The sequence below is a fragment of the Rossellomorea sp. QJM3NY_18 genome (genome assembly GCF_056173145.1).
The window spans coordinates 4,266,029-4,306,969 of sequence record NZ_CM149659.1 but is presented as its reverse complement, the minus strand read 5'-3'; the positions used below and the strand labels follow the sequence as shown (position 1 = coordinate 4,306,969).

Below are 40,941 nucleotides of genomic sequence, written 5' to 3'. Positions count from 1 at the left end.
TCCTGATCCCTCCTTTTCTTAGTTTGTATAACTTCTGTACAATCATTACGCGCTATACAGTCCCTAAAATCACGCTATTTTATAAAAATACAATTCACTGAATGTGGAAAATATATATAATAAGGAAGGAAAATGGTTTTTCGACATTATCCACCACTTGTGGACAACGTTTTACAAACCCTCTGTATAAGTTACCCACATGATATCCACACTTTGTGGATAAGTTATTTCCTTAAACACAGTTATCAAGAGTGAAAACACAATAATCATATCAAAATATCCTTAGAGGTGCAATGCTTTTTAAATTTTATCCACAACCCCCAACACCTTGTGGAATGAAATTGTCCACAACCCAAGAACTTGTGAAAAAGTTGTCAGTATGTGTTGTGGATAATTTAAAACCATGTCGAATCCTATCCACAGGCACGTTTAATAGAAAAATGGGATAGGGTTTGTAGAAGGGAAATTATGATGAATAATTTGAGTGTTCTTGGAGATACCTGACGATCAGAGGAAATCTTTTAAAAAAGATTATGTGGTTAAAAGTATAGCTGGCATCTTAAAAAGATCTGAAATGATTTTTTGTCTGATTATTAAAGAGTTTATTCTTATCAGACAAGATGTCCAAAAAACTCAAATAGTTGATTGAAGCGGAAGGTGCTCGACTCCTGCGGGAAACGCTGGACAGGTGAGACCCCGCAAGGAGAAGCCTGAGGAGGCTCACCGCCAGCCCCGCGGAAAGCGAGCACCTGCAGCGGAAATCAACCACCACTGGCTCCTAGCAAATGAGAAAAGACGGATTAAGTAGCACTTAAAAAGAAAAATAATCTGAGTGTTGACTTTTTATGGGTACCGTCTTTATAATAGTGAGGAATGTCTTTAACTTTTTTAAAGATATCCTTCAGGGAGGTGTCATAGATGAAAAGAACGTTTCAACCAAATAACCGCAAAAGAAAAAAGAATCACGGTTTCCGTGCACGTATGAGCTCTAAAAACGGACGCAATGTTTTAGCTCGCCGTCGCAGCAAAGGAAGAAAAGTATTATCTGCCTAGACCACTGAACTGACTCAGTGGTCTTTTTTTTCCTTTCTATTATGAGAAAAGACGATTTGGCTCGTTCGTATTTTGTTTTGCGAGAAAAAGTACTTATAATTTCATATGAATGAGCCAATAATGTCGAGGGTAGATCAAGACAAAAAGAAAATTAGGTGTGGTCCATGCGGAAAGAGCAAAGAGTCAAGAAAAATAAAGAGTTCCAGGAAATATTTAAAAAAGGAACATCTTTCGCGAATCGTCAATTCGTCTTGTATCTATTAAAGAAAGAAGAGCCTCAGCCATTTCGGATCGGAATTTCCGTCAGTAAGAAAATCGGAAATGCTGTTTGCCGAAATCAAATTAAGCGATATGTCCGGCAGGCCTTTTTAGAATTACAAGAAGAGGTACACGACCAGTACGATTATCTTATCATCGCCAGAAAACCGGCGGCCGAAATGAATTTCCATGAGGTGAAGGGGAGTCTCACCCATGTATTAAAAAGAGGAAAAGTATTGAAAAGGTCTTCTTATGGCAAATATGATAGGAAGAAGTCATAACATTTTGAGAGAATGACAGGTTTCGTCATCACAAGCCAATGAAAAGATGTTACAATACGAGGGATTGTACTTTTTTGGTGCGGGTTGATGGTACTTGTTTACATTTAATTTGAAAGATATTAGTTGGGAGGAAAATAAGGGTGAAAAAGAGAATGATAGCCCTGGTGGGAATCATTGGGCTAATGGCTATTCTATCAGGTTGTACAGATTACAATAAGCCGATTACATCTGATAGTAGCGGAATATGGAATGAATATATTGTCTATCCTTTATCGCAATTGATTACAATGGTTGCAGAGTTCATGGGCGGATCTTATGGATTAGCGATTGTCATCGTTACATTGCTCATTCGTTTAGCGATTCTGCCATTGATGATCAAACAAACGAGAAATTCAAAAGCCATGCAGGCATTACAACCTGAAATGAAAAAACTGCGTGAAAAATATAGCTCTAAAGATGCACAAACTCAGCAAAAGCTTCAACAAGAAACGATGGCTTTATTCCAAAGTCATGGGGTGAATCCGTTAGCGGGTTGTTTCCCATTGATCGTTCAAATGCCGATCTTGATCGGTTTCTACCATGCGATCGTTAGAACACAGGAAATTAAAGCGCATAACTTCTTATGGTTCGATCTTGGTAATCCGGATCCATACTATATTTTACCTTTAGTAGCAGGTTTAACAACGTTCATCCAACAAAAATTAATGATGGCGGGTACAGCGAATCAAAATCCGCAAATGGCCATGATGCTTTATATTATGCCGGTCATGATCATCATTTTTGCGATTAACTTCCCTGCAGCTCTATCCCTTTACTGGGTAGTCGGAAATCTATTCATGATTGCTCAAACTTACTTCATCAAGGGACCTGAGATTAAAGAAGCGCAAGCCGTCAAAGCTGGTGGGAATTCGGGAGGAAAGAAAAAGTGAGAGAAGTAGAAGCGACTGGTCAAACGGTGGAAGAAGCCATTGAATCAGCCTTGTCTCAACTGAATATCACCAAAGAAGAAGCAGAGATCGACGTCATTGATCAAGGTAAAAAAGGTTTATTCGGATTGTTCGGCGGAAGGCCGGCAGTCGTCAAACTGAAGAAAGCGGTTGATCCGGTAGAGGAAGCGAAGGATTTTCTTATATCCGTTGCACGTGAAATGGGCGTGGAAGCGACCATAGAAGTGAAAAGGGATGGAAGAGATGTGGAATTCAACATTTCCGGTGAAAAAATGGCTCTATTGATTGGAAAAAGAGGGCAAACGTTGAATGCTCTTCAACATTTGTCGCAATTGGTAGCCAATCGGGTATCCGGTCAGTTCATCACGATCCTGTTGGATGCCGAAAACTATCGGGAAAGACGGAAGCAGACGCTGACAACACTGGCGGAACGTTTAGCAGAAAAGGCACTGCGCACCAATCGCTCTGTTTCATTGGAACCGATGCCCTCTTATGAACGAAAAGTGATCCACACCGCTTTAGTGGATTCCAAAAGGGTCGATACCCATTCAGAGGGAAGAGAACCCAATCGATACATTGTCATTGCACCAAAATAATGAAAGACGATTCCTTTCGGGGGATCGTTTTTTTTATTGCTTCGGCCTGTAGAATCTTATTTTCACCCCGGTTTATTGTTATTCACATGTGGATAAGTTAAAATAATAGAGATGAGATGTTATCTGTGTGGATAACATTATTTGGTGACGAACAACGGGTTTCCTTTCTTTAGTATTAAAACGGATTGTGATATTCTAATAATTTGGGGAAACATTACTTTCTACTATACATTTCATATAAATAGATCAGCTATAAGAGAGGTGAACATAATGGAATTAGATACAATTGCAGCCATATCCACGCCGATGGGAGAGGGAGCGATCGCCATCGTCCGTTTGAGCGGTGACCAGGCATTTGAGATCGGTGATAAAGTCTTTAAGGGAATGAAAGGGAGTTCTATGAAGGAATTTGCATCCCATACCATTCATTATGGACATATCGTTGATCAGGGCACCGGCCAGGTGGTGGAAGAGGTCATGGTTTCCGTGATGAGAGGTCCGAAGACATTCACCCGGGAGGACATTATCGAGATCAACTGCCACGGAGGACTTGTGTCGGTGAATAAAGTTCTGCAGCTGGTGTTGAAAAATGGGTCGAGACTCGCAGAACCCGGTGAATTCACGAAGCGGGCTTTCCTGAATGGGCGAATCGATCTTTCTCAGGCAGAAGCCGTGATGGATCTCATTCGGGCGAAAACCGACCGGGCCATGAATGTAGCGCTGAATCAAATGGAAGGCCGCCTATCCAATTTGATCAGGAAGCTCCGTCAGGAAATTCTTGAAACACTTGCCCATGTCGAAGTGAATATCGATTATCCGGAGTATGATGATGTAGAAGAGATGACGCATAACGTCCTTCTGGAAAAATCCAAACACGTCCGGGATGAAATCGACCGGCTGGTCCGCACATCTGAACAAGGGAAGATTTTAAGGGAAGGTCTCTCTACGGTGATTATCGGACGGCCCAATGTAGGGAAGTCCTCCCTCTTAAACAGCCTTGTTCACGAAAATAAAGCCATTGTGACGGATATCCCCGGGACGACACGTGATGTGATCGAGGAGTATGTCAACGTAAGGGGGGTACCGCTCCGTCTTGTTGATACGGCGGGGATTCGTGAGACCGAAGATATCGTTGAACGGATTGGCGTTGAACGCTCGAGACAGGTGTTAAAGGAAGCCGATTTAATTTTACTCGTGCTCAATTATGCAGATGAATTAACCTTTGAGGATGAACAGTTATTTGAAGCGGTGAGGGGAATGGATGTCATTGTCATCGTGAACAAAACGGATCTGCCTCAGAAGATTGATATAGATAAGGTAAGGGAACTGGCTGTCAATCATCAGTTGGTAACGACGGCTTTACTGGAAGAACAGGGAATCGATGAACTGGAAGAAGCCATTTCATCTTTATTCTTTGCGGGATCCATCGAAGCGGGGGATATGACATACGTATCCAACAGTCGTCATATCGCCTTACTCAACCAGGCATCCCTTGCGATCAATGAAGCGATCGACAGCGTGGAAATGGGGACACCGATTGATATTGCGCAGATCGATCTGACGAGAACGTGGGAACTATTAGGTGAAATCATCGGGGACAGTGTTCATGAAAGCCTGATTGATCAGCTGTTTTCTCAGTTCTGCTTAGGAAAATAAACACTATTATAAATGTGGACGGGACTTATCCGTCCTACAAGGAGGAAATAATAAACCATGCAATATGACGCAGGGCAATATGATGTCATTGTCATTGGTGCTGGCCATGCCGGGGGAGAAGCGGGACTTGCTTCTGCACGTATGGGAGCGAAAACGTTAATGGTAACCATCAACCTTGATATGGTCGCCTTTATGCCGTGTAATCCATCGGTTGGTGGACCGGCCAAAGGAATCGTTGTAAGGGAAATCGACGCTCTCGGTGGAGAGATGGGTCGTAATATAGATAAAACGCATATACAAATGAGGATGTTGAATACAGGAAAAGGTCCTGCTGTACGTGCGTTACGGGCACAGGCAGATAAATTCCTCTACCAGCATGAAATGAAACGGACAATCGAAAACGAACCGAACATGACCTTGATGCAGGGAATGGTCGAGGAACTGATCGTGGAGGATGACGAATGTAAAGGTGTCGTCACGATGACAGGTGCTGCCTACCGTGCCAAAACGGTCGTCATCACCACAGGTACCTTCCTTCGTGGTGAAATCATATTGGGAGACCTGAAATATTCAAGCGGTCCCAATAACCAGCAGCCTTCCATCAGACTTTCTGATCATTTGCATGAGCTTGGCTTCGATACGGTCCGGTTTAAAACCGGGACACCGCCGCGGGTCAATAGCTCGACCATCGATTATTCGAAAACAGAAATTCAGCCTGGTGATGACGTTCCACGGGCATTCAGCTATGAGACGACGAAATACATCACGGATCAACTTCCATGCTGGCTGACGTATACGAATGAACTGACTCATCAATTAATCGACGACAATCTTCATCGTTCGCCAATGTATTCAGGGATGATCAAAGGAACCGGACCTCGTTACTGTCCTTCTATTGAAGATAAAGTCGTGCGTTTCCACGACAAGCCGCGTCATCAGATCTTCCTTGAGCCGGAAGGAAGAAATACTCAGGAAGTGTACGTTCAAGGTTTATCAACAAGCCTGCCTGAAGATGTGCAGCAAAAAATCCTGCAGACCATTCCGGGTCTTGAGAAGGTCCAAATGATGCGCGCCGGTTATGCAATCGAGTATGATTCCATCGTACCGACGCAATTATGGCCGACCCTTGAAACGAAAAAAATTAAAAACCTGTATACCGCGGGACAAATCAATGGAACATCCGGCTATGAAGAAGCGGCTGGTCAAGGATTGATGGCCGGAATCAACGCTGCGTGCCGTGCTCTTGATAAAGACGAGGTGATCTTAAGCCGGTCCGACGCTTATATCGGGGTACTGATCGATGACCTTGTGACGAAAGGGACGAACGAACCGTATCGTCTCCTGACTTCCCGCGCGGAATACCGCTTGTTGCTCCGCCATGACAATGCTGATCTTCGTTTAACGGATATCGGTCATAAGATCGGATTGATCTCCGATGATCGTTTTGAACGATTCACGGCGAAGAAAGAAACGATATCAGCCGAGAAGAAGCGACTTGAAACCGTCCGCATCAAGCCGACTGACGATACTCAAAGGGTTATCCGTGAAGCAGGCGGAAGCGAGCTGAAAGACGGGATATTGGCAGCTGATCTCCTGAAGCGTCCTGAAATGAATTACAGTCATATCAAGACACTCGTCCCAAACGACATCGAGCTTGATCCCGACGTAGAGGAGCAAGTTGAAATCCAGGTGAAATATGAAGGTTATATTGAAAAATCTCTTCAACAGGTCGATAAAATGAAGAAGATGGAAAATAAACGAATTCCTGAAAACATTGATTACAGTGCGATCAGCGGGTTAGCTTCTGAAGCAAGACAGAAATTAATCGAGGTCCAGCCTCTTTCCCTTGCCCAGGCATCCCGCATTTCAGGCGTGAATCCCGCAGATATCTCTATTTTAATGGTCTATATCGAGCAAGGGAAAATCGCCAAAGTATCCGGTGGTCAATAGAGGTAAAGGAAGGATAATTTCATGAACGTAAATGAATTTCAATCAATGCTTGAGGACAAAGGGATCTCCCTTTCTTCCAGGCAATTAGATCAGTTTGAACGCTACTATGAATTGCTTGTTGAATGGAATGAAAAAATGAATTTGACGGCAATCACTGACAAAGAAGACGTGTATTTAAAGCATTTTTACGATTCGATCAGTGCAGCATTTTATGTAGACTTCACGGAAGTTCAATCTCTTTGTGATGTTGGGGCAGGTGCCGGTTTTCCAAGTATCCCGCTTAAAATATGCTTCCCGCATCTACATATTTCGATTGTTGATTCCTTGAACAAGCGCATCACATTCTTAAATCATTTGTCCGATGAGCTGGGACTTGCAAATACCCATTTTTATCATGATCGTGCAGAGACATTTGGAAAAAACAAGGCTCATCGCGAAAAATATGATATGGTTACAGCAAGAGCCGTAGCCAGAATGTCCATATTAAGTGAATTATGCCTGCCGCTTGTAAAAAAAGGTGGCGCATTTGTCGCCATGAAGGCTTCTAATGTCAATGAAGAGCTGTCTAACGCAAAGAAAGCCATCGGGACACTTGGTGGACAAACGGATAAAATGTATTCCTTCCTTCTTCCTGAAGAGGAAAGTGAACGGAATATCGTGAAAATCAACAAAGTGAAAGAAACGCCTAACAAATATCCCAGAAAACCCGGGACACCGAATAAATTACCGTTAGAATAGTATGGTCACTCTCCTGCCTTAATTGGTCATGGTATAATTGACATATAGTGAGAAGGCAGGAAATTGACATATTTTAGAGAATATTAATAAAGGGAGTTTCTTAAAGGTGGTGTAGGAAGATGAAGCATCCTTTCTCTCGTTTTTTTGGCCTAGGTGAAAAGGAGCAAGATGTTGAATCTGAAGAGTCGAATGTAGTGGAAGAAGATCGTGATGAAGTGAGAAAGATACAGGTCTCGCAAATCATCCCGAATCGATTTCAACCAAGGACTGTGTTTAATGATGAAAAGATAGAAGAGTTATCCAGAACGATTCACACTCATGGCATCATCCAGCCGATCGTGGTGAGACAATACGATGATGACCAGTTTGAAATCATTGCGGGTGAACGGAGATACAGAGCCGTTCAAAAGCTTGGCTGGGAAACCGTACCTGCGATTGTGAAAAATCTTAACGATACCGAAACAGCCTCTGTCGCATTAATTGAGAACTTACAAAGAGAAGAGCTCTCTCCTATAGAGGAAGCAATCGCATATGGAAAACTGTTGGAATTACATGATCTAACCCAAGAAGCCCTTGCTCAACGCTTAGGAAAAGGACAATCAACCGTGGCGAACAAGCTTCGTCTCCTAAAGCTTCCAGAAGAAATTCAATCAGCTTTATTAGATAAACAAATCACAGAACGTCATGCCAGGGCTTTGATTCCTCTGAAGAATTCTGAAAAGCAGATCCAGCTTCTTCAAGAAATCATTGAAAAGAGCTTGAATGTCAAACAGACCGAAGACCGGGTTGTAAAAATGCAAGAAGGAACGACCCAAAAGCCGAAGCCTAAACGGAAGGCTTTCAGCAAAGACATGAGAATTGCCGTGAATACGATTCGACAATCGCTGTCCATGGTATCCGATAGCGGAATCAATCTCGACTCAGAAGAAGAAGAGCACGAGGAATTCTATCAATTCACCATTCGTATTCCGAAAAAAAAATAGATTCGTAGTCTAAAAGTGAGAAACATATCCGATCCGTTTCTCACTTTTTCTATTGCGAGCCATGGGATGTAAACCGAACAATAACTATATCCTGTTTATGGTATCGTGTTCCTTTTGAAAAATTGACAGACAATTATCCGGGAATTTTGATAGAATAAAAGAATACTGTGTAAAAATGAAATCAATTTTAGGAAGTCAAAAGGTAGGTGACAACCTTGGGCAGAATCGTAGCCGTTACAAACCAAAAAGGCGGGGTGGGAAAGACCACGACATCCGTCAATTTGGGGGCTTGTTTAGCTTATATAGGGGAAAAGGTTTTACTTGTAGATATCGATCCTCAGGGAAACGCCACTAGTGGTGTCGGCGTGGAAAAAGGGGATGTACAGCAGTGTATCTATGATGTGTTAGTGGATGATGTAGATGTTAAAGACACGATTAAACAATCAAAAGTAGAGAACTTATCGATTGTCCCTGCAACGATCTCACTTGCCGGTGCAGAAATTGAATTGGTTCCGACCATCTCCCGTGAAGTCCGTTTAAAGAAAGCATTGGAGAAGGTAAAGGACGAATTCGATTATATTATTATCGATTGTCCCCCTTCATTGGGACTTCTGACGATCAATGCGTTAACCGCTTCGGATGCTGTCGTCATACCGGTCCAGTGTGAATATTATGCCCTCGAGGGATTAAGTCAGCTGTTAAGTACGGTCCGTTTAGTGCAGAAGCATCTGAATCATGACCTTATGATTGATGGTGTATTGTTAACGATGCTTGATGCCAGGACCAATCTGGGGATCCAGGTCATCGAAGAAGTGAAAAAATACTTTCAAGACAAAGTGTATCGCACAATTATCCCACGTAATGTTCGTTTAAGTGAAGCACCCAGTCATGGTGAACCGATTATCATCTATGATGCGAAATCCAGGGGAGCAGAAGTTTATTTAGAACTGGCAAAGGAAGTGGTGGCGAATGGCTAAAGGTTTAGGAAAGGGCATCAATGCTCTCTTTACCAATATACAAACAACTCAAAATGAAGAGGCCGTCCAGGAAGTGAGCCTGAAAGAAATAAGGCCGAACCCTTATCAGCCACGAAAGATCTTTGAGCCCCAGGCAATCGAAGAATTGAAAGAATCGATCCTGGAACATGGGATCCTCCAACCGATCATTGTCCGTAAGTCCATTAAAGGATATGAGATTGTGGTCGGTGAACGCCGCTATCGTGCAGCCATAGCGGCTAAGTTAGAGACAGTTCCCGTTGTCGTGCGTGAATTGAATGATCAACAAATGATGGAACTCGCGGTTTTGGAAAACCTTCAACGTGAGGACCTGACGCCGATCGAGGAAGGTGCAGCCTATCAAATGCTAATGGATAAGTTGAATCTTACACAGGAAGAACTGGCGAAACGATTAGGGAAGAGCAGACCTCATGTCGCGAACCATATTCGCTTACTCTCCCTCCCTTCACCCGTTCAGGAATTTATTTCTGAAGGGAAGCTGTCAATGGGACATGGCCGTGCCCTTCTTGGATTAAAAGATAAAAAGAAGCTGTCCATGATCGTCAATCGGATTCTTAAAGAATCATTAAACGTCCGTCAATTAGAAAAAATCATTCAAGAAGCCAATGACAATGTTCCACGTGAAACAAAAAAGACCGAGAAAAAAGATGTTTTCATCCAGGAACAGGAATCGCTCTTGCGTGAACGCTTCGGTACAACCGTAACGATTAAACATTCGAAGAAAAAAGGGAAAATCGAACTGGAATTCTTTTCGAAGGAAGACCTGGATCGGATTTTGGAGTTATTACAGTAACATCATTGTAAAAAGGGACTGACTAAAGTGGTAGATCTCATGCCATTTAAGCCAGTCCTCTTCCATATAATACATACACTATTCTTTGGGAAATAATTATAAGGAGAAACGTCATGGTACTTTTAGGAACGCTAGTAAATGGAGTATGTATTATCATCGGGACGCTTCTCGGGAAGATTCTGCACCGCATACCTGAAGATATGAAGGGTACGGTCATGAAAGCGATCGGACTTGCCGTTATCGTTCTTGGTTTACAGATGGGGTTGAAAAGCGAGAACTTTCTTATCGTGATCATCAGCCTTGCCCTTGGTGCTGCCTGGGGAGAGTGGATGAATCTAGAGGACAGGCTCAATGCCCTGGGAAACTGGTTGGAAACAAAGATAGGCAGCAAGAATGAAACGTCCATATCTCAAGGCTTTGTCACCGCCACCCTGATTTTTGTCATCGGGGCCATGGCTGTTATTGGTGCGCTGGATAGCGGGATCAGGGGAGATCATGATGTTCTTTTGACCAAGTCAATCATTGATGGATTTACGTCGTTAATTCTAACGACCACCCTCGGGATCGGTGTTATGTTTTCAGCCATTCCAGTCGTCCTTTATCAGGGAATCATTGCCCTGTTCGCGACTCATATCCATCAATGGGTGCCTCAGGAGCTCATGGATGCTTATATTGTCGAAATGACGTCAACAGGAGGCATCATGATTTTTGCGATTGGACTCAACCTCCTTGGTGTAACGAAAATAAGAGTCGCCAATTTACTTCCAGGCATCATCGTGGTAGGCATGGTGGTTGGAATCATCCACGCCTATCAAATGTATATGTAATCAAAAAGGGAGATGGCGGAACGCGCCATCTCCCTTCTTTATTGTTGCAGTTCTTCCCGCCATTTTTCAATACTGACGGCATTTCTCCGTTCTACAGAATGACCCGCCAGCACAATTGCTTCAGCAATCGTCCTCGCCATTTTCATGACAAGATTCAAACGTGTATTCTGCAGTACAAAAAACTCCATGAACCCACTGACATTTACTATACCGGTCAAATGAATCTCCCCGACCTCAGGTAACTCTTTATTTACGCCGGCTCCTGGTCGTAAGGGACCTTCATTTAATTGAATGGCTCCAACACTCTTTAATCGCCCGAGACAGGCATCCACACCTATGATAAAGGGATTGATATGTTTCGACGCGATTTCCTTTAGCTTCTCTTCCAGATTGACAGCGTGGATCGGGTCATCCAATGTTCCATAGACATGGAATGGTTTGATATCCTGTTCCTCTATTAATGTACCGACCAAGGGTCCAAGTGAATCCCCTGTAGAGCGGTCGGTGCCGATACAGACAAACACAATGGGTCTTGTACGATAATAAGTGGGAAGCATCGAAGACAATTGAACTGAAAGCTCCTGTGCTGCACCCTCTTCCTGATGAAGGACTCTAAAAGGTTCAGGTCTTCGTTCAAATAATCCTTTTTTTAGATTCATCGCTTCCACTCCTTTGGATGAGTTTAAGAGGTGACCTTGCGCCCGCCGTCCCCTTAAATCACAGTCAGAATTTTAAGTACTATCAGTATACGGACGAATTCTTTTTTTCATACATAAGTTGGCCCGATTTTTCATAAAATAAAAATTTTCTAGAATCTATTCTTTATGAGTTATATCTACACAAGGAGAGGGAAAGTTGATAAAATAAGGAATACTTCTTATTGAATGATAAGTGGAGGTTCGATATATGAGTGCGAATGATACCAAAATTAAGGTAGATGACACTATTGAAAAAGCTACTGAGAAACTGATAGATAATGAAATGTGGTTGTCCTTTGGAACAGGTGCCTTGAAGATTATTGCCATTATGGTGATTACCTATCTTGCTCTAAGAGTGGGGAGGTCGGCTATCCGAAACGTATTCAAAGTACGTTCTCGTTCCCCTCTTAAGTTTACTGAACGAAGGGAAGCCACATTATCCAAACTGTTGGAGAACGTATTGACCTATGTGATCTATTTCATCAGTCTGATGACAATATTGTCGACGCTTGACATCGATGTAAAAGGACTCATCGCCGGTGCCGGTATCGTCGGCCTTGCCGTCGGTTTCGGAGCGCAGAATCTGGTGCGTGATATCATCACCGGTTTTTTCATTATCTTCGAGGATCAATTTTCAGTAGGCGATTATGTTCGCATCGGTTCTGCAGAGGGAACTGTCGAAGAAATAGGCCTGCGAACGACAAAGATCAAAAGCTGGACCGGAGAATTACATATCTTTCCCAATGGGAATGTTACGGAAGTAACGAACTACTCCATTCATAACAGTATCGCTGTCGTGGATGTCAGCATTGCCCATGAGGAGAATATTGAAGAAGCAGAGAAAGTGATGCAGAAACTTCTTCTCGCTTTGCCACAAAAGTATGAGGAACTTGTGAATCCGCCAGAGCTGTTGGGGATTCAAACCCTGGGTGCATCTGACATTGTAATCCGGATTGTGGCTGAAACCGTGCCGATGAGTCATTGGTATATGGCCAGGATGATCCGAAAAGAAGTGAAACTATGTCTGGATGAGCATGGTATCGAGATTCCGTACCCTCGAATGGTGATGTATTCCCGTAAAGATGAAGAAGAGCTTCACCCCCGTGAAGAGAAACAAAGAAGACTTGAAAGCGAATGAGGAGGAGTAACCAGTGGAACCAAAGACATTCACATTAAATGATATTGTAGAAATGAAGAAGCCTCATCCATGTGGGACGAACCGCTGGAAAGTGATCCGTATGGGGATGGATATTCGCATCAAGTGTGTCGGGTGCGGTCACAGTGTCATGATCCCCAGAAAAGACTTTGCGAAAAAAATGAAAAAGGTCATTTCAAGCGATGAAGAAGAATAAGTATTCTTTTTTTACCCATAATTCTTTTGACCTAATCCACCTTATGGTCACTTGAATGCAATCAAGGGCATCCACTCGTTTTCTCAAGAGCGGATGCTTTTTTCTGCAGGAATGTTTTCCTATGGAACACCGGAAGCTTCACTTGTCTTTTCCCACTATTATCTCTATAATTGTGAAAGGTTCGACCGTTTACTTATTTTTAGATCTTACAGGATTTTTAATAGATAAGAATATGGATGAGGAGTGACTGAAATGGCATTAACAGCTGGTATTGTTGGACTACCTAACGTAGGTAAATCCACTCTATTCAACGCAATTACAAAAGCAGGTGCAGAATCTGCGAACTACCCGTTCTGTACCATTGATCCAAACGTAGGAATCGTAGAGGTTCCGGATCACCGTCTGGATAAATTAACAGAACTCGTGGACCCGAAGAAGACGGTCCCTACTGCCTTCGAATTCACTGATATTGCCGGAATTGTAAAAGGGGCAAGTAAAGGGGAAGGGTTGGGAAACAAATTCCTATCCCATATCCGTCAAGTGGACGCGATCTGTCAGGTGGTCCGTTGTTTCGCAGATGATAATATCACACACGTATCCGGTAAAGTAGATCCGATTGCGGATATCGAAGTCATCAACCTGGAGTTGATCCTGGCTGACCTTGAAACGGTCGATAAGCGTCTTGCAAGAGTTCAGAAGATGGCGAAGCAAAAAGACAAAGAAGCAGTATTTGAGCATGATATCCTTGTGAAAATCAAAGAAGCTTTGGAAGCTGAACAGCCTGCCCGTACAGTTGAGTTCTCTGATGAGCAAATGAAACTTGTGAAACAGCTTCACCTCCTTACTTCCAAGCCTGTATTATATGTGGCGAACGTAAGCGAAGATGAAATTGCGGATCCTTCTGACAACGAGTATGTCCAGAAAGTACGTGGATTTGCCAAGGATGACAATGCAGAAGTAATCGTTGTCTGTGCAAAAATTGAATCTGAAATCGCAGAGCTTGATGATGAAGAAAAGACGATGTTCCTGCAGGAATTAGGCATTGAAGAATCTGGTCTTGATCAGTTGATCCGTGCTACCTATTCCCTATTGGGACTGGCAACTTACTTCACAGCAGGTGTGCAAGAAGTCCGTGCCTGGACGTTCCGTGAAGGAATGAAAGCCCCTCAATGTGCAGGAGTCATCCACACCGACTTCGAAAGAGGATTCATCCGTGCCGAAACGGTATCTTACGAAGACTTAGTGGCAGCAGGAACAATGGGTGCAGCACGCGAAGCAGGAAAAGTCCGCCTCGAAGGGAAAGAATACCTCGTAAAAGACGGAGACATCATCCACTTCCGCTTTAACGTGTAAGTTTTTATTTAAAAGACTAGAGTTTCGATTCTAGTCTTTTTTTTACGCCTTATTGCAATAATAGACATCCTATGCTATAATTTTATTTCGTGAGTAATGAACGCATTGCTCCTTGTTCTTTCGTAAAGAAAGGACCGCATAGACCACGAGGAGGTGACATTCAGATGAGAAAGTACGAAGTTATGTACATTGTCCGCCCAAACATTGACGACGAGTCAAAGAAAGCAGTAGTTGAGCGTTTCGATAACGTTTTAACAACTAACGGCGCGGAAATCATCGAGTCAAAAGATTGGGGTAAACGTCGTTTAGCGTATGAAATCAACGATTTTCGTGATGGTTTCTATCAACTAGTTAAGATGAGCGCTACTTCTGATGCAGTTAACGAATTCGATCGTTTAGCTAAAATCAGCGATGATATTATCCGTCATATCGTTATTAAAGAAGAAGAATAATCCGTACGTTTTTTAAGATATACACTTCTATCATCTGTTCCACGTGAAACAGGAAACTAGAAGGAAGGGGTTGATTCTGATGATGAACCGAGTTGTATTAGTAGGGCGTTTAACCAAAGACCCTGAATTAAAATATACTCCAAGTGGAGTGGCTGTTGCTTCGTTTACACTGGCTGTGAATCGTAGTTTTACGAACCAATCAGGAGAACGGGAAGCAGATTTTATTAACTGTGTTGTATGGCGTCGCCCTGCAGAGAATGTGGCAAACTTTCTTAAAAAAGGCAGCTTAGCTGGCGTTGACGGTCGTATTCAAACACGTAATTTCGAAGGACAGGATGGACGCCGTGTGTTTATGACGGAAGTTGTAGCAGAAAGCGTTCAGTTCTTAGAACCGCGTAGTGCGAACCAAGGCGATCGTGGAGGAAGTCCGGGCTATTCGGGTGGAGGTCAGCGTGACCAAGGAAATTCGTATAGTCAGAATCAGAATCAACAACGCAACAACAATAATAATAACAACTATACTCGTGTAGATGAGGATCCATTTGCAAATGACGGTCAGCCGATCGACATTTCCGATGATGATCTGCCATTCTAAACGAACGATAACGAATCCAAACAAGATAGGAGGCGAAACAAATGGCAGGAGGACGTAGAGGTGGACGTAGACGTCGTAAGGTGTGCTACTTCACAGCAAACGGAATTACACATATCGATTTCAAAGATGTTGATCTTCTTAAGAAATTCGTATCTGAACGTGGAAAGATTCTTCCACGTCGTGTAACTGGAACTAACGCTAAGTACCAACGTAAGTTGACTCGTGCGATCAAACGCGCTCGTACAATGGCATTACTTCCATACGTTACTGGTGAATAATATCATCGATCTAAAAGCAGCAGAGACTTGTCTCTGCTGCTTTTTTCTTTGGCTGTTTTCGTAAATATTGTTGCTTATAGATGAGTGAGTGCTGGTTGATTTCCGCTGCAGGTGCTCGCTCGCCATGTAAAAGCATAGAGTGGATTGTAGCGGAAGGCACTTGACTCCTTCGGGAAATAGAGGAAAGGTCGAGACCCCGCAAGGTAAAGCCTGAGGAGGCTCGACTTCCTCCCCGAGGAAAGCAAGTGCCTGCAGCGAAAAGGAACGGTCCTATTTCCACACCTGGATTTATCCCAAAAAAATAACTTTTGAATTCCCCCCAAACTATAAATAATCACGGGAAAATGTCGATGAATAAGTGTGTACATTGATGTTTTTTGAAGTGAAAGGGGGAATTTTGGTGAAAAAAATCAGAAAGAAAAACAAAAAAGACCATAAAAAGAGATTTATTTTATCATCCATCAGAATGAAGCTTATTGTCATCATTTCTATTTTATTTATGGTTTCTTTGGCTGTCATCATATCCATTACCAGTTGGCAGACAAGAATGAAAACAGAGGATGAAGTCATCAGTCAAACCCAAGGGATCGTCGGGGAGCTCAATAATTCCGTACAGCTATTCCTGGGACAATATGAAAAGAGTATTGATCAATACTCTGTGTCCAATTCATTGAAAAACTATGCAAAGGCACAAATGCAATCAGAAACAGAAGTAGATAATACGGAGCTATATGCGAATATCCAGTCGGATTTTGATAATTATCTCGGTTTGTACGAGGAAGCTACTTCGATCTACTTCGCATCACCGAATAAGAAACTGAAAATCGTCCCTTCCGTCTCCCTGCCGAGTGATTTTGATCCGACGAGCAGAGATTGGTATAAAACCGCTGCAGAAGCAAGGGCAGGAGTCGTATGGAGCGAACCTTATGTCGATACGGCAACGGAGGAATACATCATAACGGCTTCAAGGGCGATTGTCTCTGAAAACAAAGTGGTGGGTGTCCTCGGTGTCGATGTTAACCTGTCGAAACTGACCGACCGTGTTTCCAAGATGGAAATCGGATATAATGGTTATCCGTTTCTCATCGGTCTTGATGGAACAGCCATCGTTCATCCGACCAAACGCGGTGAAAATTTGTCTAAGTTACCGTTTATCAGCAAGATGTTAAAATCTGAAAAAGAGTCAGATACCATCCGCTATGACTTAGATGGCGATAAAAAATTATTGGTATATAGTACGGTACCGAAGACGAATTGGAAAGTGGGATCCGCTTATAACATGGAGGATCTCATTCAATCTTCGAAAGACATTGAACGTTTACTCCTGGTTACGGCCCTGATTACACTGGTCATCATGCTGGTACTGGTTGTCATTGTAGCTAATATGATGACAAAACCGATTAAAGAACTGCAAAAAACGGTAACCGACGTGTCGTCCGGTGATTTATCCATTCAATCTACGATTAACAGAAAAGATGAAACGGGACTACTGGCTACAGATTTAAATAAAATGATCGTGAATATGAAAGATACGATAAAAGTCGTTCAGGAATCGATTTATAATGTACGGGAATCCGCCGAAGGGCTAAGTGCGGTTTCTGAGGAAACAAATGCGTCAAGTGAGGAAATGGCAAGGGCCGTAACTGAAATTGCCAGCGGAGCTTCACAGTCAGCAGCTGACTCTGATCGGGCTCATCTTCAAACAGAGCAATTGGGGACGAGAATTGATGGGGTTTATGAAAAATCCAAAGCCATGTCTGAACTTGCAGGGAAAGCGGATACCATGAACCAGTCTGGATTGGATCAGGTGAAAGAATTGGAGAACGCTTACCACTCTTCCAGTGAATACATCACTTCCATGGAAAAAGTCATCCTTAGCCTGGAAGCGAAAGTGAAGACGATTGAATCCGTCATGGGAACGATCACGGAAATTTCGTCTCAAACGAATCTGCTTGCCCTCAATGCGAGCATTGAAGCGGCAAGAGCCGGAGAGCATGGCAAAGGCTTCGCAGTGGTAGCCGAAGAGGTCCGCAAGCTTGCAGATCAATCCGTTAAAGCAACGGAAGAGGTAAAACGCACGATCGTTGAGATCCAAAAGGGCTCTCATCAGGCGGTGGACGAAATGGTCAAGACAAAAGAAACATTCGAGGTGCAGAATGATGTGATTCAAAAAACGAATCATGTATTCGACGAAACCTCACAATTAATGAAATCCATGCAACGTGAAATCGAGAATATGTATAACGAAGTGGGTCAAATCAATCTCGAAAAGGATGAAGTGGTCAATGTGATCCAAATGATGGCTGCGACAGCCGAAGAGACAGCCGCTTCCTGCGAGGAAATGAGTGCTTCGACAGAGGAGCAGGTAAGGGCCGTACAATCCGTTACAGAAGCAGCGGAGCGTCTGACGGACCTAAGCCAGGAGCTTCAGTCATCCATTGAACGATTCAAAATTTCATAATCTAGGGTGGTCCTGACACATTGCCATTCTTTATCTACTACGTATACTCCTTTTTAGAGTGAGTGCATACTAGTGTAGATGAAGAGAGTTGCATGTTGAAGGACCGCCTTCTTTTTTTGTGTGAGTCATTAAGATGAAATCTATCTCTAAAATTGATATGATAGTGCTATTGCATGTTGTTGTTTATTTTATTGTAAGGAGCGTTTTGAGTGAGGAATCCCCGTGTTTTGACTGAAGGTGCGCTTATGCTCGCCATCTTTACTGTGTTAATGTTAGTGAGTTTATATGTTCCGCTTATTGGGACCCTGGCATTCTTTGTGTTGCCCCTCCCTCTTATTTTATTCAGTTCCAAGTATTCGTTATGGAATTCAATCTTAGTATTGATCGGATCACTGGGTCTGTCTTTCTTATTTGGAGGACTGCTTGCATTGCCGGTTGCCTTTATGGTGGCTACAACCGGGTTGGTCATTGGCTGGTGTGTGAAGGCAAGAGTGGATAAGATGAGGCTGTTTATGGCAGCAAGTCTCACACTTGTTATAAACATTGTGATCGGCTATGTTGTATCCATTCTATTTTTAGGTGTAAATGTAATTGAAGACAGCCTGAAGGAATCGAAGGCTGCTTATTATTCTATTTTTGAAAAGCTCGGCCAGCAACCGGATAAAAGGCTGGTTGAAAGTCTGGAGAGTTCAGTCGATTTGATCCATACCTTGATTCCTACTTTGTTTGTAGGGATAGCTGTGGCACTTGCTTTACTGTTCATCTTGATCAATTTCCCGATCATGAAGCGTCTGGGAAGGGATGTACCGGTCTTCAAGCCATTCAGGGAATGGAAGCTCCCAAAAAGCATTCTTTGGTATTATTTGATCACACTTGTGCTGTCGATGATCCTTCAGCCGGAAAAAGGAACATACGTTTATACGGCACTGATTAATATCTTGTATGTACTGCAGACTCTGATGGCGGTGCAAGGCTTGTCTTTCATTTATTTCTTTGCTCATCTGAAAGGGTGGTCCAAAGGGATTTTGGTATTAATTACAATCATTTCGATTCCTCTTCTTTATCTCGTGCGAATTTTAGGTATAATTGACTTAGGATTTGATCTAAGACAACGCCTGCAACGCAAGTCATAGAAATTTAAGATCCAGGAGCTGAAATCATGCCATCTTATTTTAATAAGCGAATGATCCGCTACCCATTGTACGGACTAGCTATATTAACAGCTCTCTTGTTAGTATCGGTTTCCTTTTACCAATGGATCATTTCGTTAATAGGGTTGATTGTCTTTGGAATCGTGTACTTTCTCGCTTTCTATTTTGAAAGAAGGTCACACGAAGAAACAGAGGAATATATCTCCACTTTATCCTATCGTGTCAAACGTGTAGGGGAAGAAGCATTAATGGAAATGCCCATTGGGATCATGCTGATCAATGATGAATATTACATAGAATGGACGAATCCTTTTCTTGCCTCTTGTTTCAATGAAGACACAGTCGTAGGAAGGTCCCTTTACGATGTGGCTGAATCACTCGTTCCATTAATCAAACAGGAAGTCGATTCGGAAATTGTGACGATTAATGAACGAAAGTATCATGTCGTATTGAAGCTCAAAGAAAAACTACTCTATTTCTTTGATGTCACAGAGCAAAAAGAAATAGAAAAGCAATATCATGATGAACGTACGAATATTGGAATCATTTTTCTAGATAACTATGATGAGTTGACGCAAGGCATGGATGATCAGACGAGAAGCAGTTTGAACAGCCTTGTGACATCCATCCTGAATAAGTGGGCGAAAGAGTACGGTGTGTTCTTGAAGAGGGTGTCTTCCGAGCGGTTCATCGCCGTCATAAATGAGAAAATCCTTCAAGTATTGGAGAAGGAGAAGTTCGGAATCCTGGATGATGTACGGGATACGACTTCGAAGCAAAATGTCCCCCTCACATTGAGTATCGGTGTCGGGACAGGGGTCTCTTCCCTTCCAGAACTCGGGACTCTGGCCCAATCAAGCCTTGATCTCGCTTTGGGGCGAGGCGGTGACCAGGTCGCGATCAAACAGACCAATGGAAAGGTCAAGTTCTATGGCGGGAAAACCAACCCGATGGAAAAACGCACCCGGGTCCGTGCAAGGGTCATTTCCCATGCATTGAAAGAAATTATGATCGAAAGTGACAAGGTCATCATCATGGGACACAAGCATCCTGATATGGACGCCATCGGAGCGGCAATCGGGATCCGGAAAGTGGCCCAGATGAACCAGCGTGATGGCTATGTCGTCTTGAACTTTAATGAAATTGATAATGGTGTGAAACGATTGATGAAGGAAATCAAAGTGAATTCCGATCTTCATCCCCGCTTCATCACCCCGGAGGAAGCACTTGAGATGGCAACGGATGATACGGTGCTCGTCGTCGTCGATACCCATAAGCCTTCCCTGGTTATTGAAGAAAAGCTTTTAAATAAGGTGGATAAAGTCGTCGTCATCGATCATCATCGACGGGGCGAAGATTTTATCAAAAACCCGCTGCTTGTCTATATGGAGCCATACGCTTCCTCTACGGCAGAACTCGTGACAGAGCTGCTTGAATATCAGCCGAAGCATGAGAAGATCACGATGCTCGAAGCGACGTCGCTCCTCGCCGGGATCATTGTCGATACGAAGAGCTTTACGCTCAGGACCGGATCAAGAACGTTCGATGCGGCCTCGTATTTACGGGCACAAGGGGCGGATACGGTGCTCGTCCAAAAATTCCTCAAAGAGGATGTCGATACGTACATCAAGCGTTCCAGGTTAATCGAATCGGTCAAATTCTTCCGTGAAGGAGTCGCCATTGCGAAAGCAGAGGATGATGTCATTTATGATCCCGTCCTCATTGCCCAGGCAGCAGACACTTTATTGACGATGGATGAGGTCATCGCTTCCTTCGTCATTTCAAAACGGGATCCTGAAACAATCGGTATCAGTGCACGTTCACTCGGTGACATAAATGTACAGATCATCATGGAAAACTTGAACGGTGGAGGTCATCTAACCAATGCCGCCACTCAAATCAAGCAGGTATCGGTCCTGGAAGCGGAAGAACAGTTGAAAGAAGGATTAAATGATTATTTTGAAGGGAGAAAAGAGATATGAAAGTCATTTTCTTAAAAGATGTAAAAGGTAAAGGGAAAAAAGGGGAAGTGAAAAACGTAGCAGACGGTTATGCACATAACTTTTTATTGAAAAAGGGCCTGGCTGTTGAAGCGACGAATGCAAATATGGGTCAACTTGAGGGGCAAAAGAAGAAAGAACAGCAAGTCGCTCAAGAAGAACTGGAAGAGGCAAAAAAATTAAAAGCGACACTAGAAGACATCACGGTTGAGATGAAAGCGAAGTCCGGTGAAGGCGGCCGATTATTCGGATCGATCACGAGCAAGCAAATCGCAGATGCACTGAAAAAGGCTAATGACATCAAAATCGATAAACGTAAAATCGAAATGAATGACGCCATCCGTGCCCTTGGTTACACAAATGTTCCTGTGAAACTGCATACAGATGTGTCCGCAACATTAAAGGTACATGTAACGGAAGAATAGTTTTCCACTGAATATACGAAATTTGGTAACTTCATTTTGAGAAAAACATGTTAAAATGAATATAGCTTGATATAAAATGTGATCTGGATTTTATCCTGATCACATTTTTTCGGTAGAATACCATTCTTTTTTTATATAGATAATGAAAGTCAGGATCTGTTTGATCGTAAGGGAGGTTTGAGCATAGATGAATGAAATGTTTCAGGACCGGGTTCCACCTCAGAATATAGAGGCTGAACAAGCGGTATTAGGGGCCATTTTCCTGGAGCCCAGTGCATTGACGACCACATCGGAAATATTGATTCCAGAGGATTTCTATCGTCATTCTCATCAAAGAATATACAACGTCATGCTGAATCTGGGGGATGGTGGAAAAGCCGTCGACCTGATTACGGTGACTGAAGAATTGGCAGCAGCGAAAGAGCTCGAGGATGTCGGCGGGGTAGCTTACTTAAGTGAACTGGCCGCTTCCGTTCCAACCGCTGCAAATATTGAATATTACGCCAAGATCGTGGAAGAGAAATCATTACTGCGCAGGTTGATTCGTACAGCGACTGATATCGCTTCCGACGGCTATGCCCGTGAAGACGAGGTGGACAGCCTCCTGAGCGAAGCGGAAAAAAATATCATGGAAGTGGCCCAGCGTAAAAACGCCGGAGCTTTCCATAATATTAAAGATGTACTGGTGCGGACGTATGATAATATCGAAACCTTGACGAATCGGAAGGGTGACGTTACAGGGATTTCAACGGGATTCGCCGACCTTGACCATATGACGGCAGGATTCCAGCGAAATGACTTAATCATTGTAGGTGCCCGTCCTTCCATGGGGAAGACCGCCTTTGCCCTGAACATCGCTCAGAACGTAGCCGTAAAAGCCAAGGAAAATGTAGCCATCTTTTCACTCGAGATGGGGGCGGAACAGCTCGTCATGCGTATGCTGTGTGCGGAAGGTAACATCAACGCACAGAATCTCCGTACAGGTGACTTGACGGATGAAGACTGGAGAAAGCTGACCATGGCCATGGGTAGCCTCTCGAATGCCGGTATTTACATTGATGATACGCCGGGGATCAAAGTAGGGGAAATCCGTTCCAAATGCAGACGTCTCGCACAGGAACACGGTCTTGGAATGATCCTCATCGACTACTTACAGCTGATCCAGGGTAGCGGTCGTTCCGGCGAAAACCGTCAGCAGGAGGTTTCAGAGATTTCCCGTTCCCTTAAGGGGCTTGCCCGTGAGCTTCAAGTTCCCGTTATTGCCCTGTCCCAGCTCTCCCGTGGAGTGGAGCAGCGTCAGGATAAGCGTCCGATGATGTCGGATATCCGTGAATCAGGAAGTATCGAGCAGGATGCGGATATTGTAGCCTTCCTATACCGTGAAGATTACTATGACAAAGAAGCGGAAAACAAGAATATCATCGAGATCATCATCGCCAAGCAGCGTAACGGTCCGGTTGGGAACGTATCATTGGCGTTCGTGAAGGAATACAATAAATTCGTGAATCTGGAGCGGCGGTTTGACGACGCTCCGGCTTAATAGAAAAAAATCCAAGCTTATCAGGCTTGGATTTTTTATTGTTATAAGATCGTTGCATGCTGATGGGCATGGAGCCTGGTAAAGATTCCATTTTCATTAGAGAGCAACTCTTCATGAGTCCCATCCTCGGCTATCCCGTTTTCAGTGACGACCAGAATACGGTCCGCTTTCCTGATTGTTGCCAACCGGTGGGCAATCACCAGGGTGGTCCGGTCTTTTGCGAGTTCATTTAACGCTTCTTGAATGATCGCTTCTGTTTCTGTATCCAGAGCAGAAGTGGCCTCATCCAGAATCAGGATCCGTGGATTCTTAAGGAACATACGGGCAATGGATAAACGCTGCTTTTGCCCTCCGGAAAGCTTCAGTCCCCTCTCCCCGATCTGGGTCTCATATCCGTCTGGAAGGGATGCGATCAGGTCTGTCAGATGCGCACGTCTCGTCGCTTCCTCGATCTCTTCCTGAGTGGCATCAAGTTTCCCATAAGCAATATTTTCACGGAGTGTCCCAGTAAATAAGAACACATCCTGCTGTACGATCCCGATCTGGGAACGGAGGGATTCCTTCGTCATCTCACGAATATCGATCCCATCAATGGTGATGGCTCCTTCTTCTATATCATAGAAGCGGGGAATCAATGAGCATATCGTGGTTTTCCCGGCACCGGAAGGACCGACAAATGCGACCGTCTGTCCTGAGTGAATGGTGAAGGATAAATCGTTCAGAATGGGCCGGGCAGGCTCATATCCAAAAGTCACGCCGTTAAAGGCAATATCCCCTCTCAGCGTGGACACTTCAACGGCATGGGGGCGATTCTCGATATCCGGCTCCACATCCATGAGCTCGGTGAACCGCTTAAAGCCTGCCATTCCCTTCGGATACAATTCTAAGAGTGCCGAAATCTTGTCGATCGGTTTAAACAGAACGTTAATATAAAGAATGAAGGCGACAAGCTCCCCATACGAGAGAGCCCCTGAAAAACTTAACCAGGCTCCATATACTAGTATGATCAAGGTCATCAACCGAGTCGTAATATAAATCCCTGATAAATTCACACTCATCACGTTATATGCTTTTAACTTGGACTTTCGGAAAAATTGATTATTCTCGTTAAAACGTTCCATTTCATAAGACTCATTCGTGAATGACTGAACCACTCTTGCCCCCGAAACACTGTCTTCAACGCGGCTGTTGACGTCAGCAATATTTCCGTACATCTTCGTCCAGGCCGCATTCATTTTAATATTTGAATACGAAATGAGCCACACAAGAAATGGAACAATGATGATCGCAACTAAAGCAAGCTCCATATTAATCGAGAGCATGATCCAAAATGCCCCGATAAAGGTCATGACGGCAATGAACAGATCCTCTGGTCCGTGGTGGGCAAGCTCCCCGATATCCATCAGGTCGTTTGTCACCCGGCTCATGATATGACCCGTTTTCGTATTATCAAAGAATCGGAAGGATTGCCTCTGAACATGATGAAACAATTCCCGCCTCATATCCGTCTCGATATTGATCCCGAGCTTATGCCCCCAGTAGTTCACAACAAACTGCATACTTGAACTGAGCAAATAGAGAACCAGGAGACCCGCTGAAACAGCCAGAATCGTACTCCAATTCCCATCGGGCAATAAAGAATCTATGAACCACGATACCGCCAAAGGAAATCCTAACTCTAAAAGTCCCACTAACACCGCACAGGCAAAATCAATATAAAAAAGCCGCCGGTGCGGACGGTAATAACTAAAAAATCGTTTAATCATCAAATCGTCACCTCAATATTCAATTGTATGTAAAATTCAAAATGCTTATTTTAGATTAGCAAAAGATTCTAAAATGCGCTATATAATCTACCAGAACATTAAATCTTTATCCAAAAAAGGATAGTAGTCGGTTGATTTCCGCTGCAGGTGCTCGCTTTCCGCGGGGCGTGAGTTGAGCCTCCTCGGGCTTTGCCCTGTGGGGTCTCAATGTCTAAGCTACGGCGCCTACCCCCTCGAGGTCATAAGCTAAATGGACCAAGAAGGCAAAATACGCCTTCTCGGCCCATTCATCTTATGCTTGTCGGGGCTGTGCGAGCCGCCTTCGCTTTTCGTACTTTCACGCAATTCCCGCAGGAGTCGAGCACCTTCCGCTCCAATCAACTTTCGTAGCATGATTTCTTAAATTGAGACAAACCATACAAGTTTTAATAAACAGCATCCTTTGGAGTGGTTAGTGATATATTAACTGCTATCATCACACATTAAATCTAAAACGATCACTAAGCAATTCTATACAATAATCATAATGAGCTCTGTTCACGACTCATTAATATGATTGTAAGGGGATTTGCGAGACTCCTGCGGAAAAACGGGCGAGCCAAGACCCCGCAGCGAATGCGAGGAGGCTTGGCCGGTCGTCCGCGGAAAGGGAGTGAATCCCCTTACAATCAAAGGATACGTTGGTCAAACAGAGCTAGAACACCCACATTGAGTAATATCGTTTACTAAAATTAATTTATCAAAAAAATCAACCACCAACTGTTTTTAACAGAAAAAAGCATGCGTTTACACGAACATAAATATAATTACCTATATAAACGTTCGTGTTTTGATTGACTTTCAGTGTTAGTGTTGATAAAATGAGTTTGTTTGATAAAAGAGGGAATACTAATTCCCGTCGGAGGTGCTTAATATGTCTTCAGTAGTAGTAGTAGGTACACAATGGGGAGACGAAGGAAAAGGAAAGATCACTGACTTCCTTTCTGAACATGCAGAAGTAATCGCGCGTTACCAAGGTGGGAACAACGCGGGTCATACAATTAAGTTTGACGGTGAAACATATAAATTACACTTAATTCCATCAGGTATATTTTATAACGAAAAAACGTCCGTTATCGGGAATGGGATGGTTGTCGATCCGAAAGCTCTTGTGAAAGAGTTAAAGTATCTTCACGATCGCGATGTGAAAACAGATAATCTTAGAATCAGCAACCGTGCACACGTGATTCTTCCATATCACTTAAAACTGGACGAAATCGACGAAGAGCGTAAAGGTGCCAACAAAATCGGTACAACCAAAAAAGGAATCGGTCCTGCTTACATGGATAAAGCCGCTCGTGTCGGTATCCGTATCGCAGATCTTCTGGATCGTCAATCGTTCGAAGAAAAGCTTACCCGTAATCTTGAAGAGAAAAACCGTCTCTTTGAAAAATTCTATGAAACAGAAGGCTTCAATATTGAAGACATCCTGGATGAATACTACGAGTACGGTCAGCAAATCAAGCATTACGTTGTCGATACATCCGTTGTCTTAAACGATGCCATCGATAATGGCCGTCGTGTTCTATTCGAAGGAGCTCAAGGGGTTATGCTTGATATCGATCAAGGTACATATCCGTTTGTCACATCTTCTAACCCGGTAGCTGGTGGAGTAACAATCGGTTCTGGTGTAGGCCCTACAAAAATCAACCACGTAGTTGGCGTATCCAAAGCTTATACAACCCGCGTAGGGGACGGACCTTTCCCAACGGAACTGACGAACGAAACAGGAGACAGAATCCGCGAAGTGGGCCGTGAATACGGTACAACGACGGGACGTCCGCGCCGTGTCGGCTGGTTTGACAGTGTGGTTGTGCGTCATGCCCGCCGTGTCAGTGGCTTAACGGATCTTTCATTGAACTCGATCGATGTATTAACTGGAATCGAAACATTGAAAATCTGTGTTGCTTACAAATATAAAGGTGAAGTCATGGAAGAGTTCCCGGCTAACCTTAACATCCTGGCTGAATGTGAGCCTGTGTATGAAGAGCTTCCAGGCTGGACGGAAGACATCACAGGGTGCAAGACGTTAACGGATCTTCCTGAAAATGCCCGTCATTACTTAGAGCGGGTATCACAATTGACAGGGATTCCTCTTTCCATCTTCTCAGTCGGACCGGACCGCTCTCAAACAAATGTTGTTCGCAGCGTGTGGAGCCCGATTTAAGGATATAAAAAAATCTCAGCCTACAAGCGGCTGGGATTTTTTTATTGATTCAACTCTTCGTATACCCGGTCATGACAAACCACATAGAGAATGTCATCAGAATGAAGCTCCCGGTTCGTGGCGTCGGTGAAATCCATATTATCATTCACGGCAAGGAGAATAGCCCCTTTTTCAAGAAGTTCCTCTGATGCCTGCTTGATCGTCTTCCAATTTTCCTTCACCTTGAATTCATGAATGTTATTGCCGTACCGTTTACTGAGTAATTGTCTGAATAAATTCGTCGTCCCGGGATGCAGGGTGGCTTTTGCCATGAGAAGGGAGACAGAATCATTGGATAAAATAAAGTCTTCGACGGCGATATGCTGAAATTTAGGAATATGACGGTCTTCCGATACTTCCACGATCGTATGGACTTCCTTCTGATGGGTTTTCGATAATCCTTCAACGGCGGAAGCTATTAACAATGTCTTACCATCTATCAGGGAAGGATCCTCGATTTTGGAATCCGAAAAGATCGCCACCCGCTTAGCCTCAAAGATATTCGCCATCAGCAAGATATTTTCATCAGAAGGGTCCCCTTGGATGAAGTGGATCTGCTCATGCTCGATCGGTGTGACGGGAAGCATATCGATGAGTACAATTTCGGCATCGGGAACATGGGCGAGAATTTCTTCAATGGCCCTTTCCGTTTTCTTTGACCAATTGATGTAAATGTAATGATCTTCATATGTATACACTAATTTTCCCTCCCTTTTGAATTTCTGAAACGTGGTAATCGAATCAACGGTCTTACTGATCAACACCCCAATGATCCCGATTCCAAAGATGAAGAGGAAGATCCCAAGCATCCGTCCTCCAACCGAAACGGGGAAATAATCCCCATAACCGACAGTAGTCAAGGTCGTCATCGTCCACCAGAATCCGTCAAAGAGCGTTGGAAAGGTTTCAGGTTCCAAAAAATGACTGCCAACGGTTCCCAATAGGATAATTATCAGAGATAATAGAAGAATGAAACCAAAGTCCATTTTTGTGATCTGTTTCCAAATCCTTTGGAAAATAAGCATACAACCCCTCCTTTTTTAAAAAAATCATAGTTCAATCATACCAATGAACTTCCGGGAAATGAAACCTTTTCCGCAGTGGTTCGTATAGTTAAAAGAAATCATTGTAGGAGGCTGGAGTTATAAATGAAAGCATCGATATTAGAATATAGATTGAGAAAAGGGAACGACACCTTCGAAGCCATTTATCATTATCAAGATATTGAGCTGGAACAGATCCTGGCAAGAAGGGAATGTGAGTTCTTCGTGAAGGAAGGAGTCACCTACCGGCAGCTATCTTCTGCCATCGAAGGGAACCTCTTCATCATTTATGTTGAAACGTATGAGGAAGAACCGCTGAAGGATCCATTGTTTCCCCCTGAACGATTGATACTGGAAATACGTGAATTAAATCAGCGGAAACAGAATCCCATTTTAAAAATAGAACACCATGATTACCATCTTGATATTCTAAGTGTCATCGGGTCCGTTTACTATTATATAGACGGGACTGAATGGGAACGGGACTCTGCTGAAATCGATGAGGACCGTTATGTGTATATACTATATGTGAAAGCAACTGGATGTAAGCTGGAGGAGGAAAGAAGATGAACAAAACGAAAAAGATGATGGCGGGAGTGGCCGCTTCTGTCATGGCGATATCTGTCACTGGATGCGGGAATCAGGATCTTCCACCGGAACCGACGGATGTAGACTGTGACGACTGGGATTGGGATGACGATAGTGGAACGTATTATTGCGATGACAACCGGTCACCACACTTTGGCTACTTTTGGTTTGCTGGCAGGATGTTTAAAAACAAATCAAATCTGAAGAGTTTCTCTAAATATAAATCATACTCCAAAAGCTATAAATCAGGAATCGGAAGCGGTTCTAAAGGTGGATTCGGAGGATAATATGACTACCTCTCATCGTGAAAAAAGAAATGACTTTTACAACAGAATTCCGGAGTTCTGGCACAATTTATATGACTTGGAATATGCCTTACTGGATATTCATATGAAGTCACGTGAAGCGGTTTTGGGGATTCACGAAGCGACAAGCCGCGTGTACGCCATCTTTGATAAGACAGCCGATCTGCTTCGGGAATTAGAAGACGATACCCTCCTCGAGCTCGGATATCCCGAGGAATCCATTTCTTATATAAAATATAAATCCATCCCGCAAGAATGTCTCATCGGGAGATTCGATTTTGTCGTTTCAGAAGGAGAAATGAAACTATTAGAATTTAATAGTGATACTCCCACATTCATAAAGGAACTCAATTACGTGAACGGAAAGGTATGTCAGTATTTTAATTGTATGAACCCGAACGCGGGAATGGAAGAGCAATTAACCAAAGAGTTGAAACGGGGTCTCTTATCTTCCTGGAAGTCCCTTGGCCGAAAAGGAGACGCAAAAATCGTCTTCACTTCTCATGCCGATCACGAAGAAGATTACTTGACGACGAAGTATATCCAGACGCTTTCCGGGGTCCCTTCAGAATATGTCAGTCTGGATCAGCTGCACATTCGGGATGATGGACTATATACTCCCGCCGGAGAGCGGATCGATGTCCTATACCGGCAAACCTATCCCGTCGAGCATCTCGTCGATGATCAAGATCCATTGACCGAAGAAAAAGTAGGTCTGGACCTTATGCAATTGGTCTTGGATAAAAAGCTAGCAATCTTGAACCCTCCCTCCGCATTTTTATTGCAATCAAAAGGGGTGCAGGCGCTCATATGGGGTCTGTATGAAGAGGGGAGTCCCTTTTTTACCGAAGAAGAACATCAGTGGATCGAACGCTACTTCCTTCCAACCTATCTGGACCCCGAACCCTTCAAAGAAAGCGGGATGACCTACGTACAGAAACCTGCATTCGGCCGCGAAGGAGATACGGTCAAGATTTTGGAAGCGACAGGGAAGGTCCTGTTGGAGGATAAGAATGAAACCTATAAACAAACCCTCCCTGTCTATCAAAAGTTCTGCCCCCTGCCTGTCTCAGTAATCACAACCGATGGAGGGAAAAAGGAAGCAAGCCTGATGGTTGGAAGCTTCATCATCAACGGCAACCCCGGCGCCATAGGCATCCGAGCCGGAAATGCCATCACCGATAACGAATCATACTTTCTGCCTGTAGGGATACGGGAGAAATAAAAAGGAGAGAAACATATGCAAATCATAACTAGTGACGCCCTACTCAGCTTTCTTGCCCATGTCGGTACCGGCCTTGGACTAATGCTCCTCGGAATCACCGTGTTCGCCTTCACCACCAAGTTCTCAGAAGCGAAGTTAATCAAAGAAGGAAACATCGCCGTAGCCCTGAAGTTATGGGGGAAAGCCATCGGACTCGCGATCGTCATCTACACCGTCTGGGCGAACAGCCTGAACCTGCTTGACGCGTTCATCTGGGGCCTGATTGGAATCGCGACCCAGGTCATCGCCTACTGGATTATCGAGTACGTCCTCACCCCGCGTACGAACTTAGCCAAGAAAGTGGAAGAAGGAAACATCGCCATCGGATTCAGCCTATTCTCCGCCGCGATCGTCGTCGGATTGGTTGTGGCGGCTAGTTTGACATATTGATTGTGGGATCTGCTGTTGGAGCGGTTATATGGCTCTGGTGGCGGGTCTTTTTTTGGGGTGGAATTCAAGTGGAATTCACTTTTGATAATATATTTTCGGTTTTGAAAATAAAAGTGGGGTTTTTGATAATATAATCCTGGTTTTAAAAATAAACATTGAGGTTTTGAAAATAAAACCTTGTTGAACCGGTATAGAGTAAAATATTTACAGAGAGAGCAGGATTTTCTTAAGAAAAGGAGAATAAATAATAAAAATCAGTATTGGAGTGATGAAATGATCAGCAAAGAGCGTCCTTTTCCGATTAAAATTCAAAAACTGCAGGTCCTGCTACTTCGTATTTCGGAGAACCATCCCAAAACAAAATTTATCAAAGAAAACCTTTCAAAAAGTCTAGCTGGTTATAACGGAGAGAAATCCATCGACTATTATCTAAGCCTCCTCCCCACTAAATCCTTCTACATTTTGCATGACCTCCGTCTCCTAATAAACGGTCGCTATTTCCAGATTGACACATTACTATTAACAAGCAGCTTTGCACTTATTTTAGAAGTGAAAAACATTGCCGGATCAATAGAGTTCGATTCCATCTTTAATCAAACATACAGAAGAAGAACGGTCTAGAGATTGCATTACCCGATCCCATCATCCAGACAGGAAGGCAGGAATCACAATTCAGATTATGGTTACATGAGCATCACTTCCCTCCTATTCCCATTCGTACACTCATCGTTATAAGTAATCCTCAGACAATTATCCGCTCTAATGATAAGAATGTCAGTCAGCAGGTCATTCACGCTGCTTTGCTCCCCAAAAAAATATCTCAATTGAATGATAAATATCAAAAACCCATTTTATTAGATAAAGATATTAGAAGAATGATTAAGCAAATAAAAAAACTAGATACTCCCTTGAATCCCTCAGTATTAAACCAATATCATATATCCAGAGAAGATATTATAAATGGAGTGGTATGTGAAATATGTGGTTATCTCCCCATAGATAGAGTACACGGTTATTGGTACTGTCCTACCTGCAAATCAAAATCAAAATCAGCTCACCTTAAGACTCTTGAGCATTATGATCTTCTTTTTGGTAACGAAATAACTGGGCGGCAACTAAAAGATTTTATAATGATTTCTTCACCTTCCCTTGCAACAAGAATATTAAATTCCGTCTGTGTAGAATCTCGTGGTAAAGGAAAGGGGAAAGTCCACACATTACCGTTTAAGGAAAAATTAGATTAGGAAATCACTCCAAAACCAACGTTTCAACCAAATTATTACCCGAGAAATAATTTTCGACAAAAAAACCAAAAAAACTGTTGCCCTCGACAATCATACTGTGATATTATTAATTTCGTTGTCACGAAAGAGGCTTTGATCAAGCCTTCAATTCGTGTTTATATATACTTAGAGAGCCATTAGCTCAGTTGGTAGAGCATCTGACTTTTAATCAGAGGGTCGAAGGTTCGAATCCTTCATGGCTCACCATTTTTCTACGGCCCATTGGTCAAGCGGTTAAGACACCGCCCTTTCACGGCGGTAACACGGGTTCGAATCCCGTATGGGTCACCAAAGTTTTTTGCGAAGCGTAAGCGGAGTGAAAAATCTTCCTTAATTATTTGTAACTTACCATTTCTTATCGTCGCGGGGTGGAGCAGTTCGGTAGCTCGTCGGGCTCATAACCCGAAGGTCGCAGGTTCAAATCCTGTCCCCGCAATACCATTTTGATTTGTTTATGAATTTGAAATTGATAATTCGCGATGAGTCACGTATGGATAGTTATTTTCGCTATCGCAGAATATTGAAACTTATTTTGCTGGCGCAAAGTAATGAATGTTATTTTCACTATCGTCAAAAAACTCTGGTCCGGTAGTTCAGTTGGTTAGAATGCCTGCCTGTCACGCAGGAGGTCGCGGGTTCGAGTCCCGTCCGGACCGCCATTTTTATATTTGATAGTCATAGAATGGAAAAGGGTTTCGATAAGCGAGAAGGTCGAGGAAGCGATCGAAGGAACACCAGAGCGTATTTTATATACGTGAGGATGTGACTGAGTGAGCTGACGAAGAGATTCGAAGCTTAGCGGAAGCCGAAAACTATTTGGCTCAGTAGCTCAGTTGGTAGAGCAATGGACTGAAAATCCATGTGTCGGCGGTTCGATTCCGTCCTGAGCCATCACACAAAAAGTACTGCGACGACTTTGCCTCTCGTAGTACTTTTTTATTATGCTCTGTAATATTCATGTAACATAAAACAACAAAAATCCTCTAATTTCTACCAACCCTATTTCATTCAAAAATCAATCCTTAGACCCATATCATTCCCATTATGACGCGGATCATCGTCCAAAAGACTAAGAAATATTTTCAGACAAATTATACAGTTATATTACAATCATGATTCTGCGTCCCGGATTTCGTCGAATTATGGTAAATTAGTAAAGTAGTAATTTCAAAGAATTCGACTAAATTAGGCATAATGAACTACCGTTAACTGGGATTTTTGCTTTAGTTTATAGGAGGCAAGTCAATGAGTTTTGTAGAGAAGTTATCACCCATTTTAGAAAAATACAAAAAATTTAATATTCGACATAGATCAAGTCAATTAGTGAAGAGAGTAGGGATTACAACACTCGCTCTTACCACTTTAACCTTTTCTTCTGCTGCGGCTACGGGGTCTGAAGAAGATTTGCAAACCATCTATCATGTGTATATGGGTAGTGAGTATGTAGGTGCCGTTACAAGTCAGGACGAAGTAAAGGCGGTATTAGAGGAGAAGCTTGAGAAGGCTCAGAAGGAATACAGTGATTACCAAGTTGATTTTGATCATGAAGTTACATACATACCTGAGAATGTATTTGAAGCTTCCAAAACAAATAATCAGCAAGTCATTGAGAGCTTAAATCAATCTGTAGCAATCGAAGCAAATGCATTTGCTTTGGTTGTCGATAATAAGCCGGTTGCTTATGTGAAAGACGAACAGGCCGCTGAAGAAGCGTTAAAAGCCTTTAAGCTTAACTATGTTTCTGAAGAAGAGCTGGCTGAATTAGAGGCAAGGAAAAATGACTCTTCAACTACTTCATTACCCGCTTTAAAAGAAAATGAAACTCGTTTATTAGAAGTTTCTTTCAAAGAGAATATAGACGTTAAAAAGGCGCAGGTGAGACCGGAAGAAATGATGTCTCCTGAAGAAGCGGCTGATTTTCTTGAAAAAGGTGCGTTAGAAGAGAAGAAATACCAGGTGCAAGAAGGCGATTCCCTAAGTACGATTGCCGAAGATCATCAATTGACGACCGGTACTTTACTTAAGTTGAACGAAGGTATGAAAGAAGACGACGCGTTGAAGGTCGGTACAGAGTTAAACGTTACTGTATACGAGCCGCTTGTTCACGTACTTGTTAAGAAGGAAGCAAATAAGATTGAAAAGATTCCTTATGATAAAGAAGTAGAAGAAGACTCTTCTATGAATAAGGGCGATACGAAAGTAAAACAAGAAGGTCAGGATGGTGAGAAATCCATTACTTTTGAAACGACGAAGGTAAATGGTTCTCAAACCGCTAAAAATGTAAAAGAAGAAAAGAAATTAAAAGATCCAGTGAAATATATCGTGATTAAAGGAACGAAAGCCGTTCCTTCAAGGGGATCGGGAAGTTTTGCATGGCCGACGAATGGCGGTTATATTTCTTCCAAGCAAGGACAAAGATGGGGGAAAATGCATAAAGGTATCGACATCGCCCGTCCAAGTGACCGTACCATCAAATCCGTTGATAACGGAAGAGTCGTATCAGCAGGCTGGGACGATGGCGGTTATGGAAATAAGGTCATCATCGATCATGGAAATGGATATAGAACTCTTTATGCTCATTTAGACTCGATCTCTGTTTCTGCCGGCCAAACGGTTGAAAGAGGGCAAAAACTCGGGATCATGGGAGAAACCGGGGAAGCAACAGGCGTTCATCTTCACATCGAAATATTCAAAAATGGATCATTGATTAATCCATTGGATGTACTGTAATTATATAGAGGTAATCAAGCAAGGGACTGACACAATCATTTTATTTGTCAGTCCCCTTTGTTATATTTAGATTATAGTCAACAAGCATTGAAATAAAGGGTATGATAGAGTTAAAGATGAATTAATATGAAGAAAGTGATAAATTTAAAGGAAGAATCTTATACTAATCACAACTTTATATGATACATTACTTTTTTCTAAAGGAGATCAATTGATATGGAAAAGAAAATATTAGTCGTTGACGATGAGAAACCAATTGCAGATATATTACAGTTTAATTTAAAGAAAGAAGGATATGAGGTTCATTGTGCATATGATGGCGATGAAGCGGTGAAGATGGCGGAAGAAATTAAACCGGATCTTGTCCTTCTTGATATCATGCTTCCGAATCGTGATGGAATGGAAGTGTGCCGTGAAATCAGGAAGAAGTATGAAATGCCGATCATCATGCTGACAGCGAAGGACTCTGAAATTGATAAAGTATTGGGACTGGAGCTTGGGGCGGATGATTATGTGACCAAACCATTCAGTACACGTGAATTGATTGCCAGGGTGAAAGCAAACCTGCGACGTCATCAGCACGGTGCGCAGCAAGCTGTCGAGGATGAAAATAATGAAATAACCGTCGGATCCTTAACGATCCATCCGGATGCCTACGTTGTTTCAAAACGTGGAGAAACAATCGAATTGACGCACCGTGAGTTCGAGCTACTTCATTACTTAGCAAAGCATATCGGACAAGTCATGACCCGTGAGCATTTACTTCAAACTGTTTGGGGTTATGATTACTACGGGGATGTACGTACAGTCGATGTTACTGTCAGACGTCTTCGCGAGAAAATTGAAGATAACCCGAGTCACCCTACCTGGATCGTAACACGTAGAGGAGTAGGTTATTACTTACGAAATCCTGAACAGGAGTAATATGTAATGAAGAAAGTTGGCTTAACCCGTTCGATTCATTTGAAATTTGTTCTGATCTACGTCCTGCTCATCCTGCTCGCCATGCAAATCATCGGGGTTTATTTTGTGCGGGAACTTGAGCAGAAGTTGGTGGAGAACTTTCAGTCTTCCATTACGAACCGAGTAGAATTATTAGAGTATACGATTAAGGAAGAAATGGTGAAAGAACGTGAGGATGATGATCCCACCCAGGAAGAGGACATTAGAAGAATATTAGAAGACAGCAGCAAGAATTCAGACATCGCTGAAATCAGGGTGATCGATAATCGAAAGCGGATAATCGGTACTTCCGATCCGAATAACCAGAAGCTTGTTAACAGGGTGACCTCGGATAAAGATGTTAAAAGGGTACTTGCACTGGGTGTTACTTCTGAAAACACGTATGTTGATAATCAAACACATGACCGCATTTGGGTGCATGCGAAACCGATTGAATCAAACAATGAAGTGATTGGTGCCATTTATATCGTTGGTGAAATTGAGAGGGTCTACGACCAAATGAATGATATAAATAAAATCTTTACCAACGGTACCCTGATTGCCCTGTTCATAACGGCTATTCTGGGAGTTTTATTGGCTCAAACCGTCACCAGGCCGATTTCAGATATGCGAAAACAGGCACTGGCTATGGCGAAAGGGAATTTTTCTAGAAAAGTTAAAGTTTATGGATATGATGAGATCGGTCAGCTTGCCATCACGTTTAATAATCTGACAAAGCGCCTCCAGGAAGCTCAGGCAACGACAGAAGGAGAGCGAAGAAAGCTTTCATCCGTCCTCTCTTATATGACGGATGGAGTCATCGCCACCGATCGAAAGGGAAGGGTCATCCTTATCAACGACCCTGCAGCAAGTATGCTGAATGTTTCACGTGAAACAGTGGTTTCCCAACCCATCGTTTCACTATTGGGGCTGGAAGAAGGATATACGTTTGATGACCTGTCCAATGAACAGGAGTCCATCATTTTAGACTACAGCACAAAGGATAAACCATATGTCCTGAGGGCTAATTTCTCTATTATTCAAAAAGAAACCGGGTTTGTAAACGGTCTGATCGCTGTTTTACATGATATTACGGAACAGGAGAAGATTGATCTGGAGCGAAGGGAATTTGTAGCCAATGTATCCCATGAGCTCAGAACGCCGCTTACGACGATGAGAAGTTACTTAGAGGCTCTTGCTGAAGGTGCATGGCAGGACGAAAGTATAGCCCCTCAATTCCTGGATGTCACTCAAAATGAAACCGAGAGAATGATCAGGCTGGTCAATGATCTCTTGCAGCTTTCTAAAATGGATAGCAAAGACTATCGATTTAATAAAGATTGGGTTGACTTTATTCTCTTTTTCCATAAAATCATCGACCGATTTGAAATGACCAAAAATATAAATGTAACCTTTCAACGGTTTTTACCGGAGAAGGCATTGTTCGTAGAATTGGATCAGGATAAAATCACTCAGGTTTTAGATAATATCATTTCCAACGCATTGAAATATTCCCCTGAGGGTGGAACGATTACGTTCAAAGTAAAAGAAAAAGACGGCTACATTGAAATCAGCGTATCGGATCAAGGGTTAGGTATTCCTAAGGAAAACTTAGAAAAAATCTTTGAACGTTTCTACCGTGTTGATAAAGCCAGGACAAGGCAAATGGGTGGTACAGGTCTCGGTCTTGCGATCGCAAAAGAAATGATTTCAGCACACGGTGGGGATGTGTGGGCGACCAGCACGGAAGGGAAAGGGACTACCATCATCTTTACCCTCCCATATGAAGTCGAACAAGAGGATGAATGGTCATGAAATACGAAAAAATAAAATCGATAGTCTTAACCTTACTAGTGTGCCTAAGCATTTTTCTAACCTTTAACCTTTGGACGTATCAACCCGGGTATGACACGATAGATAGTAACGAAGCCTTTGATGTTTCTGTTGGAGAAAAGATTGAGCAAACAAATCTTGCGAAGGTGTTGATCAAACCGTATCAACTTTTTTATCATTCTGCTAACAAAACCGTAGGAACACTGGATGGTAAGGAAATGAACAGTGTGATAAAAGGGTTGAGTGGTTGGACGCTGTTTGATTTGAAAGATTACTCAAATCAATATTCTAAAGATGAGATGAGATCTATTATTCAGGGTGCACAGAAAGTTGAGATTGTTTTTCCTGATACTGTGCCTCTATCTGTTTATAGCCGCGTCATTCATTTTGAAGATAAAAACATTCCCACTGCTTCATTCGACCGTATTGTAATCGATTTGAATACAGTAAACTCCGATACAGGGACGATTTATTTTGCATCCCTTGATTCCGGGAAGAAGTATTTTTATGAATGCCGCGTCAATGCGGAAAGCTTACAAAAATTCGAGAAAAATTTCTTGAAACAGGTTGCTTCTTATGATGAGTATATTGAGCAGCCCTTGAACTCAAAGAAAAATATTTTTCTACCCAGATTACCCAAAGAGTATAAAAGCTATCGGTTTTATGCTGATACATTATCATTAGAAGATTTTAAGAAAGCCCTATTCAGCGATCCGAATAATGTTGAAGTAACAAAGAATACCTTTATTAATATACCGAGCGTAATGAAGACGTATGACGAATATAGTACTCTTTCGTATATAAATTTATCTGTCGAAAACGATGCCTCCATGCCTCCTGCTACTCTATTTCAGAAAAGCATGGAATTTGTCAATGATCACGGGGGATGGACGGATGACTATCATTTTTATTCCATCAGTTCTGTAGAAAATAAGATTGTGTACAGACTATTTATGGAGAACCATCCGGTCTTTAATGAGAATAATATGGCTGAACTCACCCAAGAATGGGGAAGTAATTCCATCAGCAAGTATGAACGGTCGTACTTTACATTGGATATGGTTTCGAAAAACGCGATCAGAGATGTGCAGCTCCCTTCTGGTGCCTCTGTACTGTATGCGTTGAAGAAGAATAGCCCGAAAGAATTGGAAGAGATTGAGGACATTGTCGTTGGATATAAGATGACCAGGGATACCAATGAATCCAATAGGAAATTCTTAATATTTGAGCCTTCCTGGTACTACAAGTTTAGTGGAAATTGGATAAGGGTCCCACTGGAAGAATTGGAGGGATTCTAAAAGATGGATTGGAGTAAAACAAAGAGCATTTTCATTATCGTCTTTCTGGTTCTGGATATATTTCTCCTGACTATATTCATGAATAAAATCAGGGCGAGTAATCCAGCCACTTTAGAACAGACTTCCTTTGAAGAAACGTTAAAAGCGGCTAATATACAGTATCCGCCCAAACTGTCAAAAGAGCCTGTAAAAGATGCGATTATCAGTGCCAGCAAAAAAAAATTCAGTGAAAAAGACCTCGAAAAGCTAACTGCTCAGGAAGTCAATGCTGTAAATGAGAGTACAATCAATTCAACTTTGAAGGAACCTTTTCCCATTAGTGAAAAATTTTCTCCGGCAGAATTGAAGGGATTTTTAAAAGATGAAATCATCAGTGGAGAGCATTACAGTTTTTGGAAATATAATAAGGAAGATCAGACCCTCATCTATTTCCAGACGTACAAAGACCGGAAAATCTTTAATAATACAAACGGGAAGTTGATTCTCTATTTAAATACAGATAGGGAAATTGTCTCATACAAACAAACATTGTTGGAAAACCTGGAGGAATCCACCGGAAAAAAACAGCTGGTAACTCCTTTTGATGCACTAAGGTTCTTAGTGGAAAACAATGAAATTGACAATGGTAGTGAAATTATCGATGTCCCAAGCCTGGGTTATTCAACCCTCGAACTTGATGATTATCAAGTATTGGCACCAACCTGGCATTTCATTGTTGAAAAAGATGGGAAGAATGAAGATTTATTTATCAATGCAGTGGAAGCACAGATCGTAGAGATCACCAAACCGGAAAAAGAAACATTGGAGTGAGAGATATGACGATGCATTTTAGTGTACTTGCAAGCGGCAGTACGGGAAATGCGATATTTGTTGAATCGGAGGAACATTCCTTTCTTGTCGATGCCGGATTGAGTGGCAAGCAGATGGAAGGATTGTTCAGTCAGATCGACCGAAAGATTGAAGATTTGTCGGGGATTTTGGTCACTCATGAGCATAGTGATCACATTAAGGGGATCGGTGTATTGGCGAGGAAGTACAAGCTGCCGATCTATGCGAACGATAAGACGTGGAACGCCATGGACGGTCTGGTGGGGAAGATTGATACAGAGCAGAAGTTTTCGTTTGATATGGAAACGGCCAAGCATTTTGGGGGATTAAGCATCGAGTCGTTCGGGGTATCACATGATGCTGCCGAACCGATGTTTTATATTTTCCATCACGGGGATAAGAAGCTTGTTCTTGTCACCGATACGGGGTATGTAAGCGATCGGATGAAAGGGATCATCTCGAATGCCGACGCCTATGTATTTGAAAGCAATCACGATGTAGGGATGCTCAGGATGTGTCGTTACCCATGGAATATCAAACGTCGGATCCTTAGTGATTACGGCCATGTATCCAATGAAGATGCGGCCATTGCCATGAGTGAAGTGATGGGTGATAACACCAAGGGTATTTACCTGGCTCATTTAAGCCTTGATAACAATATGAAAGATCTCGCAAGAATGAGTGTCACCCAAACACTCGAATCACAAGGAATATTGGTAGGAGAACAAATCGATTTATTTGATACGGACCCTAAAGTACCAACACCTTTAGTTGCGATTTAAACCAATTCAAATGTTTATGATTTTTCTGTTAAAGGTATGAAAAAGGTGAGGGCTTCTGTCTTCGCCTTTTTGTATATCTCCGCGGAAAGTAAGCACCCAATCACTAATCGCTTCGTAAAAACAACAATGTTAACAGCCTTACATAAATAGTAACCTAATAAATTTCTTACCATCTTTTCATCATTTTTTAATTTAATCTGACTATAATCGGGCTTGTAAAGATAAAATAACTAAAGGAATA

At 42.7% G+C, this 40,941-nt stretch carries 38 protein-coding genes and 5 tRNA genes; 40 read left to right on the top strand and 3 right to left on the bottom strand.

Annotated features, from left to right (window positions below):
- Window positions 1–918: 918 nt before the first annotated feature.
- The 11 genes from rpmH (at window position 919) to AC0VXY_RS22060 (ending at window position 11,098) form a co-directional block, all read left to right on the top strand.
- The gene (gene rpmH / locus AC0VXY_RS22110) at window positions 919–1,053 is read left to right on the top strand and encodes a 50S ribosomal protein L34 (RefSeq protein ID WP_034764748.1); all 135 of its coding nucleotides are present in this window, start codon (window positions 919–921) and stop codon (window positions 1,051–1,053) included.
- A gap of 164 nt (window positions 1,054–1,217) precedes the next feature.
- Window positions 1,218–1,592: a ribonuclease P protein component gene (gene rnpA, locus AC0VXY_RS22105; RefSeq protein WP_061811180.1), complete on the top strand. Its 375-nt coding sequence runs from the start codon at window positions 1,218–1,220 to the stop codon at window positions 1,590–1,592.
- 140 nt (window positions 1,593–1,732) lie between these two features.
- Complete coding sequence (gene spoIIIJ / locus AC0VXY_RS22100) at window positions 1,733–2,521, top strand: YidC family membrane integrase SpoIIIJ (RefSeq protein ID WP_098351359.1); 789 nt, start codon at window positions 1,733–1,735, stop codon at window positions 2,519–2,521.
- Window positions 2,518–3,135, top strand: a complete 618-nt coding sequence (gene jag, locus AC0VXY_RS22095; RefSeq protein WP_475526567.1) for an RNA-binding cell elongation regulator Jag/EloR — start codon at window positions 2,518–2,520, stop codon at window positions 3,133–3,135. The genes spoIIIJ and jag overlap by 4 nt, the downstream gene beginning before the upstream one ends.
- 270 nt (window positions 3,136–3,405) lie before the next feature.
- Window positions 3,406–4,791, top strand: a complete 1,386-nt coding sequence (gene mnmE, locus AC0VXY_RS22090) for a tRNA uridine-5-carboxymethylaminomethyl(34) synthesis GTPase MnmE (RefSeq protein WP_475526566.1) — start codon at window positions 3,406–3,408, stop codon at window positions 4,789–4,791.
- Window positions 4,792–4,848: 57 nt separating this feature from the next.
- The gene (gene mnmG, locus AC0VXY_RS22085; protein ID WP_475526565.1) at window positions 4,849–6,741 is read left to right on the top strand and encodes a tRNA uridine-5-carboxymethylaminomethyl(34) synthesis enzyme MnmG; all 1,893 of its coding nucleotides are present in this window, start codon (window positions 4,849–4,851) and stop codon (window positions 6,739–6,741) included.
- Window positions 6,742–6,762: 21 nt separating this feature from the next.
- Window positions 6,763–7,479: a 16S rRNA (guanine(527)-N(7))-methyltransferase RsmG gene (rsmG, locus tag AC0VXY_RS22080; RefSeq protein ID WP_475526564.1), complete on the top strand. Its 717-nt coding sequence runs from the start codon at window positions 6,763–6,765 to the stop codon at window positions 7,477–7,479.
- A gap of 119 nt (window positions 7,480–7,598) precedes the next feature.
- Window positions 7,599–8,462, top strand: coding sequence for a nucleoid occlusion protein (gene noc / locus AC0VXY_RS22075; RefSeq protein WP_336201483.1), 864 nt, complete (start codon window positions 7,599–7,601; stop codon window positions 8,460–8,462).
- Window positions 8,463–8,677: 215 nt separating this feature from the next.
- Window positions 8,678–9,439, top strand: coding sequence for a ParA family protein (locus tag AC0VXY_RS22070; RefSeq protein ID WP_435988834.1), 762 nt, complete (start codon window positions 8,678–8,680; stop codon window positions 9,437–9,439).
- Entirely contained in the window at window positions 9,432–10,271 is an 840-nt protein-coding gene (locus AC0VXY_RS22065) for a ParB/RepB/Spo0J family partition protein (protein WP_475526563.1), read from the top strand. The genes AC0VXY_RS22070 and AC0VXY_RS22065 overlap by 8 nt, the downstream gene beginning before the upstream one ends.
- Before the next feature lie 113 nt (window positions 10,272–10,384).
- Window positions 10,385–11,098, top strand: a complete 714-nt coding sequence (locus AC0VXY_RS22060; protein WP_475526562.1) for a DUF554 domain-containing protein — start codon at window positions 10,385–10,387, stop codon at window positions 11,096–11,098.
- Window positions 11,099–11,136: 38 nt separating this feature from the next.
- Here AC0VXY_RS22060 and yyaC read toward each other — a convergent pair whose 3' ends face one another.
- The gene (gene yyaC, locus AC0VXY_RS22055; RefSeq protein WP_435988837.1) at window positions 11,137–11,757 is read right to left on the bottom strand and encodes a spore protease YyaC; all 621 of its coding nucleotides are present in this window, start codon (window positions 11,755–11,757) and stop codon (window positions 11,137–11,139) included.
- A 247-nt stretch (window positions 11,758–12,004) separates the two neighbouring features.
- Here yyaC and AC0VXY_RS22050 point away from each other — a divergent pair, with 247 nt between their 5' ends.
- From AC0VXY_RS22050 to dnaB, 11 genes are all read left to right on the top strand, one after another.
- Entirely contained in the window at window positions 12,005–12,934 is a 930-nt protein-coding gene (locus AC0VXY_RS22050; RefSeq protein WP_475526561.1) for a mechanosensitive ion channel family protein, read from the top strand.
- 13 nt (window positions 12,935–12,947) lie between these two features.
- Window positions 12,948–13,148, top strand: coding sequence for a DUF951 domain-containing protein (locus AC0VXY_RS22045; RefSeq protein WP_475526560.1), 201 nt, complete (start codon window positions 12,948–12,950; stop codon window positions 13,146–13,148).
- A 252-nt stretch (window positions 13,149–13,400) separates the two neighbouring features.
- The gene (gene ychF / locus AC0VXY_RS22040) at window positions 13,401–14,501 is read left to right on the top strand and encodes a redox-regulated ATPase YchF (protein WP_435988839.1); all 1,101 of its coding nucleotides are present in this window, start codon (window positions 13,401–13,403) and stop codon (window positions 14,499–14,501) included.
- A 164-nt stretch (window positions 14,502–14,665) separates the two neighbouring features.
- Entirely contained in the window at window positions 14,666–14,953 is a 288-nt protein-coding gene (gene rpsF / locus AC0VXY_RS22035; RefSeq protein ID WP_201716174.1) for a 30S ribosomal protein S6, read from the top strand.
- Between the two features lie 79 nt (window positions 14,954–15,032).
- Entirely contained in the window at window positions 15,033–15,548 is a 516-nt protein-coding gene (gene ssb, locus AC0VXY_RS22030; protein ID WP_435994345.1) for a single-stranded DNA-binding protein, read from the top strand.
- A gap of 41 nt (window positions 15,549–15,589) precedes the next feature.
- Window positions 15,590–15,826 carry a 30S ribosomal protein S18 gene (gene rpsR, locus AC0VXY_RS22025; RefSeq protein WP_034764780.1) on the top strand — a complete coding sequence of 79 codons (237 nt, stop codon included), beginning with the start codon at window positions 15,590–15,592 and terminating at the stop codon, window positions 15,824–15,826.
- Window positions 15,827–16,226: 400 nt separating this feature from the next.
- Complete coding sequence (locus AC0VXY_RS22020) at window positions 16,227–18,287, top strand: methyl-accepting chemotaxis protein (protein WP_435988840.1); 2,061 nt, start codon at window positions 16,227–16,229, stop codon at window positions 18,285–18,287.
- Window positions 18,288–18,514: 227 nt separating this feature from the next.
- Window positions 18,515–19,420 (top strand): YybS family protein, encoded by a 906-nt coding sequence (locus AC0VXY_RS22015; RefSeq protein WP_475526559.1) that lies wholly within the window; start codon window positions 18,515–18,517, stop codon window positions 19,418–19,420.
- Between the two features lie 26 nt (window positions 19,421–19,446).
- Entirely contained in the window at window positions 19,447–21,420 is a 1,974-nt protein-coding gene (locus AC0VXY_RS22010) for a DHH family phosphoesterase (protein ID WP_475526558.1), read from the top strand.
- Window positions 21,417–21,863, top strand: a complete 447-nt coding sequence (gene rplI, locus AC0VXY_RS22005) for a 50S ribosomal protein L9 (RefSeq protein ID WP_475526557.1) — start codon at window positions 21,417–21,419, stop codon at window positions 21,861–21,863. Before AC0VXY_RS22010 ends, rplI begins: the two co-directional genes overlap by 4 nt.
- 187 nt (window positions 21,864–22,050) lie before the next feature.
- A complete protein-coding gene (gene dnaB, locus AC0VXY_RS22000) occupies window positions 22,051–23,403 on the top strand; it encodes a replicative DNA helicase (protein ID WP_034764791.1) in 1,353 nt (450 codons plus the stop codon).
- A 41-nt stretch (window positions 23,404–23,444) separates the two neighbouring features.
- On the opposite strand, the gene AC0VXY_RS21995 is transcribed toward dnaB, so the two are convergent.
- A complete protein-coding gene (locus tag AC0VXY_RS21995; protein ID WP_475526556.1) occupies window positions 23,445–25,169 on the bottom strand; it encodes an ABC transporter ATP-binding protein in 1,725 nt (574 codons plus the stop codon).
- A gap of 913 nt (window positions 25,170–26,082) precedes the next feature.
- On the opposite strand from AC0VXY_RS21995, the gene AC0VXY_RS21990 reads away from it, so the two are divergent.
- Window positions 26,083–27,375 carry an adenylosuccinate synthase gene (locus tag AC0VXY_RS21990; RefSeq protein WP_435988845.1) on the top strand — a complete coding sequence of 431 codons (1,293 nt, stop codon included), beginning with the start codon at window positions 26,083–26,085 and terminating at the stop codon, window positions 27,373–27,375.
- A 41-nt stretch (window positions 27,376–27,416) separates the two neighbouring features.
- Here AC0VXY_RS21990 and AC0VXY_RS21985 read toward each other — a convergent pair whose 3' ends face one another.
- Entirely contained in the window at window positions 27,417–28,439 is a 1,023-nt protein-coding gene (locus tag AC0VXY_RS21985; protein WP_475526554.1) for a potassium channel family protein, read from the bottom strand.
- Between the two features lie 123 nt (window positions 28,440–28,562).
- On the opposite strand from AC0VXY_RS21985, the gene AC0VXY_RS21980 reads away from it, so the two are divergent.
- From AC0VXY_RS21980 to AC0VXY_RS21900, 17 genes are all read left to right on the top strand, one after another.
- Window positions 28,563–29,027, top strand: coding sequence for a hypothetical protein (locus AC0VXY_RS21980; protein ID WP_475526553.1), 465 nt, complete (start codon window positions 28,563–28,565; stop codon window positions 29,025–29,027).
- Complete coding sequence (locus AC0VXY_RS21975) at window positions 29,024–29,332, top strand: hypothetical protein (RefSeq protein ID WP_435988848.1); 309 nt, start codon at window positions 29,024–29,026, stop codon at window positions 29,330–29,332. Before AC0VXY_RS21980 ends, AC0VXY_RS21975 begins: the two co-directional genes overlap by 4 nt.
- Before the next feature lies 1 nt (window position 29,333).
- Window positions 29,334–30,575, top strand: a complete 1,242-nt coding sequence (locus AC0VXY_RS21970; RefSeq protein WP_475526552.1) for a glutathionylspermidine synthase family protein — start codon at window positions 29,334–29,336, stop codon at window positions 30,573–30,575.
- Between the two features lie 15 nt (window positions 30,576–30,590).
- Complete coding sequence (locus tag AC0VXY_RS21965) at window positions 30,591–31,004, top strand: DUF350 domain-containing protein (protein WP_261749182.1); 414 nt, start codon at window positions 30,591–30,593, stop codon at window positions 31,002–31,004.
- Window positions 31,005–31,277: 273 nt separating this feature from the next.
- Window positions 31,278–31,625: a nuclease-related domain-containing protein gene (locus AC0VXY_RS21960; protein WP_475526551.1), complete on the top strand. Its 348-nt coding sequence runs from the start codon at window positions 31,278–31,280 to the stop codon at window positions 31,623–31,625.
- Window positions 31,626–31,828: 203 nt separating this feature from the next.
- Complete coding sequence (locus tag AC0VXY_RS21955; protein ID WP_475526550.1) at window positions 31,829–32,248, top strand: hypothetical protein; 420 nt, start codon at window positions 31,829–31,831, stop codon at window positions 32,246–32,248.
- A gap of 170 nt (window positions 32,249–32,418) precedes the next feature.
- Window positions 32,419–32,494, top strand: a tRNA-Lys gene (locus AC0VXY_RS21950).
- Between the two features lie 9 nt (window positions 32,495–32,503).
- Window positions 32,504–32,578: transfer RNA gene (locus tag AC0VXY_RS21945), tRNA-Glu, on the top strand.
- A gap of 71 nt (window positions 32,579–32,649) precedes the next feature.
- Window positions 32,650–32,723: transfer RNA gene (locus AC0VXY_RS21940), tRNA-Met, on the top strand.
- A 146-nt stretch (window positions 32,724–32,869) separates the two neighbouring features.
- Window positions 32,870–32,946 (top strand) — tRNA-Asp (locus AC0VXY_RS21935).
- A gap of 159 nt (window positions 32,947–33,105) precedes the next feature.
- Window positions 33,106–33,178: transfer RNA gene (locus tag AC0VXY_RS21930), tRNA-Phe, on the top strand.
- 354 nt (window positions 33,179–33,532) lie between these two features.
- Complete coding sequence (locus tag AC0VXY_RS21925) at window positions 33,533–35,017, top strand: peptidoglycan DD-metalloendopeptidase family protein (protein WP_475526549.1); 1,485 nt, start codon at window positions 33,533–33,535, stop codon at window positions 35,015–35,017.
- Window positions 35,018–35,233: 216 nt separating this feature from the next.
- A complete protein-coding gene (gene yycF, locus AC0VXY_RS21920; RefSeq protein ID WP_060674576.1) occupies window positions 35,234–35,941 on the top strand; it encodes a response regulator YycF in 708 nt (235 codons plus the stop codon).
- Window positions 35,942–35,947: 6 nt separating this feature from the next.
- Window positions 35,948–37,774 carry a cell wall metabolism sensor histidine kinase WalK gene (gene walK / locus AC0VXY_RS21915; protein ID WP_435988853.1) on the top strand — a complete coding sequence of 609 codons (1,827 nt, stop codon included), beginning with the start codon at window positions 35,948–35,950 and terminating at the stop codon, window positions 37,772–37,774.
- On the top strand, window positions 37,771–39,090 hold the full coding sequence (locus AC0VXY_RS21910) for a YycH family regulatory protein (protein ID WP_435988854.1): 1,320 nt from the start codon (window positions 37,771–37,773) through the stop codon (window positions 39,088–39,090). Before walK ends, AC0VXY_RS21910 begins: the two co-directional genes overlap by 4 nt.
- A 3-nt stretch (window positions 39,091–39,093) precedes the next feature.
- Window positions 39,094–39,900, top strand: coding sequence for a two-component system regulatory protein YycI (locus AC0VXY_RS21905; protein ID WP_435988855.1), 807 nt, complete (start codon window positions 39,094–39,096; stop codon window positions 39,898–39,900).
- A gap of 5 nt (window positions 39,901–39,905) precedes the next feature.
- Window positions 39,906–40,700 (top strand): MBL fold metallo-hydrolase, encoded by a 795-nt coding sequence (locus AC0VXY_RS21900; RefSeq protein ID WP_475526548.1) that lies wholly within the window; start codon window positions 39,906–39,908, stop codon window positions 40,698–40,700.
- Window positions 40,701–40,941 lie beyond the last annotated feature (241 nt).

What these genes read in the sequence shown, in the direction of transcription:
- AC0VXY_RS21910 (WP_435988854.1), top strand. Translation starts at nt 37,771, where the DNA reads ATGAAATACGAAAAAATAAAATCGATAGTCTTAACCTTACTAGTGTGC.
- dnaB (WP_034764791.1), top strand. Translation starts at nt 22,051, where the DNA reads ATGAATGAAATGTTTCAGGACCGGGTTCCACCTCAGAATATAGAGGCT.
- noc (WP_336201483.1), top strand. Translation starts at nt 7,599, where the DNA reads ATGAAGCATCCTTTCTCTCGTTTTTTTGGCCTAGGTGAAAAGGAGCAA.
- rpmH (WP_034764748.1), top strand. Translation starts at nt 919, where the DNA reads ATGAAAAGAACGTTTCAACCAAATAACCGCAAAAGAAAAAAGAATCAC.
- AC0VXY_RS21990 (WP_435988845.1), top strand. Translation starts at nt 26,083, where the DNA reads ATGTCTTCAGTAGTAGTAGTAGGTACACAATGGGGAGACGAAGGAAAA.
- AC0VXY_RS21970 (WP_475526552.1), top strand. Translation starts at nt 29,334, where the DNA reads ATGACTACCTCTCATCGTGAAAAAAGAAATGACTTTTACAACAGAATT.
- AC0VXY_RS22010 (WP_475526558.1), top strand. Translation starts at nt 19,447, where the DNA reads ATGCCATCTTATTTTAATAAGCGAATGATCCGCTACCCATTGTACGGA.
- walK (WP_435988853.1), top strand. Translation starts at nt 35,948, where the DNA reads ATGAAGAAAGTTGGCTTAACCCGTTCGATTCATTTGAAATTTGTTCTG.
- yycF (WP_060674576.1), top strand. Translation starts at nt 35,234, where the DNA reads ATGGAAAAGAAAATATTAGTCGTTGACGATGAGAAACCAATTGCAGAT.
- rpsF (WP_201716174.1), top strand. Translation starts at nt 14,666, where the DNA reads ATGAGAAAGTACGAAGTTATGTACATTGTCCGCCCAAACATTGACGAC.
- AC0VXY_RS21975 (WP_435988848.1), top strand. Translation starts at nt 29,024, where the DNA reads ATGAACAAAACGAAAAAGATGATGGCGGGAGTGGCCGCTTCTGTCATG.
- AC0VXY_RS21985 (WP_475526554.1), bottom strand. Translation starts at nt 28,439, where the DNA reads ATGCTTATTTTCCAAAGGATTTGGAAACAGATCACAAAAATGGACTTT.
- AC0VXY_RS21965 (WP_261749182.1), top strand. Translation starts at nt 30,591, where the DNA reads ATGCAAATCATAACTAGTGACGCCCTACTCAGCTTTCTTGCCCATGTC.
- AC0VXY_RS21960 (WP_475526551.1), top strand. Translation starts at nt 31,278, where the DNA reads ATGATCAGCAAAGAGCGTCCTTTTCCGATTAAAATTCAAAAACTGCAG.
- rsmG (WP_475526564.1), top strand. Translation starts at nt 6,763, where the DNA reads ATGAACGTAAATGAATTTCAATCAATGCTTGAGGACAAAGGGATCTCC.
- ssb (WP_435994345.1), top strand. Translation starts at nt 15,033, where the DNA reads ATGATGAACCGAGTTGTATTAGTAGGGCGTTTAACCAAAGACCCTGAA.
- rplI (WP_475526557.1), top strand. Translation starts at nt 21,417, where the DNA reads ATGAAAGTCATTTTCTTAAAAGATGTAAAAGGTAAAGGGAAAAAAGGG.
- AC0VXY_RS21900 (WP_475526548.1), top strand. Translation starts at nt 39,906, where the DNA reads ATGACGATGCATTTTAGTGTACTTGCAAGCGGCAGTACGGGAAATGCG.
- yyaC (WP_435988837.1), bottom strand. Translation starts at nt 11,757, where the DNA reads ATGAATCTAAAAAAAGGATTATTTGAACGAAGACCTGAACCTTTTAGA.
- AC0VXY_RS21905 (WP_435988855.1), top strand. Translation starts at nt 39,094, where the DNA reads ATGGATTGGAGTAAAACAAAGAGCATTTTCATTATCGTCTTTCTGGTT.
- rpsR (WP_034764780.1), top strand. Translation starts at nt 15,590, where the DNA reads ATGGCAGGAGGACGTAGAGGTGGACGTAGACGTCGTAAGGTGTGCTAC.
- AC0VXY_RS22060 (WP_475526562.1), top strand. Translation starts at nt 10,385, where the DNA reads ATGGTACTTTTAGGAACGCTAGTAAATGGAGTATGTATTATCATCGGG.
- AC0VXY_RS21995 (WP_475526556.1), bottom strand. Translation starts at nt 25,169, where the DNA reads ATGATTAAACGATTTTTTAGTTATTACCGTCCGCACCGGCGGCTTTTT.
- mnmG (WP_475526565.1), top strand. Translation starts at nt 4,849, where the DNA reads ATGCAATATGACGCAGGGCAATATGATGTCATTGTCATTGGTGCTGGC.
- AC0VXY_RS22050 (WP_475526561.1), top strand. Translation starts at nt 12,005, where the DNA reads ATGAGTGCGAATGATACCAAAATTAAGGTAGATGACACTATTGAAAAA.
- AC0VXY_RS22065 (WP_475526563.1), top strand. Translation starts at nt 9,432, where the DNA reads ATGGCTAAAGGTTTAGGAAAGGGCATCAATGCTCTCTTTACCAATATA.
- rnpA (WP_061811180.1), top strand. Translation starts at nt 1,218, where the DNA reads ATGCGGAAAGAGCAAAGAGTCAAGAAAAATAAAGAGTTCCAGGAAATA.
- ychF (WP_435988839.1), top strand. Translation starts at nt 13,401, where the DNA reads ATGGCATTAACAGCTGGTATTGTTGGACTACCTAACGTAGGTAAATCC.
- AC0VXY_RS21925 (WP_475526549.1), top strand. Translation starts at nt 33,533, where the DNA reads ATGAGTTTTGTAGAGAAGTTATCACCCATTTTAGAAAAATACAAAAAA.
- mnmE (WP_475526566.1), top strand. Translation starts at nt 3,406, where the DNA reads ATGGAATTAGATACAATTGCAGCCATATCCACGCCGATGGGAGAGGGA.
- AC0VXY_RS21980 (WP_475526553.1), top strand. Translation starts at nt 28,563, where the DNA reads ATGAAAGCATCGATATTAGAATATAGATTGAGAAAAGGGAACGACACC.